At 64.6% G+C, this 57,671-nt stretch carries 42 protein-coding genes and 4 pseudogenes (1 of these 46 running past the window's edge); 25 read left to right on the forward strand and 21 right to left on the reverse strand.

Annotated features, from left to right (window positions below; translation table 11 throughout):
* Positions 1-151 precede the first annotated feature (151 nt).
* On the reverse strand, positions 152-541 hold the full coding sequence (locus AKN84_RS29000; RefSeq protein WP_193399696.1) for a VanZ family protein: 390 nt from the start codon (positions 539-541) through the stop codon (positions 152-154).
* A 378-nt stretch (positions 542-919) separates the two neighbouring features.
* On the opposite strand from AKN84_RS29000, the pseudogene AKN84_RS29005 reads away from it, so the two are divergent.
* The 11 genes and pseudogenes from AKN84_RS29005 (at position 920) to AKN84_RS29055 (ending at position 16,663) form a co-directional block, all read left to right on the forward strand.
* Positions 920-1,581: pseudogene (locus AKN84_RS29005) on the forward strand (response regulator transcription factor).
* Positions 1,582-1,882: 301 nt separating this feature from the next.
* A complete protein-coding gene (locus AKN84_RS29010; protein WP_050423949.1) occupies positions 1,883-3,259 on the forward strand; it encodes a sensor histidine kinase in 1,377 nt (458 codons plus the stop codon).
* Positions 3,260-3,595: 336 nt separating this feature from the next.
* Positions 3,596-4,990 carry a hypothetical protein gene (locus AKN84_RS29015; RefSeq protein ID WP_050423950.1) on the forward strand — a complete coding sequence of 465 codons (1,395 nt, stop codon included), beginning with the start codon at positions 3,596-3,598 and terminating at the stop codon, positions 4,988-4,990.
* 389 nt (positions 4,991-5,379) lie between these two features.
* Positions 5,380-6,519 carry a c-type cytochrome biogenesis protein CcmI gene (gene ccmI / locus AKN84_RS29020; protein WP_050423951.1) on the forward strand — a complete coding sequence of 380 codons (1,140 nt, stop codon included), beginning with the start codon at positions 5,380-5,382 and terminating at the stop codon, positions 6,517-6,519.
* Positions 6,520-6,578: 59 nt separating this feature from the next.
* On the forward strand, positions 6,579-7,073 hold the full coding sequence (gene ccmE / locus AKN84_RS29025; protein WP_050423952.1) for a cytochrome c maturation protein CcmE: 495 nt from the start codon (positions 6,579-6,581) through the stop codon (positions 7,071-7,073).
* Positions 7,070-9,055, forward strand: coding sequence for a heme lyase CcmF/NrfE family subunit (locus AKN84_RS29030; RefSeq protein ID WP_050423953.1), 1,986 nt, complete (start codon positions 7,070-7,072; stop codon positions 9,053-9,055). Before ccmE ends, AKN84_RS29030 begins: the two co-directional genes overlap by 4 nt.
* Entirely contained in the window at positions 9,055-9,561 is a 507-nt protein-coding gene (locus AKN84_RS29035; RefSeq protein ID WP_050423954.1) for a cytochrome c-type biogenesis protein, read from the forward strand. The genes AKN84_RS29030 and AKN84_RS29035 overlap by 1 nt, the downstream gene beginning before the upstream one ends.
* A gap of 170 nt (positions 9,562-9,731) precedes the next feature.
* Positions 9,732-11,318: a Do family serine endopeptidase gene (locus AKN84_RS29040; protein WP_050423955.1), complete on the forward strand. Its 1,587-nt coding sequence runs from the start codon at positions 9,732-9,734 to the stop codon at positions 11,316-11,318.
* Between the two features lie 266 nt (positions 11,319-11,584).
* Positions 11,585-12,265, forward strand: coding sequence for a response regulator transcription factor (locus AKN84_RS29045; RefSeq protein ID WP_050423956.1), 681 nt, complete (start codon positions 11,585-11,587; stop codon positions 12,263-12,265).
* Positions 12,249-13,703, forward strand: coding sequence for a sensor histidine kinase (locus AKN84_RS29050; RefSeq protein WP_050423957.1), 1,455 nt, complete (start codon positions 12,249-12,251; stop codon positions 13,701-13,703). Before AKN84_RS29045 ends, AKN84_RS29050 begins: the two co-directional genes overlap by 17 nt.
* On the forward strand, positions 13,700-16,663 hold the full coding sequence (locus AKN84_RS29055; protein ID WP_050423958.1) for a bifunctional [glutamine synthetase] adenylyltransferase/[glutamine synthetase]-adenylyl-L-tyrosine phosphorylase: 2,964 nt from the start codon (positions 13,700-13,702) through the stop codon (positions 16,661-16,663). Before AKN84_RS29050 ends, AKN84_RS29055 begins: the two co-directional genes overlap by 4 nt.
* Before the next feature lie 147 nt (positions 16,664-16,810).
* Here AKN84_RS29055 and AKN84_RS29060 read toward each other — a convergent pair whose 3' ends face one another.
* The 5 genes and pseudogenes from AKN84_RS29060 to AKN84_RS29080 all read right to left on the reverse strand — a co-directional run bounded on the left by AKN84_RS29060 (position 16,811) and on the right by AKN84_RS29080 (position 22,787).
* Positions 16,811-17,032, reverse strand: a complete 222-nt coding sequence (locus AKN84_RS29060; RefSeq protein WP_050423959.1) for a formate dehydrogenase subunit delta — start codon at positions 17,030-17,032, stop codon at positions 16,811-16,813.
* A pseudogene (gene fdhD, locus AKN84_RS29065) lies at positions 17,016-17,851 on the reverse strand (formate dehydrogenase accessory sulfurtransferase FdhD). Before fdhD ends, AKN84_RS29060 begins: the two are co-directional and overlap by 17 nt.
* Positions 17,852-17,853: 2 nt before the next feature.
* Positions 17,854-20,744, reverse strand: a pseudogene (gene fdhF / locus AKN84_RS29070) (formate dehydrogenase subunit alpha).
* Between the two features lie 13 nt (positions 20,745-20,757).
* Complete coding sequence (locus AKN84_RS29075; protein WP_050423960.1) at positions 20,758-22,314, reverse strand: formate dehydrogenase beta subunit; 1,557 nt, start codon at positions 22,312-22,314, stop codon at positions 20,758-20,760.
* Entirely contained in the window at positions 22,311-22,787 is a 477-nt protein-coding gene (locus tag AKN84_RS29080; RefSeq protein WP_050423961.1) for a formate dehydrogenase subunit gamma, read from the reverse strand. The genes AKN84_RS29075 and AKN84_RS29080 overlap by 4 nt, the downstream gene beginning before the upstream one ends.
* Positions 22,788-23,044: 257 nt before the next feature.
* On the opposite strand from AKN84_RS29080, the gene AKN84_RS29085 reads away from it, so the two are divergent.
* The 3 genes from AKN84_RS29085 to mdoH all read left to right on the forward strand — a co-directional run bounded on the left by AKN84_RS29085 (position 23,045) and on the right by mdoH (position 27,721).
* Complete coding sequence (locus AKN84_RS29085) at positions 23,045-23,941, forward strand: LysR family transcriptional regulator (protein WP_050423962.1); 897 nt, start codon at positions 23,045-23,047, stop codon at positions 23,939-23,941.
* Between the two features lie 157 nt (positions 23,942-24,098).
* Positions 24,099-25,613: a glucan biosynthesis protein G gene (locus AKN84_RS29090; RefSeq protein ID WP_050423963.1), complete on the forward strand. Its 1,515-nt coding sequence runs from the start codon at positions 24,099-24,101 to the stop codon at positions 25,611-25,613.
* Positions 25,601-27,721 carry a glucans biosynthesis glucosyltransferase MdoH gene (mdoH, locus tag AKN84_RS29095; protein ID WP_050423964.1) on the forward strand — a complete coding sequence of 707 codons (2,121 nt, stop codon included), beginning with the start codon at positions 25,601-25,603 and terminating at the stop codon, positions 27,719-27,721. The genes AKN84_RS29090 and mdoH overlap by 13 nt, the downstream gene beginning before the upstream one ends.
* A gap of 7 nt (positions 27,722-27,728) precedes the next feature.
* Here mdoH and AKN84_RS29100 read toward each other — a convergent pair whose 3' ends face one another.
* Both AKN84_RS29100 and AKN84_RS29105 read right to left on the reverse strand, forming a co-directional pair.
* Positions 27,729-30,050, reverse strand: a complete 2,322-nt coding sequence (locus AKN84_RS29100) for a sensor histidine kinase (protein ID WP_050423965.1) — start codon at positions 30,048-30,050, stop codon at positions 27,729-27,731.
* Positions 30,051-30,242: 192 nt separating this feature from the next.
* Positions 30,243-31,610 (reverse strand): cation-efflux pump, encoded by a 1,368-nt coding sequence (locus tag AKN84_RS29105; protein ID WP_050423966.1) that lies wholly within the window; start codon positions 31,608-31,610, stop codon positions 30,243-30,245.
* Positions 31,611-33,340: 1,730 nt separating this feature from the next.
* Here AKN84_RS29105 and AKN84_RS29115 point away from each other — a divergent pair.
* Both AKN84_RS29115 and AKN84_RS29120 read left to right on the forward strand, forming a co-directional pair.
* Complete coding sequence (locus AKN84_RS29115; RefSeq protein WP_050423968.1) at positions 33,341-33,634, forward strand: hypothetical protein; 294 nt, start codon at positions 33,341-33,343, stop codon at positions 33,632-33,634.
* A gap of 155 nt (positions 33,635-33,789) precedes the next feature.
* Positions 33,790-34,284: an RlpA-like double-psi beta-barrel domain-containing protein gene (locus tag AKN84_RS29120; protein ID WP_193399697.1), complete on the forward strand. Its 495-nt coding sequence runs from the start codon at positions 33,790-33,792 to the stop codon at positions 34,282-34,284.
* A 276-nt stretch (positions 34,285-34,560) separates the two neighbouring features.
* Here AKN84_RS29120 and AKN84_RS29125 read toward each other — a convergent pair whose 3' ends face one another.
* From AKN84_RS29125 to AKN84_RS29155, 8 genes and pseudogenes are all read right to left on the reverse strand, one after another.
* On the reverse strand, positions 34,561-35,385 hold the full coding sequence (locus tag AKN84_RS29125; protein WP_050423969.1) for a L,D-transpeptidase: 825 nt from the start codon (positions 35,383-35,385) through the stop codon (positions 34,561-34,563).
* Between the two features lie 166 nt (positions 35,386-35,551).
* Positions 35,552-36,519: pseudogene (locus tag AKN84_RS29130) on the reverse strand (zinc-binding dehydrogenase).
* A 180-nt stretch (positions 36,520-36,699) separates the two neighbouring features.
* Entirely contained in the window at positions 36,700-37,695 is a 996-nt protein-coding gene (locus AKN84_RS29135; RefSeq protein ID WP_050423970.1) for an NAD(P)H-dependent flavin oxidoreductase, read from the reverse strand.
* Positions 37,696-38,015: 320 nt separating this feature from the next.
* Positions 38,016-38,450, reverse strand: coding sequence for a CBS domain-containing protein (locus AKN84_RS29140; protein WP_050423996.1), 435 nt, complete (start codon positions 38,448-38,450; stop codon positions 38,016-38,018).
* A 299-nt stretch (positions 38,451-38,749) separates the two neighbouring features.
* Positions 38,750-40,069: an oxalate/formate MFS antiporter gene (gene oxlT, locus AKN84_RS29145; RefSeq protein ID WP_050423971.1), complete on the reverse strand. Its 1,320-nt coding sequence runs from the start codon at positions 40,067-40,069 to the stop codon at positions 38,750-38,752.
* A gap of 239 nt (positions 40,070-40,308) precedes the next feature.
* Positions 40,309-41,604 (reverse strand): oxalate/formate MFS antiporter, encoded by a 1,296-nt coding sequence (gene oxlT / locus AKN84_RS29150; RefSeq protein ID WP_050423972.1) that lies wholly within the window; start codon positions 41,602-41,604, stop codon positions 40,309-40,311.
* A 254-nt stretch (positions 41,605-41,858) separates the two neighbouring features.
* Complete coding sequence (locus AKN84_RS48195) at positions 41,859-42,002, reverse strand: hypothetical protein (RefSeq protein WP_167350175.1); 144 nt, start codon at positions 42,000-42,002, stop codon at positions 41,859-41,861.
* 332 nt (positions 42,003-42,334) lie between these two features.
* The gene (locus AKN84_RS29155) at positions 42,335-42,838 is read right to left on the reverse strand and encodes a DUF2147 domain-containing protein (protein ID WP_430649942.1); all 504 of its coding nucleotides are present in this window, start codon (positions 42,836-42,838) and stop codon (positions 42,335-42,337) included.
* A 137-nt stretch (positions 42,839-42,975) separates the two neighbouring features.
* Between AKN84_RS29155 and AKN84_RS29160 the strand changes: the two genes are divergently transcribed.
* From AKN84_RS29160 to AKN84_RS29170, 3 genes are all read left to right on the forward strand, one after another.
* Positions 42,976-43,533: a DUF2975 domain-containing protein gene (locus AKN84_RS29160; protein ID WP_050423973.1), complete on the forward strand. Its 558-nt coding sequence runs from the start codon at positions 42,976-42,978 to the stop codon at positions 43,531-43,533.
* A gap of 10 nt (positions 43,534-43,543) precedes the next feature.
* Positions 43,544-43,777 (forward strand): helix-turn-helix domain-containing protein, encoded by a 234-nt coding sequence (locus tag AKN84_RS29165; RefSeq protein ID WP_050423998.1) that lies wholly within the window; start codon positions 43,544-43,546, stop codon positions 43,775-43,777.
* Positions 43,778-43,913: 136 nt separating this feature from the next.
* Positions 43,914-45,116 (forward strand): GNAT family N-acetyltransferase, encoded by a 1,203-nt coding sequence (locus tag AKN84_RS29170; protein WP_347337368.1) that lies wholly within the window; start codon positions 43,914-43,916, stop codon positions 45,114-45,116.
* Positions 45,117-45,313: 197 nt separating this feature from the next.
* Here AKN84_RS29170 and AKN84_RS29175 read toward each other — a convergent pair whose 3' ends face one another.
* Both AKN84_RS29175 and AKN84_RS29180 read right to left on the reverse strand, forming a co-directional pair.
* A complete protein-coding gene (locus AKN84_RS29175) occupies positions 45,314-46,297 on the reverse strand; it encodes a cysteine synthase A (protein WP_050423975.1) in 984 nt (327 codons plus the stop codon).
* A 235-nt stretch (positions 46,298-46,532) separates the two neighbouring features.
* Positions 46,533-47,015 (reverse strand): hypothetical protein, encoded by a 483-nt coding sequence (locus AKN84_RS29180; protein WP_128971262.1) that lies wholly within the window; start codon positions 47,013-47,015, stop codon positions 46,533-46,535.
* 968 nt (positions 47,016-47,983) lie between these two features.
* Between AKN84_RS29180 and AKN84_RS29190 the strand changes: the two genes are divergently transcribed.
* Positions 47,984-48,571, forward strand: a complete 588-nt coding sequence (locus tag AKN84_RS29190; RefSeq protein WP_128971263.1) for a YybH family protein — start codon at positions 47,984-47,986, stop codon at positions 48,569-48,571.
* Positions 48,572-48,813: 242 nt separating this feature from the next.
* Here AKN84_RS29190 and frc read toward each other — a convergent pair whose 3' ends face one another.
* The 3 genes from frc to AKN84_RS29205 all read right to left on the reverse strand — a co-directional run bounded on the left by frc (position 48,814) and on the right by AKN84_RS29205 (position 52,651).
* Complete coding sequence (gene frc, locus AKN84_RS29195; protein WP_050423978.1) at positions 48,814-50,091, reverse strand: formyl-CoA transferase; 1,278 nt, start codon at positions 50,089-50,091, stop codon at positions 48,814-48,816.
* Positions 50,092-50,152: 61 nt separating this feature from the next.
* Complete coding sequence (oxc, locus tag AKN84_RS29200; protein WP_050424000.1) at positions 50,153-51,883, reverse strand: oxalyl-CoA decarboxylase; 1,731 nt, start codon at positions 51,881-51,883, stop codon at positions 50,153-50,155.
* Between the two features lie 72 nt (positions 51,884-51,955).
* A complete protein-coding gene (locus AKN84_RS29205) occupies positions 51,956-52,651 on the reverse strand; it encodes a GntR family transcriptional regulator (RefSeq protein ID WP_050423979.1) in 696 nt (231 codons plus the stop codon).
* Between the two features lie 216 nt (positions 52,652-52,867).
* Between AKN84_RS29205 and AKN84_RS29210 the strand changes: the two genes are divergently transcribed.
* The 5 genes from AKN84_RS29210 to AKN84_RS29230 form a co-directional block, all read left to right on the forward strand.
* The gene (locus tag AKN84_RS29210) at positions 52,868-54,997 is read left to right on the forward strand and encodes an acetate--CoA ligase family protein (protein WP_050423980.1); all 2,130 of its coding nucleotides are present in this window, start codon (positions 52,868-52,870) and stop codon (positions 54,995-54,997) included.
* 189 nt (positions 54,998-55,186) lie between these two features.
* Positions 55,187-55,594, forward strand: a complete 408-nt coding sequence (locus AKN84_RS29215; protein WP_050423981.1) for a hypothetical protein — start codon at positions 55,187-55,189, stop codon at positions 55,592-55,594.
* A gap of 114 nt (positions 55,595-55,708) precedes the next feature.
* Positions 55,709-56,491: an NYN domain-containing protein gene (locus AKN84_RS29220; RefSeq protein WP_050423982.1), complete on the forward strand. Its 783-nt coding sequence runs from the start codon at positions 55,709-55,711 to the stop codon at positions 56,489-56,491.
* Between the two features lie 216 nt (positions 56,492-56,707).
* Positions 56,708-57,097 (forward strand): DUF1236 domain-containing protein, encoded by a 390-nt coding sequence (locus AKN84_RS29225; RefSeq protein ID WP_050424001.1) that lies wholly within the window; start codon positions 56,708-56,710, stop codon positions 57,095-57,097.
* A 196-nt stretch (positions 57,098-57,293) separates the two neighbouring features.
* Positions 57,294-57,671: the start of a ketopantoate reductase family protein gene (locus AKN84_RS29230; RefSeq protein ID WP_050423983.1), read on the forward strand. 684 nt of this gene lie beyond the right edge of the window; the window shows 378 of its 1,062 coding nt (coding positions 1-378); it begins with the start codon at positions 57,294-57,296; its stop codon lies off the right edge, out of view.

Consider the following 57,671-nt stretch of genomic DNA (forward strand, 5'->3'; position numbering starts at 1 on the left):
GGGAGAGGTCGGCGGCGTAGCGCGGTGAGATCACGGTCTCTCGTTAGCGCCGCGGCCCCTCACCCGATTTGCTGCGCAAATCGACCTCTCCCCGCTGGGGAGAGGTCGAGCTGATCCGTGGCGAACCGATTCGGCTCAAATACATCGCGCCTTAGCTCGCGGAGTTCTCCGCGCGCGACCTCAATCGGCCGAACTGGCTGCGCAGCACCAGCAGGATGAAGTGGCCCGCGCCGATGCCGGCAAAACCTCCCGCGACCTTGACGATCGCGTCGAGCAGCCGGCCGTGACGGTCCGGTGTCAGCAATTGCATCGCCTCGAGCGTGAATGCGCTGAACACGACAAACAGCACGATCAGGGCGGTGCGCCGCGGGTAACCCAGCACAAAGGCCAGTCCCATCACGGCATAGGCGGCGAAGCGCTCGGCCTGCGGATGCAGGAACGACGGACGGTCCTGGATTGGCGACAAGGTGACGAACGCGATGAAGACCAGCGCAAGCCAGCCGGCAACCACCGCAAACGTCTTGATCTTCGAAACAAGCAAAAAAGTATTCCCGATCCCTGTGCCACGCCGCGCCCGCGCTGGAATTAGCGCATCGCCTGTGCCCGCGATAATTAAATGCCCGCCGAAGGTTAATCTTGCCGCCGTCTGTGACATTGCTCACGGTGCCGGCGAGTCGGGACCTTGATGATGGGCGCGCAGGCGCAAGTCCAGATTTCGGTATTTTGATACCTTGATCCGAAGGCCGGTCTCATTCCATCCGCGTCTGATCGATGGAACCTGAGGCGCTTGCGCGGGTTCCCGGGATGGTGCACCTGACGAAAAAATAAGCTTTGCGTTGCGGATCCATTCATAGGCCGTTCACGGCGCGAAGCCTCATTTGATGCCGGACTATCGCAATGCTCACTCTCGGAGGCCAAAGTGCGTCTGCTCGTCGTTGAGGATGACCCGGATCTGAACCGCCAGCTCACCACCGCGCTGACGGACGCCGGCTATGTGGTCGATCGCGCGTTCGACGGCGAGGAGGGGCATTTCCTTGGCGACAGCGAGCCCTATGACGCGGTCGTGCTCGATATCGGCCTGCCGAAGATGGACGGTATCTCGGTGCTCGAGCCTGGCGGCGGAACAAGCGGGTGATGCCGGTGCTGATTCTCACCGCGCGCGACCGCTGGAGCGACAAGGTTCAGGGCTTCGATGCCGGCGCCGACGACTATGTCGCAAAACCCTTCCATCTCGAGGAGGTGCTGGCGCGGATCCGCGCGCTGCTCCGCCGTGCGACCGGACATGCCCAGGTCGAGCTGAATTGCGGGCCGGTGGCGCTCAATACCCGTACCAAGCGGGTCACCGTCAACGGCAATCCGATCAAGCTGACCTCGCACGAATACAATCTGCTCGATTATCTGATGCACCATACCGGGCGCGTGGTGTCGCGCACCGAACTGGTCGAGCATCTCTATGATCAGGACTTCGACCGCGACTCCAACACGATCGAGGTGTTTGTCGGCCGCATCCGCAAGAAGCTGGAAGTCGATATTATCCAGACCGTTCGCGGCCTGGGCTACATGCTGTCGCCGCCGACCTAAGGCATGATCCGGACCCGGAGGGCCGCGTCAGCGCAAAGTGCGAAGCGGTTTTCCCTCGCGACAAACGCGTGGTGTTTGCGCGGAGATCATGCTCTTAAAGCGTTTTCGAGCGAAGCGGATTCCGGTTCGCCCGCGTGAAGAAAACGCGACCAAACAAAAGGATGAGAGCATATCCTATTCCATAGGATCATGCTCTTAGAGCGCTTGATCGGCGTACACGGGCATTGTCATGATCCGCGCCGGGAGGACTGGATTCGCTGATGTCGCCGCCCGCTGACACGCTGTTCGAGCTCGTCCCCTGATGGGCGGCAGCTCTCTTGCGACCCGCCTGTTCGTCTCGGCGACCGCCTGGGTGGTGGTGATCCTGGCGATCACCGGCGTCATCCTGTCGTCGGTCTATCGCGACGCAACCGAGCGCGCCTTCGACCGAAGGCTCAATCTCTATCTGCGCACCCTGATCGCCGAGGTGGCGACGCCGGACGAGCCGGCCGACCGCCAGTTCCAGTCGCTCGGCGAGCCGCTGTTCGACCTGCCGCTGTCGGGCTGGTACTGGCAGATCACCCGCACCGATACCGAGAAGGGCGAGACCCGCGCCTCGCGCTCGCTGTGGGACAAGAAGCTGCCCAAGCTGGAGGAGCACGGCGCCGAGCTGACCGCCGCCGGCGTCCGCCTCGGCTATGTCGACGGGCCCGAAGGCCAGAGCCTGCGCGTGGTGGAGCGGCCGGTCGATCTCGGCGTCGACGGCAGGTTCCTGGTCAGCGTCGCCGGCGACGCCACCGAGATCTTCGACGAGACACGCAGCTTCGACTATTACCTCGGCGGAACCTTCGCCGCCCTCGGCATCGTGCTGCTGCTGACCACGATCTTCCAGGTGCGCTATGGCCTGGCGCCGCTCAAGCGCATTTCGGATGCGATCGCCGATATCCGTTCCGGCCGCGCCGAGCGGCTGGAGGGCCGCTTCCCGGTCGAGATCGCGCCGCTGGCGCGCGAAACCAACGCGCTGATCGACGCCAACCGCGAGATCGTCGAGCGCTCGCGCACCCATGTCGGCAATCTCGCCCATGCGATCAAGACACCGCTGTCGGTGATCGTGAACGAGGCCGCTTCGCATGGCGCAGATGCCTTTGCCAGCAAGGTGTTGGAGCAGGCCGATGTGATGCGGGATCAGGTCGCGCACCATCTCGAGCGCGCGCGGATCGCCGCCCGCGCCACCATCGTCAGCACCATCACCGACGTCGCGCCTGCCATCGAGGCGCTGCGGCGGACCATGGAGAAGATCCATCGCGACCGCGACCTCTCGATCGAGGCGAAGGCCGACCCGGCGGCGCGGTTCCGCGGCGAGCGGCAGGATCTGGAGGAGATGGTCGGCAATCTCGTCGACAACGCCTGTAAGTGGGCGGCCTCGCAGGTGTTCATCGAGGTGTCAGTGGTCCCGCCGGAGGCGTCGGGCGCAGGTCCCAGGCTGCGCATCGTGGTTGACGACGACGGGCGCGGCCTGTCGGAGGACGAACGCGCCAAGGTCGCCCGGCGCGGCCAGCGGCTCGACGAATCGAAGCCCGGCTCGGGGCTTGGTCTGTCGATCGTGACCGATCTCGCCGGCCTCTATGGTGGCAAGCTCGTGCTGAGCGACGCGCCGATCGGCGGCCTGCGGGCCGAGCTGGTGCTGCCGGCGGTGTAGCGCAAGATGAGTTTGGATCGAATCGGTTCGGCCACGGACTTGCTTCACCTCTCCCCAACGGGGAGAGGTCGATTTGCGAAGCAAATCGGGTGAGGGGCCGCAGCGCTAACGAGAGACCGTAATCCCTCACCCGGCGCTACGCGCGACCTCTCCCAAGGGAGAGGTGAACCTCCGCTGCCGATCCAGCTCAACTCAATCCCATCAGGCTTGAGGCCCGTGCGAGACCGGCCTCGGGACCGCATTATTCCTAAACGGCTTCTTAACGCGCCCACCTTTATCATCCCACGCGGACGGGCTGCGGCGTTTGCCGGGCACCAAGCTTTCACGACCGGGCGCATGAGCCAGAAATCGACCGAGCGGCTGAGGGATTATCTCGCGCAGCTTCCACCGCAATCGCAGGCGCTGCTGATGCGGGAGCTGGAGCGCGCCGTCGAACGTGGCGATGATGTCACTGTGGCCAATCTGGTGCTGGAGCAGCTGCGCAAGATCGTGCGCGGGGCCGAGGAGGACGAGCGGATCGAGCCGCGCAGCGACGATCCGGCGCGGCTCCTGTTCCGGCCGCTCGAGCCGTTCCTTGCCGAGACCAATTTCCCGACCCGACCCGGCCAGCTCCGGCGCGCCTCGCTGCTGCCGATCTGGCAGTGGCTGGCCCGTGAGGGCGCGCCCGAGGCTATCAGCGCATTCGAGGCGGCGCTGGCGACGGCCACCGAGAGCGGTCCGATGGAGATCGCCGCGCGCAAGTTCCAGCTGGCGGCCGCGGAAGCCATCCTCAAGATCGCCGGTCCGGCTCAGGACGATCGTCAGCGCGCGCTGTCGCGTGTCGGTCCGCCGAGCGTGGTCGAGGACCTGCTGCCGATCGGCCTCGTGCTGCAGGCCCGCGAGGCGCTGGAAACCCTGGGCAGCCGGCTGCCGAGCCAGATCCGGGTGTTTGCCGATTCCCAGATCGCTTCCGCAATGGACGCGCTCAAACTGCCGTCGCTGCAGACGCCGCAGCTGTTGCCGTTCGCGCTGTCGTTGATTGCGCAGCGGCTCGCCGCGCCATGGCAGATCATCCGTCTGGCCATCAAGATGGCGGCCTCCGACGACGAGCTGCGGGTTGCGGCAACGCCCTATGGCATCGCCGTCACCATCGCGCTGCACGACCTGTCATTCGTCGCGGCCTGCCTGCGCACCGACATCCGGCGCGGCCATTTCGATTATGTCGGTGAGCAGCTCAAGACCCTGCATGACGGCGTCCGCGGCCTGCGCACCGAGCTCGATCTGCGCAACGATTCCACCTGGGGACGTCAGCTGACGTCGGTCCGCGCCGATACCTCCAACGCGCTGCAATCGGAGATCGACAGCGTGCCTGGCCGGGTCCGCCGCATCCTGCGCCAGCGCGCCGACAAGGACATTACCGCCGGCGCCAAGATTGATCAGTCCGAGGTCGAGGACGCCGCCGCCCTGATCGACTTCGTCGCGGTGTGTCGCACCTATGCCAGCGAGCTCGCGATCAACGAGGTGACGTTGCGGACCTTCTCCGACCTGCAACATTATGTCGAGCAGTCGACCGAGGGGCTGGTGCAGTCGCTGCGCGGCGGCGACGCGCGGGTCCGGGCCTTCCGCCAGCAGCAGGTCAAGGCCGCGATCCGCTTCTGCGAGGTGCTGTTCGGCCACGACTACGCCTCGCTGATGAACCGGGCCGCGGAGAACGCGATGACGGGTGAGCGCAAGTCGTCGCGCGCGGGGTAGTGATCCGCGGACACGGTGACGGCACGTCACCGACATTCGCGAGCATGTTCGACGGCAAGCCGACGAGCTCGTCAGGGCGCGACGAAAGGCATTTGCGTGATTTCGGAATAATGGAAGTGTGGCGCTGATTTGCCCGACGTGTCAAGTCGGCATTCGAGCGCCGGCGGCCGCCCGCCGGCACCTTTGCATGGGGTTGTTTTCGATATTTTGCCAGCGCGCGCCTTCGCTCGAAAACGCCGTTGCTAGACCGCCGGAACGGCACCGGAAATCAGCCTGATTTCGACCTTCGGTCGATCCAGCAATTGTCAATTGCCGGGCTCGCCGCCGGTAGTGTAAAGCGATTCTAAGGCGGCTTGCCGGAAGCCGCCGTTCCATCCGGGAACCGCTTGATGACGCTGTGGTTTGTGTTCGCGCTGATGACGGTCGCGGCGATCTTTGCCGTGCTGTGGCCGCTCAGCCGCCGCGGACGGGCGGAGACCGGTGGCAGCGAGGTCGTGGTCTACCGGGACCAGCTCGCGGAAATCGACCGCGACATGGCCTCCGGCATCATCGGCGCCGCCGAGGCCGATGCCGCGCGGATCGAGATCAGCCGCCGGCTGCTGGCCGCGGCCGACCAGAGCGGCCGCGAAGAACCGGTGCAGGGCAGTCTCAGCCTGCGGCGCACTGCTGCGATCGTCGCCCTGGTCGGTTTGCCGGTGATTGCTTCGAGTTTCTATCTCGCGCTGGGCTCGCCGCGCCTCGGCGACTTTCCGCTCGCCGAACGCAGCCGGGTCGCCGGTGCCAACCAGCCGCTCGCCAATCTCGTCGCGCAGGTCGAGGCCCATCTGGAAAAGAACCCGACCGACGGCCGCGGCTGGACGGTGCTGGCGCCGGTGCTGTCGCGGCTTGGCCGCTACGATGACGCCGTCCGCGCCTATCGCAACGCCATCACTTATGCCGGCGACAGTGCCGATCGCCGCGCCGATCTTGGCGAGGCGTTGATGGGGAGCGCCGGCGGCGTCGTCACCGCGGATGCCAAGGCTGAGTTCGAGCGCTCCGTCGCGCTGAATGGCGACGACGCCAAGGCCAATTACTTCCTCGGTCTCGCCGCCGAGCAGGACGGCCGCAAGTCCGACGCGGCTGCACTCTGGCAGAAGATGCTGGCGAACGGGCCATCCGACGCGCCGTGGCGGCCGCTGGTGCAGGCGGCACTGGTGCGCGTCGGCGGCACCGTGCCCGCCGGCGTCACCGCGCCCGGTGGCGTGAGCGCACCGGCGCTGCCGGATGGCGCGGTGGCTGCGGCCCAGGACATGAGCGAGGCCGATCGCGGCACCATGATCAAGGGCATGGTCGATCGGCTGGCGAGCCGGCTGAAGACCAACGGCGACGACGTCGAGGGTTGGCTGCGGCTGGTCCGCGCCTATCTCGTGATGGGCGAGCGCGACAAGGCGATCAGCGCGCGCGCGGATGCCCGTCAGGCTGTCGCCAACGATGCGGATCGGTTGCGTCAGCTCAATGAAGGGCTGAAGAATCTCGGGTTGGATGGATAACGCATGAGGCCGAAGCACGTGCAGCGGTTTTCGGACAACGTCATGCGCAAGGATGCACCATGACCAGGAAGCAACGGCGTTTGACACTGATCGGCTGCGCGCTCGTTGTGCTCGCGATCGCCGCGGGCCTGGTGCTGAATGCGCTGCGCGATTCCATCGTGTTCTTCTCGACGCCGTCGATGGTGGCCGACAAGCATCTCGGCCCCGGCAAGCGCTTTCGCCTCGGCGGCCTCGTGGAGCAGGGCTCGCTGAAGCGCGGCGACAATCTCGCCGTGACCTTCACCGTCGGCGACGGCGGCGCCACGCTGCCGGTGGCCTACAAGGGCATCCTGCCGGACCTGTTCCGCGAGGGGCAGGGCGTCGTTGCCGAAGGCGCGCTCGACGCTGATGGCGTGTTCCGTGCCGACACCGTGCTCGCCAAGCATGACGAGACCTACATGCCGAAGGACGTTGCCGACGCCCTGAAGAAGCAGGGCCACTGGAAGGACGACTACGCCAAGTCTGGCAACACGCCGAGCGCCTCCGCGGCGCCGACCCAGGGAGCCATGCGGTGATCGCCGAAAGCGGACATTATGCCCTGGTGCTCGCGCTCGCCCTCGCGCTGATCCAGTCCATCGTGCCGATCGTCGGCGCACGCTGGCGCGATGCGGCGCTGATGAACGTGGCGCGCTCGACCGCGCTCGCCCAATTGCTGTTCGTCGCGGCGTCGTTCGCGGCGCTGGTGACGCTGCACGTCACCTCGGATTTCTCGGTCGCCAATGTCTACGAGAATTCGCATTCGCTGAAGCCGCTGCTCTACAAGATCACCGGCGTGTGGGGAAATCATGAAGGATCGATGCTGCTGTGGGTGTCGATCCTGGCGCTGTTCGGCGGCCTCGTCGCGGCGTTCGGCAACAACCTGCCGCTGTCGCTGCGTGCGCATGTGCTGGCGGTGCAGGCCTGGGTCGCCAGCGCGTTCTACCTGTTCATCCTGATCACCTCGAATCCGTTCCTGCGCATCGCCAATCCGTCGCTCGAGGGCCGCGACCTCAATCCGGTGCTGCAGGACATCGGCCTCGCGGTGCATCCGCCGATGCTCTATCTCGGCTATGTCGGGTTCTCGATTTCGTTCTCATTCGCGGTGGCGGCGCTGCTGGAGGGACGGATCGACGCCGCCTGGGCGCGCTGGGTGCGGCCGTGGACGCTGATGGCCTGGATCTTCCTGACGCTCGGCATCGCGATGGGCTCCTACTGGGCCTATTACGAGCTCGGCTGGGGCGGCTGGTGGTTCTGGGATCCGGTCGAAAACGCCTCGCTGATGCCGTGGCTTGCCGGCACCGCGCTGCTGCATTCGGCGCTGGTGATGGAGAAGCGCAATGCGCTCAAGGTCTGGACCGTCCTGCTGTCGATCCTGACCTTTTCGCTGTCGCTGCTCGGCACCTTCCTGGTGCGCTCCGGCGTGCTGACCTCGGTTCACGCCTTCGCGACCGACCCGACCCGCGGCGTGTTCATTCTGCTGATCCTGTTCGTGTTCATCGGCGGCAGCCTGTCGCTCTATGCCTGGCGCGCACCGGCGCTGAAGCAGGGCGGGCTGTTCGCGCCGATCTCGCGTGAAGGCGCGCTGGTACTCAACAATCTGCTGCTGACCACCGCCTGTGCGACGGTGTTCATCGGCACGCTGTATCCGCTGGCGCTCGAGGTCTTGACCGGCGAGAAGATCTCGGTCGGCGCGCCGTTCTTCAATTTCACCTTCGCGCCGCTGTTCGTGCCTCTGTTGCTCGGGGTGCCGTTCGGGCCGCTGCTCGCGTGGAAGCGCGGCGACCTGCTCGGCGCGGCGCAGCGACTGATGGTCGCCGGCATCGTTGCGCTGGTGGCAATGGCCCTGGTGTTTGCGTGGACCTATGGCGGCGCGACCTTGGCGCCGCTCGCGATCGGGCTTGCGGCCTTCGTCATCATGGGCGCGCTGTGCGATCTCGCCGAACGCATCGCGTTGTTCCGGATTCCGCTGTCGCTCTCGCTGCGCCGCGCCCGCGGTTTGCCGCGCGCGACCTGGGGCACGGCTTTCGCGCATGCCGGCCTCGGCATAGCCCTGATCGGGATCGTCTGCGAGACCACCTGGAACACCGAATATATCGGCACAATGAAGCCGGACGACGTCGCCCGGGTCGCCGGCTACCAGCTGCGGCTCGACGGCCTGAACCCGCGGCAGGGGCCGAACTTCCGCGAGATGGTCGCGCAATTCACCGTGACGCGTGACGGCGAGAAAATCAGCGTGATGACGCCGTCGAAGCGCAACTTCACCACGCGCGGCGCCTCGACGACCGAGGCCGCGCTGCTGACGCGCGGCGCAAGCCAGCTCTACATATCGTTAGGTGATGCCTCGGCCGACGGCGCGATCGCGGTGCGGATCTATCACAAGCCGCTGGTGCTGATGATCTGGTGGGGACCGGTGTTGATGGCGTTCGGCGGCCTGCTGTCGCTATCCGACCGCCGTTTGCGGGTCGGCGCGCCGAAGCCGGCCAAAGCAGCCCCGCGCGCATTGCAGGCGGCCGAGTGATGCGGTCGCGCGCGCTTGCAGCCGCTCTTCTTACGGCCAGCCTGATGCTCGGCGCGATGCCCGCGCGGGCGGTGCTGCCCGACGAGATCATGACGGATCCGGCGAAGGAGGCGAGGGCGCGCGAGCTCTCCAAAGAGCTGCGCTGCATGGTCTGCCAGAACCAGTCGATCGACGATTCGGAGGCGCCGCTGGCCCGCGACCTCCGCCTCCTGGTCCGTGAACGTATCTCGGCCGGCGACAGCGACCGTCAGGTGATCGATTTCCTGGTCGCCCGCTACGGCGAATTCGTGCTGCTGAAGCCGCGTCTCAACGAGCACACGCTGGTGCTGTGGCTGACGCCGCCGCTGGCGCTTTTGCTGGGCGGTTTTGCGCTTTGGCGCCTCGGCAGGCGCAAGGGCAGTCTGGCCGCCGCCGGTGGCGATTCCGGCCCCGGACTGACGTCCGACGAGCAGGCCCGCCTCGAACGGCTGCTGGCGGCCGAATCCGCGCCCGACAAGCCGCTTTAGTTCCTTTCTAAGCCCTTAATTCGGCTGCGCTATTCTGCCGCAGCGCGAACCCGCTCGATTACAAAAGTTTAATTCCGCAGCCAGCGCGCTGTAAGGCTGATGACCCCATGTTCAGACGCATCAGGTGCCCGCCCCCGCACCGGTGATTCTGGCCTTGGAGATTTCAACACATGACTGATCGTCCCGACCTCTCGTCCCTTCCGTCCTACAAGGCGCCGAAGCGCTCGCTGTTCTCTGCCCGCAAACTTGCGCTGATGGCCTCGGTCGTGGCCGGCCTCGGTGCCGCTACCTATGGCTTCAGCCCCACCCACAACCCCGCTGACCTGTTCACGACGCCTGCGCATGCGCAGGTCAATAACGAGGTCAAGAAGGTCCAGCAGCCGGTCGGCTTTGCCGACATCGTCGAGCGCGTGAAGCCGTCGGTGATCTCGGTCAAGGTCAACATTCGCGAGAAGGTCGCGAAGGACGACAGCAACAATGACGATTCGCCGTTCCAGCCGGGTTCGCCGATGGAGCGCTTCTTCCGCCGCTTTGGCGGTCCGGATGGCTTGCCTCCGGGCCTGCGCGGTGGACCGCGTGGCGGTGGCGTGGTGACGGGCCAAGGCTCCGGCTTCTTCATCTCGGCTGACGGCTATGCCGTGACCAACAATCACGTCGTCGACGGCGCCGACAAGGTCGAAGTCACGACCGATGACGGCAAGACCTATTCCGCCAAGGTGATCGGCACCGATCCGCGCACCGACCTCGCCCTGATCAAGGTCGAGGGCGGCTCCAACTTCCAGTTTGCCAAGCTCTCCGACAGCAAGCCGCGCATCGGCGACTGGGTGCTGGCGGTCGGCAATCCCTTCGGTCTCGGCGGCACCGTGACCGCGGGCATCGTCTCGGCCTCCGGCCGCGACATCGGCAACGGTCCGTATGACGACTTCATCCAGATCGATGCGCCCGTGAACAAGGGCAATTCGGGTGGCCCGGCGTTCGACGTGTCGGGTGAGGTGATGGGCGTCAACACCGCGATCTACTCGCCGTCCGGCGGCAGCGTCGGCATCGCGTTCTCGATCCCGGCCCAGACCGTCAAGAGCGTCGTTGCCCAACTGAAGGACAAGGGCTCGGTCAGCCGCGGCTGGATCGGCGTCCAGATCCAGCCGGTGACTTCTGACATCGCCGACAGCCTCGGCATGAAGAAGGCCGAAGGCGCGCTGGTTGCCGAACCGCAGGCCAACGGCCCCGCGGCCAAGGCCGGCATCGAGTCCGGTGACGTCATCACCGCCGTCAATGGCGAGCCGGTGAAGGATGCGCGCGAACTCGCCCGCACCATCGGCGGCCTCGCGCCCGGCAATGCCGTGAAGCTGAACGTGCTGCACAAGGGGCAGGACAAGACCGTCAACCTGACGCTCGGCCAGTTGCCGAACAGCCTGGAAGCCAAGGCTGACACCAACAACGACGGCGACAAGGGTAACTCGTCCCGCGGCACCGACGTGCCGAAGCTCGGCCTCACGGTGGCGCCCGCCAACAGCGTGGCCGGCGCCGGCAAGGAAGGCGTGGTCGTGACCGAAGTCGATCCCAAGAGTGCTGCCGCTGAGCGGGGCTTCAAGGAAGGCGACGTGATCCTCGAGGTCGCCGGCAAGTCCGTCGGCACCGCCGGTGAGGTGCGTGATGCGATCACCGCGGCGCGCAATGACAACAAGAACAGCGTTCTCATGCGCGTGAAGAGCGGCGGTTCGTCGCGGTTCGTGGCAGTGCCGCTGGCCAAGGGATAACTATCTATGAGTTGGAAAGCGTCGCCGGCATTCGTCGCCCCCGCCGACGGCGCTTTCCGGGGGGTGGGCCCCTTGCTCGCTCCCTATGTTGCCTTTCGATGGAATATGCCCCCCTCCGTCGGAAGGTCTCAGGGCGGTGGAGTCCCCCAGCTTCACCGCCCACTTTTTCCTAACAATTCCGGAATATGCGCGGTCGTCTTGCATGTGCAGGCCGGCCGCGCCATGCTGACAGAGGGCCCATTCCCGTGACCGCCACCGCTCCGCAAATGCGCATCCTGATCATCGAAGACGACCGCGAGTCAGCCGACTATCTGGTCAAGGCATTCCGTGAAGTCGGCTACATCGCCGATCTCGCCTCCGACGGCGAGGAAGGCCTGTCGATGGCCGAAACCGGCGACTACGACGTGATGGTGGTGGATCGCATGCTGCCGAAGCGGGACGGCCTGTCGCTGATCGGTAGCCTGCGCGACAAGGGCAACCGGACGCCGGTGCTGATCCTCTCAGCGCTCGGCCAGGTCGATGACCGCATCAAGGGCCTTCGCGCCGGCGGCGATGACTATCTGCCGAAACCCTATTCCTTCGCCGAGCTGCTCGCGCGCGTCGAGGTGCTGTCGCGGCGCAATGTCGGGCCGGCCGAGGAGACCACCTACAAGGTCGGCGACCTCGAGCTCGATCGGCTGTCGCATCGCGTCGCCCGCGGCAAGGACGAGCTGACCTTGCAGCCGCGCGAGTTCCGCCTGCTCGAATATCTGATGAAGCATGCGGGGCAGGTGGTGACGCGCACGATGCTGCTCGAGAATGTCTGGGACTATCATTTCGATCCACAGACCAACGTCATCGACGTCCACATCTCGCGGCTGCGCTCCAAGATCGACAAGGGTTTTGAGCGGCCGCTGCTGCATACCATCCGCGGCGCGGGGTATATGATCCGTGACGGCATTCGGTAAACTGATCCGGACCACGGCGTTTCGGCTGACGCTGGTCTATCTGTTCCTGTTCGCGCTGTTCGCCGCCTCGTTGCTGGCTTACTTCGCCTGGAACACACGGCGGCTGATCACCGAGCAGATCACGACGACCGTCAACGTCGAGATCGGCGAGATCACGTCCATCTATAACCGCCGCGGCCTGCACGGCCTGCTGACCACCATGGGCAATCGTGCGCTGCGGCCGGGCGCCAACCTTTATCTTCTAACCGCACCGAACGGGCAGGCGCTGGCCGGCAATGTCGGCTCGCTGGCGCCGGGCGTGATGAGCGTGCAGGGCTGGAGCGAGACCGCCTACCGCCGGATCGACGAGCAGGACAAGACCGACCATCGCGCGCTGGTGCGGGTCGCCGAGATGGACAACGGCTTCCGCCTCCTGGTCGGGCGCGACCTCGAGGAGCGGCGGCGGCTGTTCGGCATCGTCGCCAAGGCCGCGCAATGGTCGATCCTCGTCGTGGTCGTGCTCGGCATCGGCGGCGGTATCTTCGTCGCCCGCCGCGTGCTGCACCGGATCGACGCCATGACCGGCACCACGAGGCGCATCATGGCGGGCGATCTGTCCGGCCGGCTGCCGGTCGGCCGCAGCGGCGACGAGCTCGACCGCCTCGCGGAAAATCTCAACGTCATGCTGGAACGCATCGAGGCGCTGATGACGGGGCTGAAGGAGGTCTCCGACAACATCGCCCACGACCTCAAGACGCCGCTGACGCGGCTGCGCAACCGCGCCGAGGAGGCGCTGGCGCGGTCGGGCAGCGAGGCCGACTACCGCGCGGCGCTGGAGCGGACGATCGAGGAATCCGACGGGCTGATCCGCACCTTCAACGCGCTGCTGATGATCGCGCGGGCCGAGTCCGGCCAGGCGCGCGGCAACATGGACGATTTCGACGGCGCCGACGTCGCCAACGGCATCCACGAATTGTACGAGCCGCTGGCCGAGGACGACGGCATGACGCTGCAGGTGAAGACCGCGCCGGCGCCGATTCACGGCAACCGCGAATTGATCAGCCAGGCGGTCGCCAACCTGGTCGAGAACGCCATCAAATATGGCAAGCCCGACGCTGGCGTCGAGCCGATGAAGGCGGATGCACGCGAGATCCTGATCGAGGCGCGGCGCGAGGGCGATCAGGTCCTGCTCAGCGTCACCGACCACGGTCCGGGTATCCCCGAGGGCGATCGCAAGCACGCGGTGGAGCGCTTCGTCCGGCTCGAGGCGAGCCGTACCTTACCCGGTTCCGGTCTCGGCCTCAGCCTGGCCTCCGCGGTCGCCACGCTCCATGGCGGCGAGCTGCGGCTCGGCGATGCCCATCCCGGGCTGGTGGCCACCCTGGTGCTGCCGGCGCGGGCGGGCGGCAGTGACAGGCTTGCGGCTCAAACGCAGGATGTGCCACAGAAGGCGGCATGAATGCCGCCGCGCCGGGAAACGCGGATCGACACCGTCTGGCCGCGCGGTTCGCGGATGGACCGCGTGTCGCCGCGCCCGAATCCGCCGATCAGCGCCTGACTGACTGGTTCGCCGAGCTCGAGCCGGCGCAATCGGCCGCGCTCGCAGCCTTGCTGGAGCATCCGTTCGCACGGGAAATCCTGCGCGGCATCGCCGAGTTCTCGCCCTATCTGTTCGAGCTCGCGCGCGCCGATGCCGGGCGGTTGATCCGGATCCTGTCATGCGACCCGGAACAGCATCTGGCCGGCCTGATCGAGACCACCTCGCGCGACGTGCTCGCCGCCGGCAGCGAGGCCGACGTGATGGTGCTGCTTCGCCGCATGAAGGCGGAGGCCGCGCTGATGATCGCGCTGTGCGACATCGGCGGCGTCTGGCCGGTGATGCGGGTGACGGCGGCGCTGACCGACATCGCGGTGAATTCGGTGCAGTCGGCGCTGCGATATTTGTTCCGGCAGGAAGTCGCCCGCGGCCGCATGACCGCCGTTGATCCCGAGCATCCGGAAGTCGGCTCGGGCCTGATCGTGCTTGCGATGGGCAAGATGGGCGCGGGCGAGCTGAACTATTCCAGCGACATCGACCTCATCGTGTTCTTCGATCGCACGGCGACCTCGCTCGCCGAGGATATCGAGCCGCAGCCGTTCTTCGTCCGCGTCACCCAGGCGATGGCGCGGATGCTGCAGCAGCGCTCGGGCGAGGGCTATGTGTTCCGGGTCGATCTCAGGCTGCGCCCGGACCCGGCCTCGACCCAGGTCGCGATCTCGACCGACGCGGCCTTGCACTATTACGAGCGCGAGGGGCGGACCTGGGAGCGCGCTGCGATGATCAAGGCGCGGCCGTGCGCCGGCGATCCCAGGGCGGGCGAGGCGCTGATCGCCGAGCTCGCGCCCTTCGTCTGGCGCAAGCACCTGGATTTTGCCGCGCTCGCCGACGTCCACGACATGAAGCGGCAGATGCAGACCTATCGCGGCCAGAGCGAGATCTCGGTCGAGGGCCACAACGTCAAGGTCGGCCGCGGCGGCATCCGCGAGATCGAGTTCTTCGCCCAGACCCAGCAGCTGATCGCCGGCGGCCGCCATCCCGAGCTGCGGGTGCGGCCGACGCTGGAGGCGCTCAACGTGCTCGCCAACAGCAACTGGATCACCTTTGAGGCGCGCGACGAGCTGACGACGGCCTACGAATTCCTGCGCCGGGTCGAGCACCGGTTGCAGATGATCGCCGACGAGCAGACCCATTCGCTGCCCGAAGCGCCTGAGGACGTCGAGCGCTTCGCGCATTTCTTCGGCTACGAGAATCGCGAGGCCTTCGCGAAGGATCTGCTCGGTCAGCTCAAGATCGTGCAAAACCACTACGGCAAGCTGTTCGAGGGTGACGATCCGACCGGCACTGCGAAGCTGCCGGATGTCGACTACGGCGCCGGGCCTGAAGACGGCCGCCTGATCGAGCATCTCGCCCAACTCGGTTTCAAGAAGCCCGTCGCGGTGGCCGGCACCGTGCAGCAGTGGATCGAGGGTGATTACCGCGCGCTGCGCGTCGAGGCGACGCGGGCGGCATTCCTCGAATTCATTCCCGGCCTGATCGACGGCCTCGCGCATGCCGAGGAGCCTGATGACGCGGTGGCGGCATTCGACCGTTTCCTCGGCGCGCTGCAGCGGGGCGGGCGGCTGATCTCGCTGCTCAGCCAGAACCGCGATTTCGTCGCGCTGGTGGCGCTGATCCTCGGCGCGGCGCCGCGGCTCGGCGACATGCTGGCGCGGCAGCCGCAGATCATGGACGGCCTGGTCGATCCGCGCTTCTTCGGCGCGATGCCGGACAAGAAGGAGCTGTCGGAGCGGCTTGCCGCCACCTTGCAGGATGCCTCGTCCTATGAGGATTTCCTCGATCGTCTGAGGTTGTTCGGCCAGGAGAGCCTGTTCCTGATCGGCACGCGGATCCTGTCCGGCACGGTGTCGGCGCAGCTCGCCAGCACAGCCTTTGCCGATGTCGCGGAGGGGATCGTGCACACCGTGCACGGCCTCGTCACCGACCAGTTTGCCGCGCAGTATGGCCGCATCAAAGGGCAGGAGACCGCGATCATCGCGATGGGCCGGCTCGGCAGCCGCGAGATGACGGCGTCCTCCGACCTCGATCTGATCACGCTCTACGATTTCGACAGCGAGGCGCCGGATTCCGACGGCGAGCGCTCGCTGCATGGTGCGCAATATTTTGCCCGCTTCACCCAGCGCCTGATCAGCGCCTTCACCACCCGGACCAATTACGGCGTGCTGTACGAGGTCGACATGCGGCTGCGCCCGTCTGGCCGCGCCGGCCCGGTCGCCTCGCGCATCGATTCGTTCGCCGACTATCAGGAGCGCGAGGCCTGGACCTGGGAGCACATGGCGCTGACGCGCGCGCGCGTGATCTCATCGTCGCCGGAATTCCGCGAGAGGATCGAAACGATCATCCGCAGCGTGCTGACGAGGCCGCGCGATGCGGCGTCGACCGCGGCCGACGTCGCCGACATGCGGCGGGCGATCGCGCTGGAGAAGGGCGAGGATGATGTCTGGGACCTCAAGCTTGCTGCCGGCGGGCTCGTCGACATCGATTTCATCGCGCAATATCTCCAGCTTGCGCATGCTTCGGCGAAGCCGGAGATCCTCAGCGTCTCGACGCTTCAAGTGCTCGACAACGCCGCCAAGCTCGGCCTGCTCGGCCAGTCCGAGGCCGAGATCCTGCGCTCGGCGGCGCGGCTCTATCATGACCTGACGCAGATCCTGCGGCTGTGCGTCACCGGCAAGTTCAATCCGGAGACGGCGGGCGAAGACCTGCTGCGCGTGATGGCCCGGGCCGGCGACACGCCTGACTTCTCCGCGCTGGAGGCCCGGCTGCGCGAGACGCAAAGCGAGGTACGCCACGTCTTCAACGCGATCGTGGGCGGGGGTTAGCGAGAAGGAAGTTGGACCCGTCATCCTGAGGAGCGCGTAGCGCGTCTCGAAGGATGTACGGCCACCAGCCGGGCCGTCGACCCTTCGAGACGGCCGCTGCGCGGCCTCCTCAGGGTGACGGTGAGGGAAGGTCGCGCGCGCTATTCGCTACGCCTGCAGCTTCAGCTTGAGCAGCGCATCGCGGACGTCGGGCTCGAGGCCGGCGCCGCCGGCGTCGAGATGGGCGAAGATCTGCTTGCGCATCCGCGGATCCCAGAACTTCCAGATGTGCTCGGAAATGCCCTGCACGGCGCGGTCGTGGCCCTGGCTGTGGAAGAACTTTCCGATCTGGTTCGCCATATAGACCAGTTTGTCAGGCGACGACGACATAGGCGGACTCCTTGCCGGGCACCGCGCCTGTGACGCGTTCCGGATGCGTAAAGATCTCAAATCCATCGGCGCGGGCGATCGCGGCGAGCGTGATGCCGGCGGCATCCGCCATCCGCACCGCAAGCGCGGTTGGCGCCGACACGGCCGCAATCAGCGGCGCGCCGATCGCGGCGGTCTTCTGCACCATTTCGACCGAGACGCGGCTGGTCAGCAGCACGATGCCGTCGTTCGCGACCATCATGTCGCGGGCCAGCGCGCCGGCGAGCTTGTCCAGTGCATTGTGGCGGCCGACGTCCTCGCGCAGCGCCACGATGCGCGCGCGGCGGTCCAGAACGCGGCGGCGTGCACGGCGCGGGTCTGGTGGTTGATCTCCTGCAGCGGCGCCACCGCCGCGACCGCAGTCATGATCTCGCGCGGCGAGAACACGCGGCCCGCCGGCACCACCGCGGCCGGTCGCACCGCCTCGCTGATCGAATCGAGGCCACACAGGCCGCAGCCGGTCGGGCCGGCGATGTTGCGGCGCCGCTCGGCGATCCGCTCCGCCTTGTCGGGCCCGAGCCACATCCGAAGCTCGATGCCGCCGTCGAGCTCGACGATGTCGAGGGTCTCGATTTCATCGGCCGATTGCACGATGCCTTCGCTCAGGCTGAATCCGACCGCGAAGTCGCCGAGGTCCTCGGGCGAGCCCATCATCACGGCGTAGGTGCCGCCATTATAGGTCAGCGCCAGCGGCGTCTCCTCGGGGATCAGGCGCGCACCGTCGCTGAAGACGCCGTCGCGCCAGACCTTCCGGATCGCCTTGTGGACGGGCTCGCGCATCGTTACTCCGCGGCTTCCACGACAGGCGCGATGCGGCGGGAGTTGCGTGCCTGTTCGTCATAGGCCTTCTGCCAGTCGGACGGACCGTTCGACGGCGAGATCTGCACGGCAGTGACCTTGTACTCCGGACAGTTGGTCGCCCAGTCCGAGAAGTCGGTCGTGATGACGTTGGCCTGGGTGTCGGGATGGTGGAACGTGGTGTAGACCACGCCCGGTGCCACGCGGTCGGTGATCTCGGCGCGCAGCGTGGTCTCGCCGGCACGGCTCGCCAGCCGCACCCAGTCGCCGTCGCGCACGCCGCGCTGCTCGGCGTCGTGTGGATGAATCTCGAGCCGGTCCTCGGCGTGCCACACAACGTTCTCGGTGCGGCGGGTCTGCGCACCGACATTGTACTGGCTGAGAATGCGCCCCGTCGTGAGCAGCAGCGGGTAGCGCGGGCCGGTGCGTTCGTCGGTCGCGATATATTCGGTGAGGATGAACTTGCCCTTGCCGCGCACGAAGCCGCCGATATGCATCACCGGCGTGCCTTCCGGCGCCTTCTCGTTGCAGGGCCACTGCACGGAGCCGAGTTCGTCGAGCTTGGCGTAGGAGACGCCCGCGAAGGTCGGCGTCAGCGCGGCGATCTCGTCCATGATCTCGGACGGATGGCTGTATTTCATTTCGAAGCCCATCGCTTTGCCAAGCATGATCGTCACTTCCCAGTCGGCATAGCCGTTGAGCGGCGTCATCACCTTGCGGACGCGCTGGATGCGGCGTTCGGCATTGGTGAAGGTACCGTCTTTCTCGAGGAAGGTCGAGCCGGGCAGGAAGACGTGGGCGTAGTTCGCGGTCTCGTTCAGGAAGAGGTCATGGACGATGACGCATTCCATCGCCGACAGCGCCGCCACCACGTGCTTGGTGTTCGGGTCGGACTGCAGGATGTCCTCGCCCTGCACGTAGAGCCCCATGAAGGAGCCCTCGATCGCGGCATCGAACATGTTGGGGATGCGCAGGCCCGGCTCGTTGTTGAGCTTGACGTTCCACATCGCCTCGAACTGCTCGCGCACCGCGTCGCCCGCGATGTGGCGGTAGCCCGGCAGCTCGTGCGGGAATGAGCCCATGTCGCAGGAACCCTGCACGTTGTTCTGGCCGCGCAGCGGGTTCACGCCGACGCCGGGCCGGCCGATATTGCCGGTCACCATCGCGAGGTTGGCGATCGCGATCACCGTGGTCGAGCCCTGGCTGTGCTCGGTGACGCCAAGCCCGTAATAGATCGCGCCGCTGCCGCCGGTGGCATAGATCCGCGCCGCCTCGCGCAGCGCCTTCGGATCGACGCCGGTCATGATCGCGGTCGCTCCGGGCTGTGCTTGTCCTGGGCGACGAAGGCGGCCCAGTCCTCGAATTCGCTCCAGTCGCAGCGCTCGCGAACGAAGGCCTCGTCGGCCAGCCCCTCGGTGACGATGACGTGGGCCAGCGCGGTGAGCACGGCGACGTTGGTGCCGGGCATCAGCGGCAGATGCAGCGCCTTCACATGCGGCGATTCCACCATCTCGGTGCGGCGCGGATCGATCACGATCAGCTTGGCGCCCTGGCGCAGCCGCTTCTTCAGCCGCGAGGCGAACACCGGATGGGCCGAGGCCGGATTGGCGCCGATGATCAGCACGACGTCGGTGTCCTCCACCGAGTCGAAATCCTGGGTGCCGGCCGAGGTCCCGTAGGTCTGTGACAGGCCGTAGCCGGTCGGCGAATGGCAGACGCGGGCGCAGGTGTCGACATTGTTGTTGCCGAAGCCGGCGCGGATCAGCTTCTGCACCAGGTAGGTTTCTTCATTGGTGCAACGCGACGAGGTGATGCCGCCGACCGCGTCGCGGCCGTATTTCTGCTGGATGCCCTTGAACTTCGCGGCGGCGAAATTCAGCGCCTCGTCCCACGACACTTCCTGCCAGGGATCCTCGATCCGTTCGCGGATCATCGGTTTCAGGATGCGCTCCTTGTGGGTGGTGTAGCCCCAGGCGAAGCGGCCCTTGACGCAGGAGTGGCCGCGATTGGCCTTGCCGTCCTTCCACGGCACCATGCGCACCACTTCCTCGCCGCGCATCTCGGCCTTGAAGGCGCAGCCGACGCCGCAATAGGCGCAGGTGGTGACGACCGAGTGCTCGGGCTGGCCGATCTCGATCACGGATTTCTCGGTCAGCGTCGCGGTCGGGCAGGCCTGCACGCAGGCGCCGCAGGAGACGCATTCGGAGCCGAGGAAGCTCTCGTTCATGCCGGGCGAGACGCGGCTGTCGAAGCCGCGGCCGGAAATCGTCAGCGCGAAGGTGCCTTGCACCTCCTCGCAGGCGCGGACGCAGCGCGAGCAGACGATGCACTTTGAGGGATCGTAGGTGAAGTACGGATTGGACTCGTCCTTCGGCATCCAGTTGTCGTTTTCGCAGCCGTGCGCCGAATTCTTAGAAGACTTGGCGAAGACATGGTTCTCGCCCTCATAGCCGTAGCGCACGTCGCGCAGGCCGACCGCGCCCGCCATGTCCTGCAATTCGCAGTCGCCGTTCGCGGCACAGGTCAGGCAGTCCAGCGGATGGTCGGAGATGTAGAGCTCCATCACGCCCTTGCGCAGCTTCTTCAGCCGCTCGCTCTGGGTGTGCACCACGAGGCCGGGCATGACCGGCGTGGTGCAGGAGGCCGGCGTGCCGGCGCGGCCCTCGATCTCGACGAGGCAGAGCCGGCAGGAGCCGAAGGCGTCAACCATGTCGGTCGCGCAGAGCTTTGGAATCTGGGTGCCGGCTTCCATCGCCGCGCGCATGATCGAGGTGCCCTCGGGCACGGTGATCTGATTGCCGTCGATGGTCAGCGTGACCATCGACTCGGATTTGGATTTGGGCGTGCCGAAATCGGTTTCCTGGATCAGCGACATCGTGATTTCCTTGCTATTCCGCGGCCTGCAGCCGGGCCGGTGCGGGACCGAAATCTTCCCGGAAGTGCTTCAATGCGCTCATCACGGGGTAGGGCGTGAAGCCGCCGAGTGCACACAGCGAGCCGAATTTCATGGTGTTGCAGAGGTCTTCGATCACGGCGAGGTTCTCGGCGACGCGCTCGCCGTTGATGATCCTGTTTATGGTCTCGACGCCGCGGGTCGAGCCGATCCGGCACGGCGTGCACTTGCCGCAGGATTCGATCGCGCAGAACTCCATCGCGAAGCGCGCCTGCTTGACCATGTCGACGGTGTCGTCGAACACCACGATGCCGCCATGGCCGATCAGGCCGTCGCGCGCGGCAAACGCCTCATAGTCGAATGGCGTGTCGAACAGCGCGCGGGGGAAGTAGGCACCGAGCGGGCCACCGACCTGCACGGCGCGCACCTCGCGTCCAGTGAAAGTGCCGCCGCCGATCTCGTCGACGAGCTCGCCGAGCGTGACGCCGAACGCGGTCTCGAACAGCCCGCCATATCTGATGTTGCCGGCGAGCTGGATCGGCATCGTGCCGCGCGAGCGGCCCATGCCGAAATCGGCGTAGGCCTTGGCGCCGTTGTCGAGGATGAACGGGATCGCCGCGAACGACAGCACGTTATTGATCACGCTCGGCCGGCCGAACAGGCCCTTGTGCGCCGGCAGCGGCGGCTTGGCGCGCACGATACCGCGGCGGCCCTCGAGGCTTTCCAGCAGCGAGGTCTCTTCGCCGCAGACATAGGCGCCGGCGCCGACCCGCACCTCGAGATCGAACTCATGCGCGGAGCCGCCGATCCGCTTGCCGAGCAAGCCGGCGCGCCGGGCGGCCACGATCGCTGCGTTCATCGCCTCGACCGCGTGCGGATATTCCGAGCGGATGTAGATGTAGCCCTTGGTGGCGCCGACCGTGATACCCGCGATCGTCATGCCCTCGATCACGACAAAGGGGTCGCCTTCCATGATCATGCGGTCGGCGAAGGTGCCGCTGTCGCCCTCGTCGGCGTTGCAGACGATGTATTTGCGGTCGGCGCTGGCCTGCGCCACAGTCTTCCACTTGATACCGGTCGGGAAGCCGGCGCCGCCGCGACCGCGCAGGCCGGACGCGGTGACGTCGGCAAGAATCTGGTCGGAGGTCAGCGTCAGCGCCCGCTCCAGGCCCCGGTAGCCGCCATGGGCGCGGTAGTCGTCGACCGAGCGCGGATCGATCACGCCGCAGCGGGCGAAGGTCAACCGGGTCTGGCGCTTCAGCCAGGGAATCTCGTCCGTGACACCAAGCCGCAGGGCATGCTGGCCGTTGCCGGCCATCGCATCGAGCAGGGAGGGAACGTCGCCCGGCGTCACCGGGCCGAACGCGACACGGCCTTGCGCGGTCGAAAGCTCGACCATCGGCTCAAGCCAGCACAGCCCGCGCGAGCCGGTCCTGACGATCTCGATTGCTGCACCACGCGCTGCCGCGGCCTGCGCGAAGGCGAGGGCGACGTCGTCGGCGCCGACGCCGACGGCCGCGGCATCGCGGGGAACGAAGATCCGCATCGTCATCGCTGTGCCTCCGCGACCAGCGCATCGATCCGCGCTTCATCGAGCCGGCCGATCACGCGGCCATCCAGCATCGCCGACGGCGCGGTGGCGCAGAGCCCGAGGCAGTAGATCGGCTCCAGCGTGACGCGGTCGTCGGCGGTGGTATTGCCCAGGGAAACGCCGAGTTTTGCCTCCGCACGCGCCGCCAGCGCGTCGCCGCCGGCGGCCTGGCAGGCCTCCGCGCGGCAGAGCTTGAGGACGTGGCGTCCGGCGGGTGCTTTACGGAAGTCGTGGTAGAAGGTGAACACACCGTGGACCTCGGCGCGCGACAGATTGAGCGCCTCCGCGACCATCGGGATCGCCGGCTCCGGCACATAGCCGAAGGCCTCCTGCAGCGCATGCAAGATCACCAGCGTGGCGCCTTCAAGCCCGGCATGCTCGGCGATGATTTCAGCGCCGCGCGCCGTGTCCCAAGGTTCGTATCCCACCGTCATCCGCGCTTCTCACGATCCATTTTTTGCTGCGCGCATCAGAGTTGGAATCGTTCGAAACATCAATAAAGCTGTCTCATGCGGCGATTGCGAAACGCGATTAATAGCGTTGCCGAATGGGTCGATCCGGGATCGCAATAATGTTCTGGAATCACGTACTTCCGGGGCGCTTTGGATTTCGGGATCGCACCCTGATCGTGCTACCTATGGCCGCGTCGGGCAGCCATCTGGGGCACCGTTTTTCCGAGGGGGTTTGAACCTTGATCGACAAGCTGGAACTTCTGCTGGCGCTGGCCAAGGAGCGGCATTTTGGCCGGGCTGCGGAGGCCTGCGGCGTCACCCAGCCCACCATGTCGACCAGCCTCAAGCAGCTTGAGGAGATCCTCGGCGTCATGCTGGTGCAGCGCGGATCGCGCTTCCAGGGCTTCACGCCGGAGGGCGAACGGACGCTGGATTGGGCGCGGCGCATCGTCGGCGATGCGCGGGCGATGAAGCAGGAGATCAACAGCCTCAAGGACAAGCTGTCCGGCGAGATCCGGATCGCGGCGATCCCGACCGCGCTCGGCATGGTGGCCTCGCTGACCACGCCGTTCCGCGCGCGGCATCCCGATGTGCGTTTCCGCATCCAGTCGTGCACGTCCGCCGACGTGCTCGGTCTGCTCGAAAATCTCGAGGTCGATGCCGGGCTGACCTATATCGAGAACGAACCGATCGGCAAGGTCCGCACCATCCCGCTCTACAATGAGAGCTATCGTCTGCTGACGGCGCCGGATGCGATGTTCGGCGATCGCAAGCAGGTGACGTGGAAGGAAGTCGGCACCGTGCCGCTCTGCCTGCTCACGCCCGACATGCAGAACCGCCGCATCATCGATCGCGCGCTGACCTCCGTCGGCGCCGAGGCGACGCCGACGCTGACCTCGAACTCGCTGCTCGTGCTCTACACCCATGTGAAGACCGGGCGCTGGGCCAGCGTGATGCCGGCCAAGCTCGCCGAGACGCTGGGCCTTGCCGATGCCGTCCGCAGCATTCCAATCGTCGATCCGGTGGTGGACTACAGCATCGGGCTCGTGATCCCGCAGCGCGATCCGATGACGCCGTTGATCGCAGCCCTGGTGCAGGTCGCGCGCGAGGTGGCGCCGACGCTGGAGCCGGCGTAGCGCGCGGCAATCAGCCGAGCTCTTTCACGACGGTTCCCGCTTCAGGCGCGCCGGGCCAGGCGCTGAACGCAATCTTCTGCTTCACGCAGCAATCGTGGAACTCACGGACGGTTGAACGGTTTCATTGCGGCGTCCCGATTAGCCAGCAGGAGCCGCTTTGAATCGCCGCCAGTTACTCCACGGATCGGCCGTGTTGCCGACATTATTGCTGTTGCCGCAGCGAGACGCCGCAGCCGCTGGGAACAATTCGGACGCACCTTTCGATCCGTCGATGGTGAGGGACCTCGCCCGCAACCTCGCAGCCAAGTCGTTCGAGGCGCCGGACGAGAAGCTGCCGAATGGCCTGACCGACCTGAATTACGACCAGTACCGCTCGATCCGCTTCGTGCCCGACCGCGCGCTGTGGCGCGGCCAGAAGCTGCCGTTCGAGGCCCAGTTCTTCCATCGCGGCTTCTTCTACAAGAACAAGGTCCAGATCTTCGAGGTCGCGGACGGCAAGGTCAGCGAAGTCAAATACAGCAAGGACATGTTTTCGTTCGGTGAGACCGTCCCTCCGTTCACCGAGACCGACCTCGGTTTTGCCGGATTTCGGATCCACGCGCCGATCAACAAGCCGGATTATTACGACGAGGTCTGCGTCTTCCTCGGCGCAAGTTATTTCCGCGCCGTCGCCAAGGACGAGACCTACGGCCTGTCGGCGCGCGGCCTGTCGATCGACACCGGCGAGGCGAAGGGCGAGGAGTTTCCGTTCTTCAAGGCGTTCTGGCTCGAGCGTCCCGTGCCCAACGCGACCTCGCTGGTCATTCACGCCTTGCTCGACAGCAAGAGTTGTGCGGCGAGCTACCGGTTCACGATCAGACCCGGGAAGACCACGGTGTTCGATGTCGAGGCATCGGTCTATCCGCGGGCCGATCTGGAGCATGCCGGGCTCGCGCCGATGACGAGCATGTTCTTCTTCGGGCCCAACGATCGCAACGAGGTCGATGACTTCCGGCCGTCGGTGCATGATTCCGACGGGCTTGCGATCTACAACGGCAAGGGCGAGGCCCTGTGGCGTCCGCTGAGCAATCCGCGCGATCTCCAGATCAGCACCTTCCAGGACATCAATCCGCACGGCTTCGGCCTGATGCAGCGGGAGAAGAACTTCTTCGCCTATCAGGACATCGAGTCGCGCTTCGAGAAGCGTCCGAGCCTGTGGGTCGAGCCGATCGGCGACTGGGGCGAAGGCGCGGTCATCCTGTTCGAGATTCCGACCAAGGAGGAGATCCACGACAACATCGCCGCGTTCTGGCGGCCGAAGGCGCCGCTCAAGGCCAAGAGCGAGACCAATCTGACCTATCGGCTGCATTGGGGGCCCGACGCGCCGAAGCCGCACTCGCTCGCGCGGGTCACACGCACCGGCATCGGCGCGCATGGCGAGAACAGCAAGCTGTTCGTGCTCGACCTGTTCGGTGACAATCTGAAAGGGATCGATCCGAGCGCCATCAAGGGTGTCGTCTCGGCCGAGAAGGCCGAGATCACCAACATCGTGACGCAGCCGAACCCGAACACGGGTGGATGGCGGCTCAGCTTCCAGTGTGCCGTCAAGAAGGATCCGATCGAGCTGCGCGCGCATCTGGCGCAGGACGACAAGCCACTTTCGGAGATCTGGGTTTATCGATGGGCGCCATAGTCACGTCGCCTCATGCCGTCATCGCGCCAGCGGCCGACGGCTTCCTGCCGCAAGAGAGCCCGCTTGCGATGTCGGCGGCCGATCTCGGCGAGCCGCCGCGCGCGGTGAGCAAGCCGGTGTCGGTCGGTGCCGGCATGTTCATGCGTCGCGCGTTCATTCTGGTGCTGACGGCGGCGTTGACCGGCGCCGGCGCCTACGAGATGTACATGGTGGTCCAGGTCGGTGGCGTGACGATCATGGAATGGATGGTGCTGGTGCTGTTCGTGGCGCTGCTCGCCTGGATCGCGTTTTCGTTCGCTTCGGCGCTGGCCGGCTTCTTCGTTCTGCTTCGGCGCAAGGGCAATGCCTTGCCGATCCGCGTCGATGGTCCGCTGCCGCAGCTCGCGAGCCGGACCGCTGTGCTGCTGCCGACCTATAACGAGAATCCGCATCAATTGATGGCACGCCTGCGCGCCATCTATGAATCCATCGGGGCCACCGGACAGGCCGAGCGCTTCGACTGGTTCGTGCTCAGCGACACGCGCGATCCCGATATCTGGATCGCCGAGGAACAGGCGTTCCTGGCGCTCAGCGATGCCTGCGGCGGCGGACGGCTCTACTACCGGCATCGCGCCGACAACACCGCGCGGAAGTCCGGCAATGTCGGCGAGTGGATCACGCGGTTCGGCGGCGCCTACCAGTTCATGATCGTGCTCGACGCCGACAGCCTGATGTCGGGCGACACCATGGTGCGGATGGTTCACGCCATGGAGACCAACCCCCAGGCGGCGCTGCTGCAGACGCTGCCCGTCATCGTCAATGCGCGCAGCCTGTTCAGCCGCCTGCAACAGTTTGCCGGCCGGCTGTACGGGCCGATGGTCGCGGCCGGTGTGGCGTGGTGGCACGGTTCCGAAGGCAATTACTGGGGACACAATGCCATCATCAGGATCCAGGCATTTGCGGAGCAGGCGGGTCTGCCTGAACTCTCCGGACGCAAGCCGTTCGGCGGCCATATCCTGAGCCACGATTTCGTCGAGGCGGCGCTGATGCGGCGCGCCGGCTGGGGCATCTACATGGCGCCGACGCTCGGCGGCAGTTTCGAGGAGGTGCCGCCGTCGCTCTTGGATTTCGCCGCGCGCGACCGGCGCTGGTGCCAGGGCAATCTGCAGCATCTCGCCGTGCTGACCACGCGCCGCCTGCACTGGATCTCGCGGCTGCATTTCATGGCCGGGATCGGTTCCTACATCACCGCGCCGATGTGGCTGTCGTTCCTGCTGCTCGGAATCCTGATCTCGTTGCAGGCGCGCTTCATTCGCCCGGAGTATTTTCCGAAGGGCTTCGCGCTGTTCCCGAACTGGCCGGCGCAGGATCCCGTGCTCGCAGCCTGGGTGTTCGGCCTCACCATGGCGCTGCTGATCGTGCCGAAGCTGCTCGGCTTCATCCTGTTGCTGACGCGCTCGGACATGCGCCGGCAATTCGGCGGCGGCTTTCGGACCTTTACCGGTGTCATCGCCGAGGTGCTGATCTCGGCGATGATCGCGCCCGTGATGATGGTGTTCCAGTCGATCGCCGTCGTCGAGATCCTGCTTGGCCGTGACGCCGGCTGGCAGACGCAGCGGCGCGACGACGGCGCGGTCGAGCGCCGCGAACTCTATCGGAAATACGGCGTCCCGACCGCCTGCGGCGTCGCGATGGCGGCGAGCGCCTATGCGGTGTCGTTGCCGCTGCTGCTGTGGATGTCGCCGGTGATCGTTGGCCTCTTGTTTGCGATCCCGATCGGAGCCTGGACGGCCAAGCCTGCGATGCGCGCGCTGTTCATGACGCCGGAGGAGAACGGACCACCGAGCGTGCTGGTTCGCGCCAACGAGCTGGCGTCGGCGCCCGCCCACGCATCGGCCCCGGCGCTCGCGGCGCTGCGGCAGGATGCCGGCCTGCGGCATCGTCATCTGTCGTCGCTTCCGCCGACGCGGCGCGGCGGTCCGGGCGAGATCGATCTTCACCGCGCGGTGGCACGCGCACGGATCGAAGCAAGCGACAGCTTCGACGAGGCGGTCGGTCATCTGACGCCGCGCGAGACGCTCGCCGTTCTCGGCGATGCGGCGCTGCTGGAAGAGGCACTCGCGAAGTAGCTGGGGCTCAGGCCGCTTCCTGCAGCCTGGTCTGGTGGGAGCGGGGATCGCGCGGCAGGGTGACGCGGACGACGGTGCCGACGCCGAGCTTGGAGCGCAGCTTCATCGAGCCGCCGTGCAGGTTGGTGAGCGAGCGGGCGATCGCAAGCCCGAGCCCCGAGCCCTGGTAGCTCTTGGTGAGCTGGCTCTCGACCTGCTCGAACGGCTTGCCGAGCCGGCGCAGCGAGTCCGGCGCGATGCCGATGCCGCTGTCGGCGATCAGCAGCACGATCGAGTCGTCCAGCATCTGGCCGCGCACCAGCACGCGGCCGTTGTCGGGCGTGAACTTCACGGCGTTGGAGAGCAGGTTGACGATGATCTGCTTGACCGAGCGGCGGTCGGCGACAACCGAGATCGTGCTTTCGATATCCGATTCCAGCGACAGGCCCTTGTGCTCGGCACGGCCGGACACCACCCGCAGCGACTCGGCGAGGATGCCGGAGAGGTCGAGCGGCTCCATGTCGAACTTCATGCGGCCGGCCTCGATCTTCGACATGTCGAGAATGTCGTTGATGACCTCGAGCAGGTATTTCCCCGACGTCAGGATGTCGTGGCAGTACTCTTCGTACTTGTCCGAGCCGAGCGTGCCGAACAGGCCGCTGCCCATGATCTCCGAGAAGCCGATGATGGCGTTGAGCGGCGTGCGCAGCTCGTGGCTCATATTGGCGAGGAATTTCGACTTCGCGGCGTTGGCGTCCTCGGCGCGGGTCTTCTCCTGCGAATACTTCTCGGCGAGGTCGGCGAGCTCGACCGCCTGCCGCTCCAGCTCGGATTGCGAGCGCTGCAGGTCGATCACGGTGGCGCGCAGCCGCAGGTCGTTGTCGACGAGCTTCTGCTCGTGCGCCTTGATGCGGGTGATGTCGGTGCCGACCGAGACGTAGCCGCCGTCCTTGGTGCGGCGCTCGCTGATGTGCAGCCAGCTGCCGTCGTCGAGCTGCGCCTCGAAGGTGCGGGCACCCGGCGCCGGCACGCCGCTCTCGTGCAGGCGCGTGCGCACCTCGGGCATGCTGCCGACCTCGATCACGGTCTCGTAGGAGGTGCCGGGGCTGACGGCGCTGTCGGGCAGCTTGTGCAGCCGCTGGAAGTGCGAGTTGCAGAGCACGAGGCGGTCGTCGGCGTCCCAGAGCACGAAGGCCTCCGGAATGGTCTCGATGGCGTCGCGCAGCCGCAGGTCGGCTTCCACCGACTTCTCGGCGAGGCTCTTCTGCTCGGTGATGTCGACCGCGATGCCGATCAGGTGGAGGCCGCCGTCGGCCGCGGCATGGCTGAGCTCGCAGCGCACGCGCAGCCAGATCCAGTGGCCGCCGACATGGCGCATGCGGAAGCTCTGGTCGATATGATCGATCTTGTTCGAGATCAGCTGGTCGGCGATGTCGAACAGGTTGATGTCGTCGGAATTCACCAGCGCGTTGACCTCGCCGAAGGTGAGGAGGTCGTTGCGGCTGTCGAGGCCGAGCAAGGTGAACATCGACTGCGACCAGAAGATCCTGCCGCGCGACAGGTCCCAGTCCCACAATCCGCAGCGGCCGCGGTTGAGCGCGGTGTCGATCCGGCCGCGCACGGCGTCGTTGATCAGGTCGCCCTCGCGGGCGCGGGTCGATTGCCAATGGAACGCGAAGCCGAGGATCAGCACCACGAAGCTCGTGGTCGCCGACAGCGTCACCGAGAGCGCGGCGTCCGATCCCCAGATCGGCTCGTTCATCTCCTGGATGACGACGACCTGGCCGGGCAGCGACTTGACGAGTTGCGAGATCGCCAGCGCGCCGGCGCCGTTCGGCAGCGTCATGTCGCTGACCGCGCCCTGCTGGCCCGGTGCGATCAGGAGCTGCGCGGTGGAGACGATGTCGAGGATGCGGTCGTTCTCGCCGGCGCCGTCGATCGGCACGCGCGCCAGCACGCGGTGATCGGCGCTGGTAATGATGACGTGGCGGCCATTGGCGATGCCCCAGGACGGAATCAGGTCCGGCAGCAGCTCCTGCAGCTTCTCGATATTGGCGAGCCGCTCGCGGCGCACCGAGGTCAGGCGGTCGAGGCGCTCGGCGAGGATGTCGGAGAGTGCGGCAAGGTCGCGCTTCATCGCGCCGCGCTTCTGCCGGTTCTGGTCGATCACCTGGACGAAGGCGCCGAGGCAGATCGTGATGAGGAAGGCGATGATGAGCGTCGGAACAGCGCGGCGCAGTGCAGGCTCGGCCGTCAAGAGCCTGTGATAGGCCGGTTTCGCGATCGACTGCGCCAATCCTTTGATCGAATCGGATTGGACGCACGCGTTCGCTGCATGCGCGCGCGCCATGCCTTAGACCCCCGCTCTAAGCTGATTTTTACCCGGCTCGGATGCTCCCCACGATGCATCCGAATCATGATCATTTGAATCCAGATTTCCGGGGCTGTCGAGAGTCAACGATTCGTTAATGCGAAATAATTCTTGTCAAAAGCAGAATCGGGTTGCGCAAAGCGAGTCCGAAAGGAGAACGGCTCCGTAGAATTACGCGCGCGTCGGTTCTGCGTGACTAATCACACGCTTCACGGTCGGGAACGCGCGGCGCAGTTTGCGTTCAATCTCGTCGACGCTTTCGTGCACCTTGATCACACTCATCGACGGCTCGGCGCGGCAATGGAAGTTGACGATCTCGCCGGCGTCGGTGTTGCGGACCCGCACATTGTGAATGTCATGGATCGCGCCGCCATCGGCAAATCCGGTCAGCGCGGCCTTGATGGCCTCGACGCGGTCGGGCGCGGCATTGGTTCCCCATGGCAGTTCCGGCTGCAGCGGCTCGATATGGGTGTCGACCTCGACGTCCTCGCCGAAATCCTCGCGGATCGCGCGCTCGAGCTCGTGGGCGATGTCGTGTGCGGCATCCAGCGCCATGTCGCTGTCGAGCTCGAGGTCGATGCCGACGATCAGCTTGCCGTCGATGTCGTGCACGGTGACGTGGTGGATGGCGAGGCCGGAATTGCGCGCGATCACCATGATGCGTTCGCGCACGCTCTCATTGTCGCGCGCAACCGGCACCGCGGTGAAGGTGAGGTCGGCGTCGCCGAACGCCTTGCTCATCGCCTCCTGCGCCCGCCGCTTGATGTCCTCGACGCGGTCGATCGGGTAGGTGCGCGGCACCTTGGCGATGGCATCGATGAAATGCGTCGCGCCGACCATGCGGACCCGCAGGCGGTCGACGTCGACCACGCCGGGCACGGCCTTGATGGCCGCGGTGGCCTTTTCCAGCGCGCCTTCGGGCGCGCGGTCGAGCAGGGTCTCGACCGTCTCCCGCGCCATGCGCAGGCCGAGCAGGGCGATCATCACGGCCACAGCGATAGCCGCCGCCGCGTCGCCCCACCAGAAGCCGAAGCCCGCCAGCACCAGGCCGACGATGACGGCGGCCGAGCCCATCACGTCGGAGGCGAAATGCAGCGCGTCGGCGGCCAATGCCTGGCTCTTGGTGTCGCGGGCGGCGCGATGCAGCGCGCGGGCGCGCCACAGATTGACGCCGATATCGAGGAGGAGAACGACGAAGGGAATCGCCGAGATCGACGGCGGCGGGGCTCCCTCGCGCAAATGGCTGTAGGCCTGCACCAGGATGCCGCCGGCCAGCACATAGAGCATGGCGATGATGCCGAGCGCCGAGACGCTCTCGAACTTGCCATGGCCGTAATGATGCTCGGCGTCGGCCGGCTGATCCGATACCCGCACCACCGCCCAGGTGATGATGGTGGCGACCAGGTCGATCGAGGAGTGCAGCGCCTCGGAGATCAGGGCCAGCGATCCGATGGCGATGCCGACGACGAATTTCGCGACGGCCATGCTGCCGCTGGCAAGGATCGAGATCGCGGCGACGGATGTCTTGGATGTGCTCATGGCGGCGGTGTAACAGGGAGTCCGTGAACATCAAGTGTCAGTCGTCGTTCGCCACGCGCAATCGCAACTCACTTGCAAGAGCATCTCAGTAGTGGAGTTGTTGCGAGCTATTCCGAGTCTCAAGACGGCACGGCGCAGTTCACCGGTCGCACGTGTTTGCGCAAAATCACACCGTCGTCCTGGCGAAAGCCAGGACCCCTAACCACAGGGTTGTGTTGTTGATGTGAGCTGTAGCAACTGCATCGCGTCATGACTCGCATTCGGGGTAATGGGTCCTGGCTTTCGCCAGGACGACATCGAGGATGGTTCTCGCGCGATCCGACCCGCCGTCATTAGTACCTGTCTCAGCTGTCATCGCCCGGCTTGCCGCCTCCGCTAAAGCTTCGGCGCGCCGGGCATTCATGGCCTCGTCGAAGCCTTGGCGAAGGCGGGACCGGGCGATCCAGTACTCCAGAGGCAGTCGTTATCGAACCGGGAAACCGCGGCGCACCGGATCACCCGCATTCGCGGGGCGAGGGATCGGCGGATTTTTCTGAGTTGCCCGTCGTGTCGAATAGGCAACAATCCCCATCACCGCAAGAGGGCGATCCCGCTTATCACAAGACGTCAAGCACGCTATCATGCCATAGCTTGGACAAGACTGAACGGGAGGCTGGGCGCTGATCGACCGTGACGAATACCGAGACGGCAGTCTTGGATGACATTGGATGGAAAAGGGACACGCCAATGAACTCCACACCCACTCCGAATGTAGGTGAAGCTGGCGCGGGCCCAGCTGTGAGCGCCGATGAACGGCTTGCGGAAGCCCAACGGGAGATCGCCCGCGCTGATGAAGAGTTGACGCGCTTGAGCGAGCAGCTTGCAAAGATGGAGCGCGACGCTGCGCGACCGCCGTCGCCACCGTCAGCTGCACCTGTCCCGCCCTCGGTCGGACCTGCCGCTTCATCCGGTCCTGGTGCTTCGTCCGGACCTGTTCCGTCCGGACCTGCCTCGCAATCATCGTCCGGAAGGCCGGCGCTTCGGGCCCTTGCTGCGTTGTCGATGGCGGCGTGCATCGTTGTCGCTGTGCTGGCTTCGCAGTCGTCCTATGGTGCGAAAGCCAAGCTGGTTGTCGCCCGCTGGGTGCCGCAGCTCGCTTCGGCTCCATCATCGCCGCCGGATGATCCGCCGCTTCCCGCGCAGCGCGCTCCATCTGCCGTTCAAGTTGCCGCGGCGGAGCCTGCGCCACCGCAACCGACGCCCGCAACGCAGGACGCCGCGCCGAAAGCAACCCCGGACACCGCGCCGCCAGCTCCCGCAGCGGTTCCGGATCAAACCGAGCTGCTGCAAACCATTGCGCGCGATCTTGCGAACGTGCAGCGAAACATCGAACAGCTTAAGGCGGAGCAGCAACAATCGGCCCGCGAGAGCTCCAAAGCCATCGAGGAGCTCAAGGCAAGCCAGGAGGAATTGAAACGGACGCTCGCGAAGGTTTCCGAGCAGAAGGCGTCGGCGCCTCCCACGCAGCCGCCTCCGGCGCAGCCGGCTCCGAGCCCTCGCAAGCCCCAGCGGACATATGAGCCGCCCTACGCGAGAGCGCCGCCTCGAATGCCGCCAAGGGAGTGGCTCTACGACGACTGGTAGCCGTCGATGTGGTGATCATCGAATCTCACCGGCAACAGCGCATCGATTCAGCATCGTAGGATGGGTAGAGCGAAGCGAAACCCATCACTTGCGAGCCGCGCGGTGAGATGATGGGTTTCGCTGCGCTCTACCCATCCTACGGACCCCGCCGCTACAACGTCACCACGATCATCGAGCGCCTTGCCGAGGTCGGCAAATCTGTAGACCTGCTCGATCGGCAGCTGCAGCTTGCGCGCTTCAGGCGCGGGCCTGATGTCCTTGCACATTCGTCGAAGATCTCGCGGATCTCCTTGATCGAGCGGGTGCGGAAAGTGACGTCGCTACTCTGTTCACGCGCCGTCGAAAACGTTCTGTTCAGTCATGTTGCTGACGCAATCTCTGTCTTAGTCGGTGACAACTAAAACACTGTGTGGGACCGCTGCGGTTCCCACAATGGTTCCGTCGCCGGAATTGGCACGAATCCGCAAAGAACTGGCCTCGAGTTAGCGCCTCCACGGTCACTCGCCATGTTCTGCGGAATCGGGAACCGAACGCGAGAAAAATCAGTCAAGGAGTTATGATGCTGTTCGGCTCGAGCGCCGCAGTTTGCGGCGCCGTAGTTGCGCTCACCATTTTTGGCCGAGCTGCTGGAAGTGAAATCGGTGCGGTTCATTCAAGCGATGTCGTCAATGCTGCGTGCGGGGATGCGATCGTTGGCGCGGCATCGATGTACAATCCGTTCAAGCCCGGCAAGGAGGAGGGCGGTCCGAGCACTGCTTCCGGCGAGCGCTATGATCGCTCGGCCTGGGCGGCCGCCATCAAGACAAGTCTGCGTCGGAAGTTTGGTGGGGTCGAGTTCGGCGCGAGGCCGAAATACGCCCTGGTCGAGGCTGCAGGCAAGAAGGTCATCGTCAAGATCAACGACGTGGGGCCGCTAAGGCCTGGCCGCATCATTGATCTCAATGAGCGGACGATGAGCTATTTCGATCCGAGCCTGCAGCTCGGGGTCATCAATGATGTAAAAGTCAGCCCGCTTGCAGGGGATTATTGGAGTCCCGGACCGGTGAGCTGAACATCGCACGCGAAAAGACGGCACGGCATCGCAGATGGGTAGAGCGCAGCGAAACTTATCAATTGTGTCCGAGCGGCAAGATGATGGGTTTCGCTTCCGTCTTCGCTCTTCGAGTTACGCCGGACAAGGCGCTCTACCCATCCTGCTTTTTCGTCATTGCGAGGAGCGAAGCGACGAAGCAATCCATGCCTGGCGCGCGGCCGGCGCACTGGAGACATCGAAGCCGGCTTCCGGGACTTCTGCGCCGCGCGCTTCTCCCCGATGCAACCAAGTCGATCATGAGCGTTGCGACGGCGATGCCTGGTCTGGTGTTTGGAAGGCGGCGTCGGGCGGCGTTCCCGGGGATGATCGACGGGCTGACGTTGCTGGAAGCACGATCACTTTGGCTCCGATTTTCACCCGCTCGTAAAGGTCCATGACGTCGTCATTGGTCAGCCGGATGCAGCCGGACGAGACCCGCTTCCCGATCGTGTCGGGCTTGTTGGTGCCGTGAATTCTATATTCGGTCTCGCCCAGATACATCGCCCGGGCGCCAAGCGGATTTCCGGGGCCGCCTGCCATGAACCGCGGCAGATAAGGCTGACGCGAAATCATCTCCGAAGGCGGACGCCAATCCGGCCATGCTGTTTTGCGGGCCACGGTCTGTTCACCGGACCACGTGAAACCCTCGCGGCCAACACCGATGCCGTAGCGCAGCGCCTGCCCGTCGTTCAGAACGAGATAGAGGAATGTGTTTTCGGTATCGATGACGACGGTGCCCGTTGCCTGGTGGCTGACGTAGTCAACCACCTGCCGATCAAGTCTTGCCGGCGCGACGGCGGATTTTGGTGTTTCGACCCGAGGCGCCGGGGTAGCGGCAGGAGCCGCGACTGGAGCCGGAACCGGCAGTGGTACGTGGACTGGCGTTGGTGTGCGGGCTGGAGCTGGAGCTGACAGCGCGAGGGCTTGGTGCGCGGGCGATCTTTTTGTCGGTTGAACGCTCACCGGGCGAGACAGCAAGCCGTACCCCAATGCGGCGGCGGCGATGACGCCGATTGCAACTCGTCCGGCCACCGGTAGTGCGAGCGTCTCCGATTTCGCATGTTTTGCCCGCTTTGCCATATCTTTCCCCAGACCGCTTCGTCTGGACGAGTTACCCAGCAAATTCTAACAAACTGCGAAGCGATTTCGCTCGGGCTGGAAGTCATTAAGCATCGTTAACGCCAGCGCGGAGGGCGGATTGGCCCACCGGGCCCGCGCTTCGCTCATCCGGCCTGCGCACTGCCCGCTACAGCGTCACCACGATCTTGCCGAGATGCTTGTTGGCTTCCATGTGTTCGAAGGCCTTGCCGATGTCGGCGAATTTGTAGACCTGGTCGATCGGCAGCTGCAGCTTGCGCGCTTCGACGGCGGGCCAGATGTCCTTGCGCACCTCCTCGAAGATCTCGCGGATCTCCTCGATCGAGCGGGTGCGGAAGGTGACGCCGATATACTGGATGCGGCGCGCCGCGTGCAGGTCGAAGTTGAAGTCGCCATGGGTGCCGCCGAGCCGGCCGACATTGACAATGCGGCCCTTGACCTTGGTCGCCTTGAGATTCTGGTTGGCGACCGATCCAGAGACCTGGTCGACGATCAGATCGACACCTTCACCACCGGTCGCTTGCAACACCTGATCGACCCAGCCGGGATCCCTGGAATCCACCGCGAGATCGGCGCCGAATTCCATCAAGCGGCCGCGGCGCATCGCATCGGTCGAGGATCCCACCACGAGCTTCGCGCCCTTCAGCTTTGCGATCTGCATCGCCATCAAGCCGACGCCGGAGCTCGCGCCCTGGATCATGACGGTCTGGCCGGGCTGCAACGCGCCGTTGGTGACGACGGCGTTGTGCATGGTAGCGAGCGCGACGGGCAGGGTGGCGGCCTCGTCGAAATTCATGTTCGACGGTGAGCGAAACAGCCTGCCGTGGTCGGCGAGCGTGTACTCGGCAAACGCCGCGCCGCCCGAGCCCATGATCTTGTCGCCGACCTTGACGCCCTTGGCATCGGGACCGAGCTCGCAACCTCGCCGGCCCATTCCATGCCGAGCACGGTGCCGACGCCGCCGGCCGCGCCATGGGCGTGGCCCTTGGTCATGCCGAGATCGGCGCGGTTCAGCCCGCAGGCGTGAACCTTGACCAGCACCTGCGTACCATTCGGCACCGGCTTGGCGACGTCGGTGATTTCAGGGCCGTTGGCTCCGTACACGTAAGCTTTCATGGGCTTGTTCTCGTTGGTGTCGTCTTACGCGAATAACGCCGAAGTCCCGTCATCCTGAGGTGGCCGCTTCTTCAGCGGCCCTCGAAGGATGAACGGCCCGGCTGGTGGCCGTCGACCCTTCGAGACTCGCTTCGCGAGCACCTCAGGGTGACGGATAACATTTCCTGCTTCGGTCGGAAGCTATTCGGCCGCCTGGCGCTTGGCCCCGGACATCATCGCCTCGAGCCGTTCGCGGATGATCGCTTCCGCCTCGTGGACGATGCGCGAGATCAGCTCGGCGCAGGACGGGATGTCGTGGATCAGGCCCTGCACCTGGCCGGCCGACCAGATGCCCTCGTCGGCATCGCCGGTGGCGTAGACCATCTTGCCGCGGGCGCCGGCGACCAGCTCGCGGACGTCCTCGAACTTGGCGCCTTCCTTCTCCATCGCAACGACCTTGGTCGAGATCGCATTCTTGGCGACGCGCGAGGTGTTGCGCATGGTGCGGAAGATCAGCTCGGTCTCGCGCTCGTCATTGGCGACGATGCGTTCCTTGACGAGCTGATGGATCGGGCTCTCCTTGGTGCACATGAAGCGCGTGCCCATGTTGATGCCTTCGGCGCCGAGCGCCAGCGCGGCGACGAGGCCGCGGGCATCGCCGAAGCCGCCGGAGGCGATCATCGGGATCTTCACCTTGTCGGCGGCGGCCGGAATCAGGATCAGGCCGGGGGTGTCGTCCTCGCCGGGATGGCCCGCGCATTCAAAGCCGTCGATCGAGATCGCGTCGGCGCCCATCCGCTCGGCGGACAGTGCGTGACGGACGCTGGTGCATTTGTGCAGCACCTTGACGCCGTGCTTCTTGAACTCGTCGACATGCTCCTGCGGCTTGTTGCCGGCGGTCTCGACGATCTTGATGCCGCTTTCGATGATGGCCTGGCGATACTCGGCGTAGGGCGGCGGCTTGATCGCGGGCAGGATGGTGAGGTTGACGCCGAACGGCTTGTCGGTCAGCTCGCGACAGCGCGCGATCTCCTTGCGCAGATCGTCCGGCGTCGGCTGCGTCAGCGCGGTGATCATGCCGAGCGCGCCGGCGTTGGCGACGGCGGCAACCAGCTCCGCGCGGCCGACCCATTGCATGCCGCCCTGCACGATCGGGTGGTCGACGCCGAACATTTCGGTGAAGCGTGTCTTGATCATTCTGCCCTCGTTTCCATCGGAATTTTCCGCGACGCGGACGGCCGCGCACGGTGTTGTTTTTGGATGTCGAGGGAAGGATGCAGTCCTGTCCGGCAAATGTCTACCGGTGACCTGCGGCGTGCCCATGCGGAAATGACGGGGCGCGGCGGTCAGGCAAGGGTGGGGGAGAGAGTTTTGGTCAACTGCTCAGGAGCGCGGACCCGGTGCGTACTGTTTCATCCGCGTCATTGCGAGCGAAGCGAAGCAATCCATTTCGCCACTTGCGGAGCGATGGATTGCTTCGTCGCTGCCGCTCCTCGCAATGACAGCCGGAATGTTTGTTACGCCGGCACCGCGTCCTTCTTCGACGCGGCGGTTTCCTCGTCGAACGCGGCCGCGATGTCGCGCATGCTGACGACGCCGATCAGGCTGTAATTGTCGATCACAGGCACGTGGCGAATGTGGTGCTTGGTCATCAGATGACGGATGTGCTCGAGTGTATCGCTCGAGGTGCATGACACCAGCTGCTGCACCGAGACCAGCTGCGAGACCTTCATGCTGGCGCCGGCCGCGCCGTGCTCGGCGATCGCGCGCACCACGTCGCGCTCGGTGAACATGCCGACGGCGGTGTTGCCCTCGGTGCGAACGACATCCTTGACCACGAGCGCGCTGATATTGCTGGCGCGCATCAATTGCGCGGCGATCGCCACCGTCTCGTTCATGCGAACCGTGGCGACGCGAGGGGTCTTCTTGCGCAGGATATCTCCGACTTGCATGGCAACCTCCTTGGTTATCGTTGACAGGATTCTGGTATACAAAATACCAATTGTCAACGCCGCCGTGGCAGAAATCTATCACCAGGAAATCGCCGAAATAGGCAGAACAGCTGACGTTTCAGACGATTGTGACCGGGAGTGAGCGGGCAGGTCGCCGGCCGTTCCGGGCGTTTCTGGTATCTGGTATCCCTGAACTGTCAAAAGAAAGAGGCGCACCGAAGTGCGCCTCCATCGGTTCAGTGCCGAATCCGGCAGCGAAATCAGGCCGGCATCTCAGGCCGTCTTCTCAGGCTGTCTTCTCAGGCTGTCTTGGCGTTGGTCGCGGTCTCGGCGGCGGCCGCAGCCGCCTCGTTGCCGTTGATGAACGCGCGGCGCATCGGCTTGATCACGAACAGCGCCATCAGCGCCGCGGTGGCATTGAGCGCGACCGCGATCACGAACACCGCCTGCCAGCCATAGCTGGCGGCAACGATGCTGGCGGCCGGCACCAGGAGCGCTGCGGTGCCTTTCGCGGTGTAGAGCATGCCGTTGTTGGTGGTCGCGAATTTCGAGCCGAAGGTGTCACCGCAGGTCGCCGGGAACAGCGAGTAGATCTCGCCGAACACGCCGAAATAGACTGCGGTGGCCAGCACGAACACCAGCGGGTTGTGGCCCCAGGTCGACAGCGTCAGCAGCATCAGCGCGCCGGTGCCGAACGCGATGAACATGGTGTGCTCACGGCCGATATTGTCGGACACCCAGCCGAAGAACGGCCGTCCGAAACCGTCGAAGATGCGGTCGAGTGAGATCGCGAAGGTCAGCGCGGCCATCTGGAAGCCGGCGAGCGAGACTGGCGTCGCGGCGATCTTGTAGTCGTGCGCGATCGGCGCGATCTGCGCCGCCGCCATCAGGCCGCCGGAGGCGACCATCACGAACACCAGATACATCACCCAGAAGATCGGGCTGCGCAGCACCTGCGGCGGGGTGAAATCGATCTTGGTCTGCGGCAGGTTGAGTTGCTTCTTCTTCGGCGGGATCGAGACCGCGGGCTTCTGGATGAAGAAGGCGAGCAGGAACACGATCAGGCCTTGCCCGATGCCGAAGTCGAAGAACGCGGTCTGGTAGCCGCTCGAGGCGATCATGTTGGCGATCGGCACCACGGTCAGCGCCGCGCCCGCGCCGAAACCCGCCGCCGTTGCGCCGGCGGCGAGGCCGCGGCGATCGGGAAACCATTTCAGCGCATTGCCGACACAGGTGCCGTAGACCGAGCCGGCGCCGATGCCGCCGACGACCGCCGCGGCATAGAGCACGGTGAGTGAATCCGCGTAGGAGTTCAGCACCCAGGCGAGCGCGATCATCACGCCGCCGAACATGATGACGATCCGCGGGCCGTATTTGTCGACGAACCAGGCCTCGACCGGCACCAGCCAGGTCTCGGTCACCACGAAGATCGTGAAGGCGAACTGGATTGACGCGCGGCCCCAGTGATGCGCGCCGTCGATCGGATCGACGAACAGCGTCCAGCCATATTGCAGGTTGGCGATCATCGCCATGCAGACGATGCCCATGACGAGCTGCAGCCAGCGGAAGCCGCTGAACGAAGGTTGGGCTTGTGTTGCGGCAGCATTGCTGGAAACCATCAAATCCTCCCGAGCGCGCCTGGTCTTCTTGTGACCCAGTGTCGCAATTATTGTGGCGTATCGTCGCAAGCACTTGGCGGGAGGTTGGTATACTATATTCCAGAAAGCAAGCCAATCTTTCTGCTGCGTTGCAGCAAAACTGGCATACTTTGGGCTGATTGGGGCTCGCGATCGGGGCCGCGAAATGAAAAACGCCCGGCGTCGGCCGGGCGTTTTCGTCAGCAGACGTGGCTCGTTACCTAGGCCATCGCCGTCGATTTCTCGACCACGATTTTGCGCCATGGCTTGAGCACTGATATCGCGAGCAGCGAGGCAAGGATGTTGGCGCCGGCTGCGATGATGAACACGTTGTCCCAATTGCCCGACGACTGCTGCATGTAGTTGGCGATCGGTACCAGCAGTGCCGCAGTGCCTTTCGCGGTGTAGAGCAGGCCCGCATTCGTCGTCGCGAACTTGGCACCGAACGTGTCGGTGCAGGTCGAGGGGAACAGCGAGTAGATCTCGCCCCAGGCGAAGAACACGAAGCCCGAGAGCAGCACGAACCAGACCGGATCGTGGCCCCAGAGGTAGAGCATCCAGATGCCGAAGCCTTCCATGCCGAAGGCGATGAACATCGTGTTCTCGCGGCCGATCATGTCGGAGATCCAGCCGAAGAACGGACGCGTCAGACCGTTGAGGACGCGATCGATGGTGGCCGCGAAGGTCACGGCCGTCATCGTCACCGCCATTAGCGTGACCGGCACGCTGTCGACCTTCCAGTCGACCGCGATCGGCTTCAGGTTCGCCGTCACCATCAACCCGCCGGCGCCGACGATCACGAACATGAAGTACATCAGCCAGAAGATCGGCTGCCGCAGCACTTCGGTCGGCTGATAGTTGCGTCGGGTCTGGATGATGTTGGCGTTCTGCACGACGGCCGGCACCTGTCCGGCCTTTGGCGCGAGCAGGAAGAAGGCGAGCAGCACGATGATGATGCCCTGGCCGAGACCGAAATAGAGGAAGGTGGTCTGGAAGCCGGAGTCCTTGATCATCGCCTGGATCGGCGCGACCGTCAGCGCGGAACCCGCGCCGAAGCCGGCTGCGGTGATGCCAGCCGCAAGCCCGCGCTTGTCGGGAAACCATTTCAGCGCGTTGCCGACGCAGGTGCCGTAGACGCCGCCGGCGCCGATGCCGGCGATGATCATGCCGAGATAGTAGCCGTTCAGCGAGGTCGCCTGCGCGTTGATCGCCCAGCCGATCGCGCAGAGGATGCCGCCGATCAGCACGACGAGGCGCGGACCATATTTATCGACGAACCAGCCTTCGACCGGCACCAGCCAGGTCTCGAACAGCACGAACAGCGTAAAGGCCCATTGGATCGATGCGCGATCCCATCCAAACTTCTTCTGGATGTCGGGTACGAAGAACGTCCACCCGTATTGATAGTTTGCGATCATCACCATTGCGGCGACGCCGATCGCAAGTTGCGTCCAGCGATAGGTGTCGCTGACACGCGCGGCCGCGGGGGCCGCAGTTGCCTGAACCATGTCCGACATTCATCCTCCCAGTGCGCGCTTTGTCATTCTGCTTGTGGCGCGGCGCAATCATCTTGGTATCCGATATGCCATGGTTCAAGCTGTCGCAGAGCCAGCGTGCGCATATGCCGCAGAAGACTCAGGCGCGCGCGAACACTAGTTCAGCGCGCAAAAAAATGGCCCCGGAAATCGGGGCCATTGGTCGAAGGTTCAATGTCAGGTCGCATCTTGCAGCGAAACACGCGCGGCGAAGAGCGGCAGGGAATCGCGGTGCGTCAGAGGCCGAAGCGCGGCAGGTCGCCGTTGCGGTTGGAGATCTCCGCGCTCTTCATCAGCAGGCGGTCGATCGAAGCCAGCAGGCGGCCGAACAGGGTGGAGGAGGGCGCGAGCGCGATGGCGGTAGCAGTCGTCTTGGACATTGGTGTCCCCTTTCACTGGAGGCCAGCAATGGGCCGGCATCATCTGCAGCCAAATTATGTATACCAGATGCCAGATACAACGGGTTTGTTTGCATGGCAGCATTCGCCACTGTGCATTGCAGCATAATTGACCCCCTGGCATCCCAGATCCGAGGGAAAGCGGCGTGAAACCAGAGCCTTGAATCAGGCGTTCCCGGCGGCCGGATGTTCGGCCGTAGCCCGTGGTGCCCGCACGGCGCGGCCGTCATAAAGAAGGCCGCCCCGATGGGCGGCCTTGAGTGACTGGGTTTGCTTTTCTTCTTGGCCGGTTGAAGGGTCGGGGCCAGATCCCTTCACCGCGTCCAGTCTTCGCCTGCGCACAGCGTTCCCATGCAGCCGCGTACATTCAGTGTGCCCGACGACACCAGCGTCACCGAGCTCTCATAGGTCTTGCCGTCGTCGGCGTTGTAGATCCGGCCCGCCCATTTGTTCGGGCCGGCGGGCTGCATGTTGATGAACAGCGACATGCCCATCACCGGGCGGGTGCGCTGCGCGGGATCGACATTCTTGTCGTCGAGCTGCGGCTTGCCGGTGGCCTTGTCGGTCGGCTCTTTCAGCCAGACGACGCGGCCGCACAGCGCGGCGCCGCAGCGGTGGACCTTGATCCTGGCGTCGCCGGACTGGGTCAGCCAGACGCCGGCCGGATCGCTCGCCTTGTCGGTGGCCTTGGCGGCTTCGGCGGTGCCGCCGAGGAGCGGGATGTGCAACGCCGCCACGATCAGGCGGCGGGTAAGGTGAGCGTGGATCAGCTGCTTTAGGGCCTTGAGCTGGCCGTCACTATCTGCGGGTAAAGTCATCATCCACCTTCTTCATGAAAAATTTCATGATAAACATGAAATAAATCACGTTTTAGGTTGAGTCAACAACATTACCAAGGCATGATGCATCCCAGCCGTAATGGCCTGTTTGGCAAAAATTTTTTCGGGTGGGTGCGATGGGGAAATCGGTTCGCGAGCAGCGCCAGCTTTGGTTTCGAAGGCTCGATCGGGCGTTCTGGGTGATCTGGGCCGCGCTGCCGGTGGTGCTGTGGCTCGCCTATTACCGCACCACCACGGCCTCGGCCACGATCGCCGAAAGCCTCACCGGCGAGCAGGCCAAATGTGCCGCCATCGTCGCCAACCCGCTCACCATGTCGGCCAAGGGCCAGGTGCTGTTCTGGTCGCTGTTCGCGCTTGGGGTATCGTTTTACGCCGTGTTGATCGGCATCCTTCATCGCATGGTCAATCGATTCGCCAACGGGCGGATCTTCGTGTCCGAAACGCTGCAAGGTGTCTGGTGGATGGGGATCTTCCTGGTGGTCTGGCCGTTTGTGGATACGATCACGACCGTTGCGGTGAGCTATGCCCTGTATCAACTCGGCGACGTCAAGTTCTTCCTGCCGAGTTACGGCGTCGACGTCAGCACCGTCGCCGGCGGCGTCTTCCTGATGGCGCTGAAGTTCGTGATCGAGCACGCCATCCTGTTGCAGTCCGAAAACGAGCTGACGATCTGAGGTGATGCCGGTGCCCATCGTGGTGAACCTCGATGTCATGCTCGCAAAGCGCAAGCGCCGCCTCGGAGACCTCGCGGACGCGATCGGCATCTCGATTCAGAACCTGTCGATCCTGAAGACCGGCAAGGCCAAGGCGATGCGCTTCTCGACGCTGTCGGCGATCTGCCGCGAACTGGACTGCCGGCCGGGGGACATATTGGAGTATGTGCCGGGCGATGAGGGGGGTGAAGGCGAGGGTGGTTGATCCGACGCGCGGTCCCCGCCGCCTGCTCGTCATCGTGGAAAACATTGGCCTGTTGCGCTGATGGCGCAGAAACTTCCGGCAAATTCAGTTACATTCAGACCATATTTGAAAAATTTAGCGTCATCCGGAGCAATGCGTGGCGTCAGACGCAGTCAGCCTGGTTGGTACAACAAGTGTAGTCGACGCGGCCGCGGCCCGAGCGCGGTTTTACGTGAAGATCGTGACGCGCGGCGAGATCGAGGGGTGCCCGGCTTGGGCTGCCACTTTCGCCGATTTACGCAAGGATAACCGCTACTACGAGATCGTGGAGGATACGCTCCGCGACGGCGTCGAGTACCGGTACCTCGCGATCATCGACCGGGCAGACTGCATCCAGGCGGTGCAGCCGTTTTTTTTACTTGAGCAGGACATTCTCGAAGGACTAGGCGCCGAATGGCAGCCGTTGCTGGCGCGCATCCGACGCTTCGTTCCCGGATTCCTCAAGATGCGCACCTTGATGATCGGGTGCTTTGCCGGAGAGGGACATCTCGCCGGATCAGACACGGTGTCGCCTGGCGAGATCGCCGAGATTCTTTGCCGCGAGATCGTCGATCTCGCAAAGTCGTGCCGGGCGCAGCTCATTGTCCTGAAGGAATTCCCTGCGCGCTACCGGCCGGTGCTGGAGTGCTTCATCCGGCGCGGCTTCGCCCGCGCGCCGAGCATGCCGATGACGGCGCTCAACATCGAGCACGACGATTTCGACGCGTACATGCGAAATGCGCTGTCACGGTCCGCGCGCTGGCAGCTCCGCAAGAAATTCAAGGCAACCGACGGTCAAACCATAGTCCTCACCGTCACCGAAGATGCAAGCGATGCCGTCGACGAGATCCATCCGCTCTACCTGCAGGTCTTCGATCGTTCGAAATTCCGTTTCGAGAGGCTGACAGCCGACTATCTGCGCCGGCTTGGCAGCGACATGAAGGACAAGGTCCGCTTCTTCATCTGGCACCGGGGCGGGAAGGCGGTCGCCTTCAGCCTCTGCATGGTCGAAGGCGACAGTCTGTTCTGGGAGTATGTCGGGTTGGACTATGCCGTCGCCCTCGACCTCCATCTTTACTACTACACCATTCGCGACATGATGAACTGGGCGATGGCCAACGGCTACAAATGGCTTCGCAGCACGGGTCTCAGCTACGAACCGAAATTCCGGATGCGCCACGATCTCGATCCGCTCGACCTCTATGTGCGTCTTCGTTCTCCGCTTCCCAACTTTATTTTCAAGCTGCTGCTGCCCTGGATCGTGCCGGCCCGCTACGACAAGACCCTGCGGCGGTTCACGAACTATCGCGATCTCTGGTAGCGGGGCGAGGCAACAAACGGACTCCCGATCGAGGGGCTTGTCACCGGCTCGCGATTGCGCGAGGACCTCTGCCTCGAAGCGGTCGAGACGCGCTTCGGCTTGGCTACGTCGATCGATCCGATGAGCCGACCGGAAGCGCGCGCCGGTTAATCGCATTGAGAGGTCGGGTTGCCCGTTCAAGACGAACGACGCCCGCCTCAATTCATCCAGCGCGGCAGCGGCAGGTTTTTCTTGCGCAGGAAATCCGGATTGAAGAGCTTGGACTGGTAGCGCTGGCCGCCGTCGGCGAGGATGGTGACGATGGTCTTGCCGGGGCCAAGGTCGCGTGCAAGCCGCATCGCCCCGACGATGTTGATCGCGCTCGAACCGCCCAGCACCAATCCCTCATGTTCGATCAGGTCGAACAGGACCGGCAGCGCCTCCTCATCCGTGATCTGGTAGGCGATGTCGATCGGCGCGCCTTCAAGGTTCTTCGTCACGCGGACCTGGCCGATGCCCTCCGTGATCGAATCGCCTTCTGTCGTGAGCTTGCCGTTGGTGAACCAGTTGTAGAGCGCGGCGCCCATCGGATCGCTGAGCGCAATCTTCACGGTCGGATTGCGTTCCTTGAGGGCGCGTGCAACGCCGCCCAGGGTGCCGCCGCTGCCGACGGCGCAGGTGAAGCCGTCGATCTTGCCGTCCGTCTGCTGCCAGATCTCGCGGCCGGTCGTGCGATAGTGGCCTTCGCTGTTGGCGACGTTGTCGAACTGGTTCGCCCAAAATGCTCCGAGCTCCGCGGCGAGGCGCGCGGAATAGCGTGCATAGTGGCTGGGATCGGAATAGGGCACCGCGGGTATCAGGCGCAGATCGGCGCCGTAGAGCCGCAGCAGGTCCTGCTTCTCCTGGCTTTGCGTGTCGGGCATCACGATCACGGAACGGTAGCCGCGGGCATTGGCCACCAACGCAATGCCGATGCCGACATTGCCGGCCGTGCCTTCGACGATGGTGCCGCCCGGCTGGAGCAGGCCGCGTTGCTCGGCATCGTTGATGATCGCCAGAGCCGCACGATCCTTGATCGAGCCGCCCGGATTGAGGAATTCCGCCTTGCCGTAGATGTCGCAGCCGGTGGCATCCGATGGCCCGCGCAGCTTGATCAGGGGCGTATTGCCAATCGCATCCAGAAGACCCGAGCGAACGTTCATGGTGCCCCATCCTTCGTTTCCACGGCTATCTTACGCCGGGCCGGTCAGAGCGTTGGTGCTGTTCTCGCGGTGATTTGGGAAGCATCTCTATCGTCCGCGTGGCGATGCCGGCGATTTCGTTCTTTTTGAAGAGGCGCTATTCACACGAGCTTTCGCTTCGCAGAGGGCAATCCAGGTGCCATAGCTCCAGACGAAATGCCGCCGTTCAAGCGGCGGCATTTCGAGGGCACGTATGCTATTTCAGCTTATAGGTGCCGGTTTGGTGATTGCAGTCCTGAAATGTCCCGGCCTTGATGACCGGAAACGGTCCGAGCGGCTGGACCGTGCCGCTTGCGACCATGCCTTCGTATTTTCCAGTGCCGACGACATTCTCGCGAGTGACCTTGCCGTCGTTGCCGAGAGCAAAGGTGGACAGGCGCTTGTCGCCATCCGCATCGATGGCCTCGCACACCGTGGATCCGGTGTTCTTGCCGTCGAGCGAAGCATTCATCCCAACGCAGCGGAAGGTGTGCTTGTCAAACATACCGCCCGGAGTGGTGCTTCGGATAGCCCCCGTCATTTCGTAACTGGCCGCAGTGTGCGTCTTGGAGAAGGTGATCACGTTGTTCGTGCCGGACCAGCACGCGGTGTAGTCGTAGTTGCCCTCCTTCGGCACTTCGGCTGCAAACGCAGATGGTACGGTGGCGACGATCAATAGGGGTAATACGTAAGTTCGCATGGCATTCCCCTCCTGAAAATGGATTCAAAATATCTGTCCCGCGAAAACGGGACAGTGAAGGGTAGCACACTGATCGGAGTTTATGAGGGGCAATTGTCCCCAAAGCGGGCCTCGCTACGGCCAAAAGCATCGCGGCGATCTGACGCCTCGGCTTCCAACCCCGAGGACAAGGACTTGGCCGGAAACAAATGCGGAAGGCGGAGTGCCTTCTGTGTGAGCGACAGCATCGAAATTGAGAATTGCTACCTGAGGGACGCTGAGCGCCAAAAGCAAATGGCGTGCTCGTTCGTTTACGATCCGATCCGGCCGCCGACCGCGCCGAAGAGGTAATCGAACAGGACGCAATTTGCTGCGCTGCATTGGTCTACACATGGCCTTTGGCGGACGTGCGCGGAGCGACTGGTCTTCATCATCGTCCACTGTTCGATGCGGGCGAAAATCTCGCCGAATGAGTGACTTTGTCCTGAGATTGAGGTAGCTTTTTTTGCCCAAATGGCATTTTGGCTTGGTGGGGCAAAGACGGAGTCGCCTCTCAGGCGACCTATTTTTTAATCCAACTTCCTTCGGACCCGCTCTTTTTCGGAGTCCCTTTGCACTCAGGCGGGCGCGAGTCGCAAGAGGAGCAGAGGCAACGCGCTCAGAGGTCGTCGCTCCCCGAGGAGGACTACCGTGAAGAAGCGATTTCTTTCATATTCAATTCTGCGGACCATGGCTCGTTATGAGCGCGCCGGCGCGCGCGCGTGAGCTCGGGGATGGCGCATGGCAAGAACTGTTGGCCCGTCACAACCAACTCGTCAGGGCTGAGATTAGTCGGTTCCGCTAGGGGCCTCGACCATAAAATCCGGCTGTTTGAGGTGGCCGCGCGCTAACGCTGGAATTCGTTCCATTGCTTCGAGCAAAAGGTGATGACGCGCTCGGACGAGATCGATCGAAATGGAGATATCGATAGAAGTATGAGGAGACAGACCATGTCGACTACGCTGCACCAAAGGAGCCTGCTCATCTCGGCGATATTCGGATTGGCCGTCAATTGTGCTTTGATTTCGACGCCTCTCGGTGCCGCCGGGGCCCAGGGCCAAAAACCGATACAGGATCCCATCACAGGTAACGAAGATCTCGGTGACCTAAGCCAGCCTCAACAGGCTTTGGCCCAATTTTACCGCGGGTTCAACACTCGCGATCTGAAAATGATCGACGAGAACTTTGCTGATTCCGATGAGGTCGCAATTGACAATCCTCTCGGAGGGATTCGGCGGGGAGCAGATCAGCCGCACTTGATGTACCAGGGAGTCTTCAAGAGTTCGGCGGACGTTCACGTTGAATTTTGGGACTATACCATCCATCGCGCGGGCGACGTCTTTTGGGCCGTGGGGCGGGAGCGCGGCACCTACCATGATGGTGACGTCGTAAAAAGTCTGAACATCCGCACCACCCGAATTTTTCAACTGATGAATGGTCGCTGGCGCCAGATGCACCATCACGGATCAATCGAAGACGCCAAACTCCTTGGTGACTATCAGAGCGCAGTACGATCCGCAGCGCCGATAACGAAATAAATTCGGGCTGACGCCGAACGGCGGCGAATATTCCGCTTCTGATCGCGCATCGCGTCGGTTCGCGGCGGCACTGCGCCATGGTCATTCTCGGCGCGAAGCGGACGTGAACCGGCAGGCAAAACCGGCTGGATCGAGTCGAAGATGATCCCTAGCGGATCAACACATTAGATCCGCGATTTCAAGCAAAACAAAAATGGCCGCGGTTGCCCGCGGCCATTCGTGGTGTTGATTGAGCGCGGCCGTTACTCGGCGGCCTGCTTGCGCGGCGGATCGAGCGCGCCGGAATCGTGGATCTCTGCGACCTGGTGATCGCTGAAGCCGAGCACCTCGCGCAGGATCTCGTCGGTGTGCTCGCCGAGCAGCGGCGAGCGCTGCACGTCGCTCGGCGAATCCGACAGCTTGATCGGGTTGCCGACCGAGACGTACTTGCCGCGGGTCGGGTGATCGACCTCGACCACGGTGCCGGTCGCGCGCAGCGACTGGTCTTCCGCGATCTCCTTCATCGACAGGATCGGGCCGCAGGGGATGTCGTCCTTGTTGAGGATCTCCATCGCCTCGAACTTGGTCTTGGTCATCGTCCACTGCTCGATGCGGGCGAAGATCTCGTTGAGGCGCGGCAGGCGGGCCGGCGGCTTGGCGTAGTTCGGATCGGTCTTCCAGGTCGGCTCGCCGATTACGTCGCAGATCTTCTCCCAGACGGGGGCCTGGGTGATGAAGTAGATGTAGGCGTTCGGGTCGGTCTCCCAGCCCTTGCACTTCAGGATGCGGCCGGGCTGGCCGCCGCCGGAATCGTTGCCGGCGCGCGGCACGGCATCGCCGAACGGAATGCCTTCGCCGAACTGGCTGTATTCCTTCAGCGGGCCGTGGGCGAGGCGCTGCTGGTCGCGCAGCTTGACGCGGGCGAGGTTGAGCACGCCGTCCTGCATCGCGGCGGTGACGCGCTGGCCCTGGCCGGAATGGGTGCGCTGATAGAGCGCGGTGACGATGCCGAGCGCGAGGTGGAGGCCGGTGCCGCTGTCGCCGATCTGCGCGCCGGTGACGAGCGGCAGGCCGTCGCGGAAGCCGGTGGTCGAGGCGGCGCCGCCGGTGCACTGCGCGACGTTCTCGTAGACCTTGCAGTCCTCATACGGGCCGGGGCCGAAACCCTTGATCGAGGCGACGATCATCTTCGGGTTGATGGCGTGGATCTTCTCCCAGGGGAAGCCCATGCGATCGAGCACGCCGGGGCCGAAATTCTCGACCAGCACGTCGCACTGCTTGATCAGCGCGGTCAACACTTCCTTGCCCTTCGGGTTCTTGGTGTCGAGCGTGATCGAGCGCTTGTTGTGGTTCAGCATGGTGAAATACAGGCTGTCCACGTTCGGGATGTCCTGCAGCTGGCCACGCGTGATGTCGCCGACGCCGGGGCGCTCGACCTTGATCACGTCGGCGCCGAACCAGGCCAGCAATTGCGTGCAGGTCGGACCCGACTGGACGTGGGTGAAATCGAGAATGCGAACGCCCTTGAGCGCCTTGGTCATATCTATTGCTCCGTACTCTGTCTGCCCCTGCACCCGCAGGGAGTGATGTGGGTTTGAGGGGTTACTTCTTCTTCAAAACGCTCTGCGGATTGAGGTTGCCGATGCGGCCGCTCTCCGAGCCCGCGGCCGGATCGATCACGGCGTTGATCAGGGTCGGCTTGCCACTATCCAGCGCCGCATTGACCGCGCGCTTCAGCTCGTCCGGCGAGGTGGCGTTGACGCCGACGCCGCCGAAGGCTTCCATCATCTTGTCGTAGCGCGAGCCCTTGACGAACACGGTGGTCGCCGGATCGTCGCCGGCGCTGTTGACGTCGGTGCCGCGATAGATGCCGTCATTGTTGAAGATCACGACGCAGATCGGCAGCTTGTAGCGGCAGATGGTCTCGACCTCCATGCCCGAGAAGCCGAACGCGCTGTCGCCTTCGACCGCGAGCACGGGCAGGCCGGTCTCGACCGCAGCCGCGATCGAATAGCCCATGCCGATGCCCATCACGCCCCAGGTGCCGACGTCGAGCCGCTTGCGCGGCTTGTGCATGTCGACGACGCCGCGGGCGAGGTCGAGCGTGTTGGCGCCCTCGTTGACGAAGATGGTGTCGGGGCGTTCCGCGATGATGGCGCGCAGCGCGCCGAGCGCACCGTGATAATCCATCGGCGAAGCGTTGCTCATCAGCTTCGGCGCCATCTTGGCGACGTTGTCGTCACGCTTCTTCGCAACGGTGGCGAGCCAATCGCCCGGCGCGGCCGACCAGTTCGCGCCCATGGCGTCGAGGAACGCGGAGACGCAGGAGCCGATATCGCCGACAACGGGGGCGACGATCTCGACGTTGGAATCCATTTCCTTCGGCTCGATGTCGACCTGGATGAATTTCTTCGGAGCCTCGCCCCAGGTCTTGCCCTTGCCGTGCGAGAGCAGCCAGTTGAGGCGGGCGCCGATCAGCATCACGACGTCGGCTTCCTTCAGCACGGTCGAGCGCGCCGCGCCCGCGCATTGCGGATGCAGATCGGGCAACAGGCCCTTCGCCATGCTCATCGGCAGGAACGGCACGCCGCTCTTCTCGACGAAATTCTTGATCGCCTCGTCGGCCTGCGCATAGGCCGCGCCCTTGCCGAGGATGATCAGCGGACGCTTTGCGCTCTTCAGGACGTCGAGCGCGCGCTTGACCGAAGACGGGGAGGGGATTTGCTCGGGCGCCGCGTCGATCACCTTGACCAGCGACTTCTCGCCGGCCGCAGCGTCCATCACCTGGCCGAACAGCTTTGCCGGCAGGTCGAGATAGACGCCGCCCGGACGGCCCGACACCGCGGCGCGGATCGCGCGCGCAAGGCCGATGCCGATGTCCTGGGCGTGCAGCACGCGGAACGCCGCCTTGCAGAGCGGCTTGGCGATCGCGAGCTGGTCCATCTCCTCATAGTCGCCCTGCTGCAGGTCGACGATCTCGCGCTCGGACGAGCCGGAGATCAGGATCATCGGGAAGCAGTTGGTGGTGGCGTGCGCCAGCGCGGTGAGGCCGTTGAGGAAGCCGGGCGCCGACACCGTGAGGCAGACACCGGGACGCTTGGTCAGGAAGCCGGCGATCGAGGCCGCATAGCCGGCGTTCTGCTCGTGGCGGAACGAGAGCACGCGAATGCCCGCCGCCTGGGCCATGCGGCCCAGGTCCGTGATCGGGATACCCGGCACACCATAGACGGTGTCGATGCCGTTGAGCTTGAGCGCGTCGATGACGAGGTGGAAGCCGTCGGTCAATTCTTGCTCGGTGCCCGGTGCCTCGGACTTCGTAGCGGTATTCAGCATCGGCATCGTCTCCCTGATCGTTCTTGTTCGGACGATCTGATTGTCGTCTGAAGCGTGTGTGGATTCTCAAACTTACGTGAACAACTCTTGGCCATGGGCCTCGACATAGGCGGCAAGGCCGAGCGTGTGATCGCGGGCGCGCTTCTCGGCGAGCTCGGTGTCGCGCGCTTCCAGCGCCTCGATGATCCCGAGATGCTCCGGCAGCGAGGTTGCGGTGCGGTCCTTGCGGCCGATCGTGAGCTGGCGATAGCCGCGCACATGCAGCAGCAGGTCGTTGGTGAGATCGACCAGCACAGGCGATTCCGACAGCGAGATCAGCGCCTGGTGGAAGGCGATGTTGGCCTTGGAATATTCCTCGATGTGATCCTGCGGCAGGCGGTCGTCGCTGAAGTCCTTGAAGAAGTCGCGCAGCGACGAGATGTCCTTCTTGCGCGCGGTGGTCGTGATCAGGCGCGCCGCCATGCTCTCCAGCGCCGCCCAGGCGCGGATCATGTCGACGATCTCCGCCTTGGTGCGGCGGACCACGACGATGCCGCGGCGCGGCACGGTCTTCACGAAGCCGTCCTGCTCGAGCATCGCGATCGCTTCGCGGATCGGCGTGCGGCTGACGCCGAGGCGCTCGGACAATGCGCGCTCGTCGAGCATCACGGGCTCCGGCGTCGCGTAGATGTCCATCTTCAGGATCGCTTCCTTCAAGGCTTCATAGGCCTTGTTCTTGAAGCTCGTCTCCGGCGCGATCCGGACGATGGCGATATCTGTGTCAGCCATGGTGGGTGACGCCTTGGTCTGTTTCGGTTCTGGCACGACTCGTCTCCTCCTCTTGGAGACGTCTTCTTAGCAGAAGAAATTACCCTAGATTTTTGGCATGCCAAATACCAGAATGTCAAGCTGCCCATATTTTTGGACTTTTTGATCGTCGACCGACCTTGACAATTACGTTTTTGGCATACCAAATGCCACGAAATTTGTCCCAGGAGGAAGCCGATGTCAAATTCTAAGGATGCGGTCCGCAAAATTCTCGATGCGGTCAGGGCCGACAAGCGTACGAGCCTCACCGCGCCCGAAGGCAAGGTGGTTTGCGACGCCTACGGCATTCCGGTGCCGAAGGAGGGCGTTGCCAAGTCGGCGACCGAGGCCGCCCGGATCGCCTCCGATATGGGCTTCCCGGTCGTGATGAAGATCGTCTCGCCCGATATCCTGCATAAGACCGAGGCCGGCGGCGTCGTGGTCGGCGTCAAGAGCGCCGCGGACGCCGAGAAGAGCTACGAGACGATTCTCGCCAACGCCAAGAAGTACAAGGCCGATGCCAAGATCGAGGGCATCCAGGTCCAGCAGATGCTGGGCGGCGGCACCGAGGTGATCGTCGGTTCGATCACCGACGGCTCGTTCGGCAAGCTGGTCGCTTTCGGCCTTGGCGGCGTGCTGGTCGAAATCCTCAAGGACATCACCTTCCGCCTCGCGCCCGCGACCAAGGAAGATGCGCTGTCGATGCTCGACGGCATCCAGGCGCATGAGATGCTGAAGGGCGTGCGCGGCGGCGACCCCGTCAATCGCGAGGCGCTCGCCGACGTCATCGTCAAGGTGTCGCAGCTGGTCAGCGATTTCCCCGAGATCGTCGAGCTCGACCTCAATCCGGTGTTCGCCACCAGCAAGAACGCGATCGCCGCCGACGTCCGCATCGTCGTCGACTTCGACTACAAGCCGCGCCCGGCGCCGCGTCCGACCGAGGAGATCGTCGCGGCGATGAGCCGCATCATGCAGCCGAAGGGCGTAGCGGTGATCGGCGCCTCCGCCGAGGACGGCAAGATCGGCAACTCGGTGATGAAGAACCTCATCAACGGCGGCTACAAGGGCGAGATCTATCCGATCCACCCGAAGGCGGAAGAGATCTTGGGCTACAAGGCCTACAAGAGCGTCAAGGACGTGCCCGGCGTGATCGACACGGCTGTCTTCGCGATCCCCGCGAAATTCGTCGCCGGCGCGCTCGCCGAATGCGGCGAGAAGAAAATCCCCGGCGCAGTGCTGATTCCCTCGGGCTTTGCCGAAGCCGGCGCGCCGGAATTGCAGGCCGAGATCGTCGAGGTCGGCAAGAAGTACAATATCCGCCTGATGGGGCCGAACATCTACGGCTTCTACTATACGCCGGCCAATCTCTGCGCGACGTTCTGCACCGCCTACGACGTCAAGGGCCACGCGGCGCTGTCGTCGCAGTCGGGCGGCATCGGCATGGCGATCATCGGCTTCTCGCGCTCGGCCAAGATGGGCGTGTCGGCGATCGTCGGCCTCGGCAACAAGTCCGACATCGACGAGGACGATCTGCTCGCTTTCTTCGAGCAGGATCCCAACACCAATTTGATCGCGCAGCACTGCGAGGACCTGAAGGACGGCCGCGCCTTCGCGGAGGCCGCCAAGCGCGTCTCCAAGAAGAAGCCGGTGGTCGTGCTCAAGGCCGGCCGCACCTCTGCGGGCGCGAAGGCGGCGTCGTCGCACACCGGCGCGCTCGCCGGCAACGACAAGATCTACGAGGACGTGTTCAAGCAGTCCGGCGTGATCCGCGCGCGCTCGCTCCGGCAACTGCTCGAGTTCGCCCGCGGCGTGCCGGTGCTGCCGACGCCGAAGGGCGAGAACGTGCTGATCATCACCGGCGCCGGCGGGTCCGGCGTGCTGCTCTCCGACTCCGTCGTCGACAACGGCCTGTCGCTGATGCAGATGCCGCCGGATCTCGATGCGGCGTTCCGCAAGTTCATCCCGCCGTTCGGCGCAGCCGGAAATCCTGTGGATATCACCGGCGGCGAGCCGCCGATCACCTACGTCAACACGGTGAAGCTCGGCCTGTCGGACGAGCGCATCCACGCGCTGATCCTCGGCTACTGGCACACCATCGTGACGCCGCCGATGGTGTTCGCGCGCAACATGGTCGAGGTGAAGAAGGAGATGGAGGCCAAGGGCTTCGTCAAGCCGATCGTCGCCTCGCTCGCCGGCGACGTCGAGGTCGAGGAAGCCGCCGAGTACCTGTATCAGAACGGCATTCCGGCCTACGCCTATTCGACCGAATTGCCGGTCGAGGTGCTGGGCGCCAAGTACAAGTGGGCGCGCGGCGCGGGCCTGCTCTGAGATCGACGATCGATGCCGCTTCGGACGGGTTCCGAAGCGGCATCAAGACCCGGTTAACAGCATCCGAGAAATCGGGGGCTAACGGATAATCCGGCTTTAATGGGGAGCCGACTAAACGTCTCTTGGTTGCAGCGTGCCGGATGCCTGGAAGCATCCGATATTGCGTCCGGAGGAGGCGTTTTCCCCATCATGTCAATTCAGGTCGATTCGGATTTTGCGAGCGACGATCGCGCCAGGGCGCAGATCGGCGCGGCGGTGAGCTATCTGCTCAGGGATACAACCGGCGCTGCGCGTGAGCACGCCGTCGAGACGATTGTCGAGATGGTGCGCGAGATCGCGAGCCGTCCGGCAGGTGCCGAAATGGCAACGCTTCAGCCGCTGATGAGCGGCGTCGCCTACCGGGACTTTGTCATCGATGCGTACCGCCGCGATGTCGATCGCTGGCGCGCGACCATCCGCCGCTCGAACGGCAAGAAGATCCGGATCGCCTCGCCGCCGTCGGTGCGCGACGAGGCCACGACCACAGCGGATGCGATCACCGCCGAGAAGGCCATCGAGTTCGCCAGGCGAGCAATCGATCTTGGCGAGGTGATCTGACCCGCACGGCCGGCCGCTGCCGCGGCCGCGAACGTCCGTCCGGCGGCCATTGGTCTATGCCTGGGACGCGCGATGTGCGAATCTTGATCCATCGCATCCCAGCTGAGACATGCCATGCCGTCCGAACTTCGCTCGCCCCGTCTCGCCGTCCTGATCGACGCCGACAATGCATCCGCAAAGATCGCCGATGGATTGTTCGAGGAGATCGCCAAGATCGGCGAGGCCAGCGTGCGCCGCATCTATGGCGACTTCTCCAATCCGAGGTCGAAGGGCTGGGCCGACATCCTGTCGAAGCACGCCATCATCCCGCAGCAGCAATTCGCCTATACGACCGGCAAGAATGCCTCCGACATCACGCTCGTGATCGACGCGATGGACCTGCTGCACAGCGGCCGGTTCGATGGCTTCTGCCTGGTGTCGTCGGACAGCGATTTCACCCGGCTTGCCGCCCGTATCCGCGAGCACGGCATCGACGTGTTCGGGTTCGGCGAGCAGAAGACGCCGGAAAGTTTCCGGCAGGCCTGCCGCCGGTTCGTCTACACCGAGAATTTGCGTGGCGGCGTGGTGAGCAACCAGGACTCGGCCGCGCGGGCCCAGCCGTTGCAGCCGCCCGAGGCAGCGACGCCGATCATCAAGAAGGTGCTCGGCCAGATCGCCAGTGAAGACGGCTGGGTGACGCTTGGCGAGGTCGGACGCCAGCTCGCCAATGTCGCGTCGGATTTCGATCAACGGACTTACGGCTTCCGCACCCTGGGCGAACTGGTGCGCAGGACAAACGCCTTCGAGATCGATCACCCCAAGGGCGGCGCGATGCGGATCCGCATCAAGCCCGCGGCTGCGCCGCCTCAAAGACGGCGAGCGCCAAGACGGCGAGCCGATCAGAAACCGCTGGAATGAAAAGCGCGCGCCGCGGGGTCGATCTGAACATCTTCCGAATCTGAACCAATGATGAATGCCGCTTCGGAGGCTATCCGGAGCGGCTTCTTCATTTGTGCTGGAACTGGAGCGAGTTGCGCGGGAACTGGAATTTGCGCGCAAGTTGCCGCGCTGGAACTGGAACGTCTCATTCGCTCCGATGTTGAGATGCGTCGATCAAATCGGAGGAGGAGAATGATGAACAAGCGTTTTGCCGTTTCCCTTGTCGTTGCTGCGTCGCTGCTCGCGTCCGGTTCGGCCTTCGCGCAGTCCACGACTGCTGCGGGCGCCGCGAATGGTGCGCGGGCCGGCGGCGAGATTGCGGGCCCGGTCGGCGAGATCGTCGGCGGCACGGTCGGTGCTGCGGTCGGCGCCGGTCTCGAGATTCCGAATGCGGTGATCACCTCGATCCCGCGCGGCGAGCCGTCGGTCGTGGTGCGCGAGCGCGTCGTGGTCGGCGAGCCGCTGCCCGACACCGTCGTGCTGCGCCCGGTGCCGCGCTACACCGAGTATCGCTATGCGGTCGTCAATGATCGCCGTGTGATCGTGGACGCGCGCACCCACCGGATCGTCAAGATCATCGACTGATCGCGCCTGGCTTCATCTGACTGCGGACATCCTCGCGGGCACATCGCCCGCGGGGATTTTCTTGGCCCCATGAATACTGGCATGGCACAGGCTCGGTTTTTTCATGAAGCGACCGGTTGGCCTGACCGCCTGATCCCCTAGACTGCCCCCAACGAGCGGACGCGGCCAGCGTCGGCCAAGAGCAGGGGATGGAAACATGGGTCGGAAGATCGCGATCGTCGGCGCGGGTGCGGTCGGCGGCTATGTCGGCGCGCATATGGCGCAGGCGGGTGAGGACGTCACCTTCATCGATCCCTGGCCCGAGCATGTCGAGCATATGCGCAAGCACGGACTGCGCGTCACGCATGCGATGGATGTTGCCGAGTTCTCGGTGCCGGTACGTGCGCTGCACGTCACCGACGCGCAGCAACTGGCCAAGGAAAAGCCGGTCGACATCGCCTTCATTTGCATGAAGTCCTACGACACGGCCTGGGCCACCATGCTGATCCGGCAATACCTGGCGGCGGACGGCTACGTCGTGTCGCTGCAGAACTGCATGAACGAGGAGACCATCGCCAGCGTCGTCGGCTGGGGC

This window comes from Bradyrhizobium tropiciagri (genome assembly GCF_001189845.1).
Lineage (GTDB): Bacteria > Pseudomonadota > Alphaproteobacteria > Rhizobiales > Xanthobacteraceae > Bradyrhizobium > Bradyrhizobium tropiciagri.

Bases quoted from the DNA above. Each gene is read 5' to 3' on its own strand.
- AKN84_RS29155 (WP_430649942.1), bottom strand. From the start codon at position 42,838: ATGACTTTACCCGCAGATAGTGACGGCCAGCTCAAGGCCCTAAAGCAG.
- AKN84_RS48195 (WP_167350175.1), bottom strand. From the start codon at position 42,002: ATGTCCAAGACGACTGCTACCGCCATCGCGCTCGCGCCCTCCTCCACC.
- oxlT (WP_050423971.1), bottom strand. From the start codon at position 40,069: ATGGTTTCCAGCAATGCTGCCGCAACACAAGCCCAACCTTCGTTCAGC.
- AKN84_RS29055 (WP_050423958.1), top strand. From the start codon at position 13,700: ATGAATGCCGCCGCGCCGGGAAACGCGGATCGACACCGTCTGGCCGCG.
- AKN84_RS29135 (WP_050423970.1), bottom strand. From the start codon at position 37,695: ATGATCAAGACACGCTTCACCGAAATGTTCGGCGTCGACCACCCGATC.
- AKN84_RS29015 (WP_050423950.1), top strand. From the start codon at position 3,596: ATGAGCCAGAAATCGACCGAGCGGCTGAGGGATTATCTCGCGCAGCTT.
- AKN84_RS29010 (WP_050423949.1), top strand. From the start codon at position 1,883: ATGGGCGGCAGCTCTCTTGCGACCCGCCTGTTCGTCTCGGCGACCGCC.
- AKN84_RS29040 (WP_050423955.1), top strand. From the start codon at position 9,732: ATGACTGATCGTCCCGACCTCTCGTCCCTTCCGTCCTACAAGGCGCCG.
- ccmE (WP_050423952.1), top strand. From the start codon at position 6,579: ATGACCAGGAAGCAACGGCGTTTGACACTGATCGGCTGCGCGCTCGTT.
- ccmI (WP_050423951.1), top strand. From the start codon at position 5,380: ATGACGCTGTGGTTTGTGTTCGCGCTGATGACGGTCGCGGCGATCTTT.
- AKN84_RS29100 (WP_050423965.1), bottom strand. From the start codon at position 30,050: ATGGCGCGCGCGCATGCAGCGAACGCGTGCGTCCAATCCGATTCGATC.
- AKN84_RS29060 (WP_050423959.1), bottom strand. From the start codon at position 17,032: ATGTCGTCGTCGCCTGACAAACTGGTCTATATGGCGAACCAGATCGGA.
- AKN84_RS29140 (WP_050423996.1), bottom strand. From the start codon at position 38,450: ATGCAAGTCGGAGATATCCTGCGCAAGAAGACCCCTCGCGTCGCCACG.
- AKN84_RS29205 (WP_050423979.1), bottom strand. From the start codon at position 52,651: ATGGCTGACACAGATATCGCCATCGTCCGGATCGCGCCGGAGACGAGC.
- AKN84_RS29215 (WP_050423981.1), top strand. From the start codon at position 55,187: ATGTCAATTCAGGTCGATTCGGATTTTGCGAGCGACGATCGCGCCAGG.
- AKN84_RS29175 (WP_050423975.1), bottom strand. From the start codon at position 46,297: ATGAACGTTCGCTCGGGTCTTCTGGATGCGATTGGCAATACGCCCCTG.
- AKN84_RS29080 (WP_050423961.1), bottom strand. From the start codon at position 22,787: ATGACGGTGGGATACGAACCTTGGGACACGGCGCGCGGCGCTGAAATC.
- AKN84_RS29225 (WP_050424001.1), top strand. From the start codon at position 56,708: ATGAACAAGCGTTTTGCCGTTTCCCTTGTCGTTGCTGCGTCGCTGCTC.
- AKN84_RS29120 (WP_193399697.1), top strand. From the start codon at position 33,790: ATGATGCTGTTCGGCTCGAGCGCCGCAGTTTGCGGCGCCGTAGTTGCG.
- AKN84_RS29125 (WP_050423969.1), bottom strand. From the start codon at position 35,385: ATGGCAAAGCGGGCAAAACATGCGAAATCGGAGACGCTCGCACTACCG.
- frc (WP_050423978.1), bottom strand. From the start codon at position 50,091: ATGACCAAGGCGCTCAAGGGCGTTCGCATTCTCGATTTCACCCACGTC.
- AKN84_RS29210 (WP_050423980.1), top strand. From the start codon at position 52,868: ATGTCAAATTCTAAGGATGCGGTCCGCAAAATTCTCGATGCGGTCAGG.
- AKN84_RS29220 (WP_050423982.1), top strand. From the start codon at position 55,709: ATGCCGTCCGAACTTCGCTCGCCCCGTCTCGCCGTCCTGATCGACGCC.
- AKN84_RS29105 (WP_050423966.1), bottom strand. From the start codon at position 31,610: ATGAGCACATCCAAGACATCCGTCGCCGCGATCTCGATCCTTGCCAGC.
- oxc (WP_050424000.1), bottom strand. From the start codon at position 51,883: ATGCTGAATACCGCTACGAAGTCCGAGGCACCGGGCACCGAGCAAGAA.
- AKN84_RS29045 (WP_050423956.1), top strand. From the start codon at position 11,585: ATGCGCATCCTGATCATCGAAGACGACCGCGAGTCAGCCGACTATCTG.
- AKN84_RS29115 (WP_050423968.1), top strand. From the start codon at position 33,341: ATGATGGGTTTCGCTGCGCTCTACCCATCCTACGGACCCCGCCGCTAC.
- oxlT (WP_050423972.1), bottom strand. From the start codon at position 41,604: ATGTCGGACATGGTTCAGGCAACTGCGGCCCCCGCGGCCGCGCGTGTC.
- mdoH (WP_050423964.1), top strand. From the start codon at position 25,601: ATGGGCGCCATAGTCACGTCGCCTCATGCCGTCATCGCGCCAGCGGCC.
- AKN84_RS29075 (WP_050423960.1), bottom strand. From the start codon at position 22,314: ATGACGATGCGGATCTTCGTTCCCCGCGATGCCGCGGCCGTCGGCGTC.
- AKN84_RS29035 (WP_050423954.1), top strand. From the start codon at position 9,055: ATGCGGTCGCGCGCGCTTGCAGCCGCTCTTCTTACGGCCAGCCTGATG.
- AKN84_RS29180 (WP_128971262.1), bottom strand. From the start codon at position 47,015: ATGCGAACTTACGTATTACCCCTATTGATCGTCGCCACCGTACCATCT.
- AKN84_RS29160 (WP_050423973.1), top strand. From the start codon at position 42,976: ATGGGGAAATCGGTTCGCGAGCAGCGCCAGCTTTGGTTTCGAAGGCTC.
- AKN84_RS29190 (WP_128971263.1), top strand. From the start codon at position 47,984: ATGTCGACTACGCTGCACCAAAGGAGCCTGCTCATCTCGGCGATATTC.